This is a genomic window from Rhizobium sp. PRIMUS64, assembly GCF_023006465.1.
In the GTDB taxonomy this organism is placed as follows: domain Bacteria; phylum Pseudomonadota; class Alphaproteobacteria; order Rhizobiales; family Rhizobiaceae; genus Rhizobium; species Rhizobium leguminosarum.
In genome coordinates this window covers 1-56326 of the sequence record NZ_JALBGX010000038.1, presented here as the reverse complement: position 1 = coordinate 56326, position 56326 = coordinate 1, and the positions used below count along the sequence as shown (strand labels likewise).

General features: G+C 60.7%; 53 protein-coding genes and 2 pseudogenes. 28 read left to right on the top strand and 27 right to left on the bottom strand.

Going from position 1 to position 56326, the window contains the following annotated elements; all coding sequences use genetic code 11:
- The 13 genes from MOV76_RS17070 to sdhC form a co-directional block, all read right to left on the bottom strand.
- The coding region (locus tag MOV76_RS17070) for a biotin/lipoyl-containing protein (RefSeq protein WP_309506197.1) at positions 1–250 on the bottom strand (250 nt) is incomplete at its 3' end.
- A 39-nt stretch (positions 251–289) separates the two neighbouring features.
- On the bottom strand, positions 290–598 hold the full coding sequence (locus tag MOV76_RS17065) for a YciI family protein (RefSeq protein WP_112905438.1): 309 nt from the start codon (positions 596–598) through the stop codon (positions 290–292).
- Between the two features lie 15 nt (positions 599–613).
- Entirely contained in the window at positions 614–3598 is a 2985-nt protein-coding gene (locus MOV76_RS17060; RefSeq protein ID WP_247264937.1) for a 2-oxoglutarate dehydrogenase E1 component, read from the bottom strand.
- 174 nt (positions 3599–3772) lie between these two features.
- Entirely contained in the window at positions 3773–4675 is a 903-nt protein-coding gene (gene sucD, locus MOV76_RS17055) for a succinate--CoA ligase subunit alpha (protein WP_130653208.1), read from the bottom strand.
- Positions 4676–4688: 13 nt separating this feature from the next.
- Positions 4689–5180: a DUF1579 family protein gene (locus MOV76_RS17050; protein ID WP_247264936.1), complete on the bottom strand. Its 492-nt coding sequence runs from the start codon at positions 5178–5180 to the stop codon at positions 4689–4691.
- An 8-nt stretch (positions 5181–5188) separates the two neighbouring features.
- Positions 5189–6382, bottom strand: coding sequence for an ADP-forming succinate--CoA ligase subunit beta (gene sucC / locus MOV76_RS17045; protein ID WP_247264935.1), 1194 nt, complete (start codon positions 6380–6382; stop codon positions 5189–5191).
- A 36-nt stretch (positions 6383–6418) separates the two neighbouring features.
- Positions 6419–7381: a malate dehydrogenase gene (mdh, locus tag MOV76_RS17040; RefSeq protein WP_018482680.1), complete on the bottom strand. Its 963-nt coding sequence runs from the start codon at positions 7379–7381 to the stop codon at positions 6419–6421.
- 177 nt (positions 7382–7558) lie between these two features.
- A complete protein-coding gene (gene zapE / locus MOV76_RS17035) occupies positions 7559–8722 on the bottom strand; it encodes a cell division protein ZapE (protein ID WP_247264934.1) in 1164 nt (387 codons plus the stop codon).
- A gap of 47 nt (positions 8723–8769) precedes the next feature.
- Positions 8770–9285, bottom strand: coding sequence for a protease inhibitor Inh/omp19 family protein (locus tag MOV76_RS17030; RefSeq protein ID WP_003543526.1), 516 nt, complete (start codon positions 9283–9285; stop codon positions 8770–8772).
- A gap of 346 nt (positions 9286–9631) precedes the next feature.
- Positions 9632–10411, bottom strand: coding sequence for a succinate dehydrogenase iron-sulfur subunit (locus MOV76_RS17025; RefSeq protein WP_003567268.1), 780 nt, complete (start codon positions 10409–10411; stop codon positions 9632–9634).
- 18 nt (positions 10412–10429) lie between these two features.
- Positions 10430–12271 carry a succinate dehydrogenase flavoprotein subunit gene (sdhA, locus tag MOV76_RS17020; RefSeq protein WP_018243892.1) on the bottom strand — a complete coding sequence of 614 codons (1842 nt, stop codon included), beginning with the start codon at positions 12269–12271 and terminating at the stop codon, positions 10430–10432.
- Between the two features lie 6 nt (positions 12272–12277).
- Positions 12278–12658 (bottom strand): succinate dehydrogenase, hydrophobic membrane anchor protein, encoded by a 381-nt coding sequence (gene sdhD / locus MOV76_RS17015; protein ID WP_018243893.1) that lies wholly within the window; start codon positions 12656–12658, stop codon positions 12278–12280.
- Between the two features lie 10 nt (positions 12659–12668).
- The gene (gene sdhC / locus MOV76_RS17010) at positions 12669–13064 is read right to left on the bottom strand and encodes a succinate dehydrogenase, cytochrome b556 subunit (protein ID WP_018243894.1); all 396 of its coding nucleotides are present in this window, start codon (positions 13062–13064) and stop codon (positions 12669–12671) included.
- 315 nt (positions 13065–13379) lie between these two features.
- Here sdhC and MOV76_RS17005 point away from each other — a divergent pair, with 315 nt between their 5' ends.
- Positions 13380–13874, top strand: coding sequence for a hypothetical protein (locus MOV76_RS17005; RefSeq protein ID WP_247264933.1), 495 nt, complete (start codon positions 13380–13382; stop codon positions 13872–13874).
- Between the two features lie 319 nt (positions 13875–14193).
- Here MOV76_RS17005 and MOV76_RS17000 read toward each other — a convergent pair whose 3' ends face one another.
- The 6 genes from MOV76_RS17000 to MOV76_RS16975 all read right to left on the bottom strand — a co-directional run bounded on the left by MOV76_RS17000 (position 14194) and on the right by MOV76_RS16975 (position 19664).
- The gene (locus MOV76_RS17000; RefSeq protein WP_113542464.1) at positions 14194–14547 is read right to left on the bottom strand and encodes a RidA family protein; all 354 of its coding nucleotides are present in this window, start codon (positions 14545–14547) and stop codon (positions 14194–14196) included.
- A 175-nt stretch (positions 14548–14722) separates the two neighbouring features.
- Positions 14723–15580, bottom strand: coding sequence for a LysR substrate-binding domain-containing protein (locus MOV76_RS16995; protein ID WP_018243897.1), 858 nt, complete (start codon positions 15578–15580; stop codon positions 14723–14725).
- A gap of 118 nt (positions 15581–15698) precedes the next feature.
- Entirely contained in the window at positions 15699–16763 is a 1065-nt protein-coding gene (locus MOV76_RS16990) for an ABC transporter ATP-binding protein (protein WP_247264932.1), read from the bottom strand.
- A gap of 10 nt (positions 16764–16773) precedes the next feature.
- Entirely contained in the window at positions 16774–17613 is an 840-nt protein-coding gene (locus MOV76_RS16985) for an ABC transporter permease (protein WP_112905445.1), read from the bottom strand.
- Positions 17610–18494, bottom strand: coding sequence for an ABC transporter permease (locus tag MOV76_RS16980; RefSeq protein WP_247264931.1), 885 nt, complete (start codon positions 18492–18494; stop codon positions 17610–17612). The genes MOV76_RS16985 and MOV76_RS16980 overlap by 4 nt, the downstream gene beginning before the upstream one ends.
- Positions 18495–18587: 93 nt before the next feature.
- Positions 18588–19664: an extracellular solute-binding protein gene (locus MOV76_RS16975; protein WP_247264930.1), complete on the bottom strand. Its 1077-nt coding sequence runs from the start codon at positions 19662–19664 to the stop codon at positions 18588–18590.
- 261 nt (positions 19665–19925) lie between these two features.
- Here MOV76_RS16975 and speB point away from each other — a divergent pair, with 261 nt between their 5' ends.
- From speB to MOV76_RS16890, 17 genes are all read left to right on the top strand, one after another.
- The gene (gene speB / locus MOV76_RS16970) at positions 19926–20987 is read left to right on the top strand and encodes an agmatinase (RefSeq protein WP_247264929.1); all 1062 of its coding nucleotides are present in this window, start codon (positions 19926–19928) and stop codon (positions 20985–20987) included.
- A gap of 84 nt (positions 20988–21071) precedes the next feature.
- On the top strand, positions 21072–21869 hold the full coding sequence (locus tag MOV76_RS16965; RefSeq protein WP_247264928.1) for a transporter substrate-binding domain-containing protein: 798 nt from the start codon (positions 21072–21074) through the stop codon (positions 21867–21869).
- 144 nt (positions 21870–22013) lie between these two features.
- Positions 22014–22682, top strand: a complete 669-nt coding sequence (locus MOV76_RS16960; protein WP_247264927.1) for an amino acid ABC transporter permease — start codon at positions 22014–22016, stop codon at positions 22680–22682.
- Positions 22679–23326: an amino acid ABC transporter permease gene (locus tag MOV76_RS16955; RefSeq protein ID WP_018243905.1), complete on the top strand. Its 648-nt coding sequence runs from the start codon at positions 22679–22681 to the stop codon at positions 23324–23326. The genes MOV76_RS16960 and MOV76_RS16955 overlap by 4 nt, the downstream gene beginning before the upstream one ends.
- A gap of 158 nt (positions 23327–23484) precedes the next feature.
- Positions 23485–24456 carry an ornithine cyclodeaminase family protein gene (locus MOV76_RS16950; protein WP_247264926.1) on the top strand — a complete coding sequence of 324 codons (972 nt, stop codon included), beginning with the start codon at positions 23485–23487 and terminating at the stop codon, positions 24454–24456.
- A 276-nt stretch (positions 24457–24732) separates the two neighbouring features.
- A complete protein-coding gene (locus tag MOV76_RS16945; protein WP_018243907.1) occupies positions 24733–26583 on the top strand; it encodes a LysR family transcriptional regulator in 1851 nt (616 codons plus the stop codon).
- A 157-nt stretch (positions 26584–26740) separates the two neighbouring features.
- Positions 26741–28180, top strand: coding sequence for a UbiD family decarboxylase (locus MOV76_RS16940; RefSeq protein WP_247264925.1), 1440 nt, complete (start codon positions 26741–26743; stop codon positions 28178–28180).
- Positions 28177–28752 carry a UbiX family flavin prenyltransferase gene (locus MOV76_RS16935; RefSeq protein ID WP_018243909.1) on the top strand — a complete coding sequence of 192 codons (576 nt, stop codon included), beginning with the start codon at positions 28177–28179 and terminating at the stop codon, positions 28750–28752. Before MOV76_RS16940 ends, MOV76_RS16935 begins: the two co-directional genes overlap by 4 nt.
- A 105-nt stretch (positions 28753–28857) precedes the next feature.
- Complete coding sequence (locus MOV76_RS16930) at positions 28858–30468, top strand: ABC transporter substrate-binding protein (protein WP_247264924.1); 1611 nt, start codon at positions 28858–28860, stop codon at positions 30466–30468.
- 145 nt (positions 30469–30613) lie between these two features.
- Entirely contained in the window at positions 30614–31552 is a 939-nt protein-coding gene (locus MOV76_RS16925) for an oxaloacetate decarboxylase (RefSeq protein WP_018243911.1), read from the top strand.
- A gap of 67 nt (positions 31553–31619) precedes the next feature.
- Positions 31620–32615: an ABC transporter permease gene (locus MOV76_RS16920; RefSeq protein ID WP_042941350.1), complete on the top strand. Its 996-nt coding sequence runs from the start codon at positions 31620–31622 to the stop codon at positions 32613–32615.
- Positions 32612–33535 (top strand): ABC transporter permease, encoded by a 924-nt coding sequence (locus tag MOV76_RS16915; RefSeq protein WP_247264923.1) that lies wholly within the window; start codon positions 32612–32614, stop codon positions 33533–33535. The genes MOV76_RS16920 and MOV76_RS16915 overlap by 4 nt, the downstream gene beginning before the upstream one ends.
- Position 33536: 1 nt before the next feature.
- Positions 33537–34568: an ABC transporter ATP-binding protein gene (locus MOV76_RS16910; protein WP_247264922.1), complete on the top strand. Its 1032-nt coding sequence runs from the start codon at positions 33537–33539 to the stop codon at positions 34566–34568.
- Positions 34565–35632 carry an ABC transporter ATP-binding protein gene (locus tag MOV76_RS16905; protein ID WP_112905455.1) on the top strand — a complete coding sequence of 356 codons (1068 nt, stop codon included), beginning with the start codon at positions 34565–34567 and terminating at the stop codon, positions 35630–35632. The genes MOV76_RS16910 and MOV76_RS16905 overlap by 4 nt, the downstream gene beginning before the upstream one ends.
- Positions 35632–36210 carry a TIGR02444 family protein gene (locus tag MOV76_RS16900; RefSeq protein ID WP_182564515.1) on the top strand — a complete coding sequence of 193 codons (579 nt, stop codon included), beginning with the start codon at positions 35632–35634 and terminating at the stop codon, positions 36208–36210. Before MOV76_RS16905 ends, MOV76_RS16900 begins: the two co-directional genes overlap by 1 nt.
- 197 nt (positions 36211–36407) lie before the next feature.
- Positions 36408–38021, top strand: coding sequence for a histidine ammonia-lyase (hutH, locus tag MOV76_RS16895; protein WP_247264921.1), 1614 nt, complete (start codon positions 36408–36410; stop codon positions 38019–38021).
- Positions 38022–38106: 85 nt separating this feature from the next.
- Entirely contained in the window at positions 38107–39312 is a 1206-nt protein-coding gene (locus MOV76_RS16890; RefSeq protein WP_247264920.1) for an amino acid aminotransferase, read from the top strand.
- 165 nt (positions 39313–39477) lie between these two features.
- Here MOV76_RS16890 and MOV76_RS16885 read toward each other — a convergent pair.
- Positions 39478–39707 (bottom strand): annotated as a pseudogene (locus MOV76_RS16885) (IS701 family transposase); the annotation flags it as partial.
- Positions 39708–39751: 44 nt separating this feature from the next.
- Positions 39752–40435, bottom strand: a complete 684-nt coding sequence (locus MOV76_RS16880) for a GntR family transcriptional regulator (protein WP_018243919.1) — start codon at positions 40433–40435, stop codon at positions 39752–39754.
- Positions 40436–40546: 111 nt separating this feature from the next.
- Between MOV76_RS16880 and MOV76_RS16875 the strand changes: the two genes are divergently transcribed.
- The 9 genes and pseudogenes from MOV76_RS16875 to MOV76_RS16835 form a co-directional block, all read left to right on the top strand.
- Entirely contained in the window at positions 40547–41200 is a 654-nt protein-coding gene (locus MOV76_RS16875; RefSeq protein ID WP_027666894.1) for a GntR family transcriptional regulator, read from the top strand.
- Between the two features lie 115 nt (positions 41201–41315).
- Positions 41316–42152, top strand: coding sequence for an ABC transporter substrate-binding protein (locus tag MOV76_RS16870; RefSeq protein ID WP_018243921.1), 837 nt, complete (start codon positions 41316–41318; stop codon positions 42150–42152).
- 77 nt (positions 42153–42229) lie between these two features.
- Positions 42230–42922 carry an amino acid ABC transporter permease gene (locus MOV76_RS16865; RefSeq protein WP_026188548.1) on the top strand — a complete coding sequence of 231 codons (693 nt, stop codon included), beginning with the start codon at positions 42230–42232 and terminating at the stop codon, positions 42920–42922.
- 15 nt (positions 42923–42937) lie between these two features.
- Positions 42938–43828, top strand: coding sequence for a 4-hydroxy-tetrahydrodipicolinate synthase (gene dapA, locus MOV76_RS16860; protein ID WP_018243923.1), 891 nt, complete (start codon positions 42938–42940; stop codon positions 43826–43828).
- 11 nt (positions 43829–43839) lie between these two features.
- On the top strand, positions 43840–46773 hold the full coding sequence (locus MOV76_RS16855; RefSeq protein ID WP_408987996.1) for an FAD-dependent oxidoreductase: 2934 nt from the start codon (positions 43840–43842) through the stop codon (positions 46771–46773).
- Entirely contained in the window at positions 46770–47498 is a 729-nt protein-coding gene (locus tag MOV76_RS16850; protein WP_112905459.1) for an amino acid ABC transporter ATP-binding protein, read from the top strand. Before MOV76_RS16855 ends, MOV76_RS16850 begins: the two co-directional genes overlap by 4 nt.
- An 11-nt stretch (positions 47499–47509) precedes the next feature.
- On the top strand, positions 47510–48943 hold the full coding sequence (gene hydA / locus MOV76_RS16845; protein WP_247264919.1) for a dihydropyrimidinase: 1434 nt from the start codon (positions 47510–47512) through the stop codon (positions 48941–48943).
- A complete protein-coding gene (locus MOV76_RS16840; protein ID WP_018072093.1) occupies positions 48940–49353 on the top strand; it encodes a DUF3830 family protein in 414 nt (137 codons plus the stop codon). The genes hydA and MOV76_RS16840 overlap by 4 nt, the downstream gene beginning before the upstream one ends.
- Before the next feature lie 469 nt (positions 49354–49822).
- A pseudogene (locus MOV76_RS16835) lies at positions 49823–50029 on the top strand (hypothetical protein); the annotation flags it as partial.
- Between the two features lie 57 nt (positions 50030–50086).
- Here MOV76_RS16835 and MOV76_RS16830 read toward each other — a convergent pair.
- The 6 genes from MOV76_RS16830 to tsaD form a co-directional block, all read right to left on the bottom strand.
- Positions 50087–51766: a glycoside hydrolase family 3 protein gene (locus MOV76_RS16830; RefSeq protein WP_193444613.1), complete on the bottom strand. Its 1680-nt coding sequence runs from the start codon at positions 51764–51766 to the stop codon at positions 50087–50089.
- 81 nt (positions 51767–51847) lie between these two features.
- On the bottom strand, positions 51848–52531 hold the full coding sequence (locus tag MOV76_RS16825) for a methyltransferase (protein WP_247264918.1): 684 nt from the start codon (positions 52529–52531) through the stop codon (positions 51848–51850).
- The gene (locus MOV76_RS16820; RefSeq protein WP_003543603.1) at positions 52528–52959 is read right to left on the bottom strand and encodes an EVE domain-containing protein; all 432 of its coding nucleotides are present in this window, start codon (positions 52957–52959) and stop codon (positions 52528–52530) included. Before MOV76_RS16820 ends, MOV76_RS16825 begins: the two co-directional genes overlap by 4 nt.
- 2 nt (positions 52960–52961) lie before the next feature.
- On the bottom strand, positions 52962–53255 hold the full coding sequence (locus MOV76_RS16815) for a YciI-like protein (RefSeq protein WP_003543605.1): 294 nt from the start codon (positions 53253–53255) through the stop codon (positions 52962–52964).
- A gap of 9 nt (positions 53256–53264) precedes the next feature.
- Positions 53265–54248, bottom strand: coding sequence for an NAD(P)H-dependent glycerol-3-phosphate dehydrogenase (locus tag MOV76_RS16810; protein ID WP_247264917.1), 984 nt, complete (start codon positions 54246–54248; stop codon positions 53265–53267).
- Entirely contained in the window at positions 54245–55354 is a 1110-nt protein-coding gene (tsaD, locus tag MOV76_RS16805) for a tRNA (adenosine(37)-N6)-threonylcarbamoyltransferase complex transferase subunit TsaD (RefSeq protein ID WP_247264916.1), read from the bottom strand. The genes MOV76_RS16810 and tsaD overlap by 4 nt, the downstream gene beginning before the upstream one ends.
- Positions 55355–55426: 72 nt before the next feature.
- Between tsaD and hemC the strand changes: the two genes are divergently transcribed.
- Positions 55427–56326 (top strand): hydroxymethylbilane synthase (gene hemC / locus MOV76_RS16800; protein WP_247264915.1); only part of this gene is annotated, 900 nt, incomplete at its 3' end.

The window sequence follows — 56326 nt, the reverse complement described above, 5'->3', positions numbered from 1 at the left end:
CAGCGGCAGCTGCGCCTTCGGCGATCTGACCGAGCAGCGCGCCGAGGCCGACGGTCTCGCCGGCGGCGACGACGATTTCCGAAAGCGTGCCGGAGGCGGGTGCTGGAACTTCGATGGTCACCTTGTCGGTTTCAAGCTCGAGAATCGGCTCGTCGGCCTTGATGGCGTCGCCGACCTTCTTGAACCAGGTGCCGACGGTTGCCTCGCTGACGGATTCACCGAGAGTTGGAACGCGGATTTCTGTGGCCATTGTTCAAATCCTGATTTCGTGTGTTTTCGTTAATGCGTTTCAGACGGCGGGCGGCCGCGAGATGATCGAGGGCATCGGCAGGATATCGAAGCGGAAACCGAAACCGGAAGCGATGATCGGATCGCCGTCGGCAAGAACCTGCGCCGCCGCCTGATCCTCGACCTCGACGATCGCCATGCCCCAGGCGCCTTCACCCTCGAAGACGGGGCCGACGATGATCGCCGATCCCGCAAAGGCGTGCCGATGCCAGTATTCGACATGGCGTTTCATCGCCGCCATTTCCTCCCCGGTCCCGTCATGCGGGAAAGTGGGGCGCGGCGGCTGCAGTCTCAGAAAGAAATAAGCCATTGCGCCCCCCGTGTTTTAACCGCCCAATGCATCCTCGAGGAATGCGGCGAGCTGCGACAGATGCTTGGACATCAGACCCGTCGCCGGCGAGGCGGCGGCCGGACGGCCGGTATAACGGACGCGCTGGTATTTCGCGTCGATATGGGCGAGCACCCATTCGAGGAAGGGGTCGATGAACGACCAGGCGCCCATGTTCTTCGGCTCTTCCTGGCACCAGACCATCTCGGCATTGCGGAAGCGCGACAGCTCGTTGATGAGCGCCTTTGCCGGGAACGGATAGAGCTGCTCGACACGCAGAAGATAGATGTCGTCGATGCCGCGCTTTTCACGCTCTTCGAGAAGATCGTAATAGACCTTGCCGGAGCACATGACGACGCGGCGGATCTTGTTGTCCTTCTGCAGCTTGATCGGGCCGTCCTTGATCACCTCGGCATCGTCCCAGAGCAGGCGATGGAAGGCGGATTCACCGGCCATTTCGGCAAGCGTGGAGACCGCCCGCTTGTGGCGCAGCAGCGACTTCGGCGTCATCAGGATCAGCGGCTTGCGGAAGTCGCGCTTCACCTGCCGGCGCAGGATGTGGAAGTAGTTCGCCGGCGTCGTGACGTTGGCGACCTGCATGTTGTCTTCCGCGCAAAGCTGCAGGAAACGCTCGAGGCGGGCCGAGGAATGTTCCGGACCCTGACCTTCATAGCCGTGCGGCAGCAGGCAGACGAGGCCCGACATGCGCAGCCACTTGCGTTCGCCCGACGAGATGAACTGGTCGAAAACCACCTGCGCGCCATTGGCGAAATCGCCGAACTGCGCTTCCCAGAGCGTTAGCGCATTCGGACGGGCGAGCGAATAGCCGTATTCGAAACCGAGCACGGCCTCTTCCGAAAGCATCGAATTGATGACTTCGTAGCGCCCCTGCGTCGGCGAAAGATTGGCGAGCGGGATGTAGCGCTCTTCGGTTTCCTGATCGTAGAGAACCGAGTGGCGCTGCGAGAAGGTGCCACGTTCGCAATCCTGGCCGGACAGGCGGATCTTGCTGCCTTCGACACAGAGCGCACCGAAGGAGAGCGCTTCGGCCATCGCCCAGTCGATACCCTCGCCGGTGGCGATCATGTTGGCGCGGTTTTCCATGAAGCGCTGGATCGTCCGGTGCGCATTGAAGCCCGCCGGGATCTCCGAGAGCTTGCGGCCGATCTCCTTCAGCGTCTTCATCGGCACGGCGGTCTTGCCGCGGCGCTGCTCGTCAGCATTGTCGGCCGTGCGCAGGCCCGACCACTCGCCGTCCAGCCAGTCGGCCTTGTTCGGCTTGTAGTGCTGGCCGGCCTCGAACTCCTGTTCGAGATGGGCGCGCCAATCGGCCTTCATCTTCTCGACTTCGCCGTCGGTGAGCAGTCCCTCGGCGACGAGCCGGGCCGCATAGAGCTGCAGCACGGTCTTGTGGGCGCGGATCACCTTGTACATCTTCGGCTGCGTGAAGGACGGTTCGTCGCCTTCATTGTGGCCGTAGCGGCGGTAGCAGAACAGGTCGAGCACCACCGGCTTGTGGAACTTCATGCGGAATTCGGTGGCGATCTTGGCGCCATAAACGACTGCTTCCGGATCGTCGCCGTTGACGTGCAGGATCGGCGCCTCGATCATCTTGGCGACGTCGGACGGATAGGGCGACGAGCGCGAGAAGGCCGGGTTCGTGGTGAAGCCGATCTGGTTATTGATGATCACATGCATGGTGCCGGCGACGCGGTGGCCGCGCAGACCGGAAAGGCCGAGGATTTCGGCAATGACACCCTGGCCGGCAAAAGCCGCGTCGCCATGGATCAGCAGCGGCAGAACCTTGGCCCGTTCGGAAAGCGGGATGATGTCGCCGTCCCAGACGGTGGCGTTCATATCCTGCTTGGCGCGGGCCTTGCCCATGACGACGGGATCGACGATTTCGAGATGCGAGGGGTTCGCCGTCAGCGAAACGTGGATCTTGTTGCCGTCGAATTCGCGGTCGGAGGAGGCACCGAGATGGTACTTGACGTCACCCGAGCCCTCGACCTCGTCGGGAGCGGCCGAGCCGCCCTTGAACTCGTGGAAGATCGCCCGGTGCGGCTTGCCCATGACCTGGGAGAGCACGTTCAGGCGGCCGCGATGGGCCATGCCGAATACGGCTTCCTTGAGGCCGAGATGGCCGCCACGCTTGAGGATCTGTTCCAGCGCCGGGATCAGCGATTCGCCGCCGTCGAGGCCGAACCGCTTCGTGCCCTTGAACTTGACGTCGAGGAACTGCTCGTAGCCTTCGGCTTCGACGAGCTTGGCAAGGATCGCCTTCTTGCCTTCCGGCGTGAAGGCCACGCCTTTGTCCGGTCCCTCGATGCGCTCTTGGATCCAGGCCTTCTCTTCAGGGTTGGAGATATGCATGAATTCAACGCCGAGCGTCGAGCAATAGGTGCGCTCGAGGATTTCGATCATCTCGCGGATGGTCGCGTATTCCAGGCCGAGCACGTTGTCGATGAAGATCTTGCGGTCGTAATCGGCGGCCGTGAAGCCGTAATTCTCCGCCGACAGCTCGCGATAGTCGTCGACGGGAGCGGCAATGCCGAGCGGGTCGAGCTTGGCGTGCAGGTGGCCGCGCATGCGGTAGGCGCGGATCATCATGATGGCGCGCACGGAATCGCGCGTCGCCTGCAGGACCTCTGTGCTGTCGGCGGGCTTGCCCTGAGCTTCAGCCTTGGCTTTGACCTTGGTCTCGATGACCTTCTCGACGATGCCCCAGTCGCCATCGAGAGCCGACACCAGATCGCCGCTTGCCTGAAGCGGCCAGTTCTTCTTGCGCCAGGAAGCCCCCTTGGCCGCCCTCTTCACATCGCTGGGATCCTCCTCCAGCGCCTTGAAGAAGGTACGCCACTGGTCGTCGACCGATGCCGGATCCTCTTCGTACCGCGCGTAGAGCTGCTCGATATAGGCAGCGTTGGCGCCATCCAGAAACGAGGTGACCTGAAACTGCTCGTTGGCTTCTTGCCGTGCCATGGTGATATGCGGACGCTTCCGTCCGCCTCCTGACTTTGATGAATTTGCCGGCTTGATGGCCGGCTGCCGCATTTCGATTGCCGCCTGTCCGCGGCGCATCTGCTGTTCTCGTGCCGTCGAGGCCGGGCGGAAGGCGCAGATGCCGTTCCTCCGCCCGGTCTATATTTAGGTGGCTTAGCCCTTGAGGACTTCAACCAGCGTCTTGCCGAGGCGGGCCGGAGAGGGCGACACCTTGATGCCTGCCGATTCCATCGCCGCGATCTTTGATTCCGCATCGCCCTTGCCGCCGGAAACCACAGCGCCGGCATGGCCCATGGTGCGGCCCTTCGGCGCCGTACGGCCGGCAATGAAGCCAGCCATCGGCTTCTTGCGGCCCTTCTTGGCTTCGTCCTTGAGGAACTGCGCTGCGTCTTCCTCAGCCGCACCACCGATTTCGCCGATCATGATGATCGACTGGGTGGCTGCGTCGGCCAGGAACATTTCCAGGACGTCGATGAACTCGGTGCCCTTGACCGGGTCGCCGCCGATGCCGACGGCCGTCGTCTGGCCGAGACCTTCATTGGAGGTCTGGAACACGGCTTCATAGGTCAGCGTGCCCGAGCGGGAAACGATACCGACCGAACCCTTGCGGAAGATCGAGCCCGGCATGATGCCGATCTTGCATTCTTCCGGCGTCAGGATACCCGGGCAGTTCGGGCCGAGCAGGCGCGACTTGGAGCGGTCGAGGCGAGCCTTGACCCGCACCATGTCCATGACCGGGATGCCTTCGGTGATGCAGGTGATGAACGGGATCTCAGCGTCGATCGCCTCGATGATCGCGTCGGCAGCGCCGGCCGGCGGAACATAGATGACGGTCGCGTTGGCGCCGGTCTTTTCCTTGCCTTCGGCAACGGTTGCGAAGATCGGCAGGCTTTCGCCCTTTGCGCCGGTCCAGGTTTCGCCGCCCTTCTTCGGATGGATGCCGCCGACCATCTGGGTGCCGTAATAAGCGAGCGCCTGTTCGGTGTGGAACGTGCCGGTCTTGCCGGTTAGGCCCTGAACGAGAACCTTGGTGTCTTTGTTGACGAGAATGGACATGCGAGGCCTTTGTTTAGGAGAGGTTGGAAGACGTGGAGGACGCGCGACGATAGACGCCGCTGACGACCTCCTGCCAAGTATCGCTGCAGGCAGGCGAAAAGCTGACGCCCATCCGGTAGCAGTCTTCATTTTCGAACGTGAATACGGTGCGCTGGCTGCCGCGCGGCGAAGTCTTCATCAGCACAAGCTCACTGCCGTTCCACTCGCCGGACGCCGGTACGGGCGGCGCAAAACCTGCGGTGTCGAACTGGTAGAGTTTGTAGGTCTGGTCCGAAGCATCGAAGCCGAAAACATTTCGCGCCTCGAACGAAACAGCACCATCGCGCGTCTGGCGATAGCGCTGCTCGAGGAAGAACCCGCCGAACAACACCTCGCCGGAAAACTCAGCACTGGCATTGCCTTCACTCGTCCACGCCGACGCCGCGACACGCTCGTCCCCTTCCCACACGCCAGCGAAGGCGTTGAGGCGGAAATGAGCAGCGGAGGGCGTGGACTGGAAGGCCATGATCGTTCTCAGCCGCTGATCGCCGCGACGATCTTCTTGGCCGCATCGTCCAAGTCGTCGGCCGCCGTGATCGCCAGACCCGACTCGTTCAGGATCTTCTTGCCGAGCTCGACATTGGTGCCTTCAAGGCGCACGACGAGCGGAACCTTGAGGCCGACTTCCTTGACCGCGGCAATCACGCCCTCGGCAATGACATCGCACTTCATGATACCGCCGAAGATGTTGACGAGAATGCCTTCGACCTTGGGGTCTGCGGTAATGATCTTGAAAGCCGCAGCAACCTTCTCCTTGCCGGCGCCGCCGCCGACGTCGCAGAAGTTGGCCGGCTCCTTGCCGTAGAGCTTGATGATGTCCATCGTCGCCATGGCAAGACCAGCACCGTTGACCATGCAGCCGATATTGCCGTCGAGCGCGACATAGGCGAGGTCCCACTTCGAGGCCTCGATTTCCTTGGCGTCTTCTTCGGACTCGTCGCGCAACGTCTTGACATCATCGTGACGGAAAAGGGCGTTGCCGTCGAAAGACATCTTGGCATCGAGGACGCGCAGGTGGCCATCCTTCATGACGATCAGCGGATTGACTTCCAGAAGAGCCATGTCCTTTTCGCCAAAGGCTTTGTAAAGCGCCGGGAAAAGCGACTTGGCATCCTCGGCGGCAGCGCCGTCGAGCTGCAGAGCCTTGGAGATCGCAGCAACGTCGGCAGCCGTCACGCCGGCTTCCGGATCGATGGCGATCGTCTGGATCTTCTCGGGCGTGTCGTGGGCGACGGCCTCGATGTCCATGCCGCCTTCGGTCGATACGACGAAGGCAACGCGGCCAACCGAGCGGTCGACAAGGATCGAGCAATAGAGTTCGCGGGCGATGTCGGCACCGTCTTCGATGTAAAGGCGGTTGACCTGCTTGCCGGCTTCGCCGGTCTGGGCGGTCACCAGCGTGTTTCCGAGCATTTCCTTGGCGTGGGAAACGACTTCCTCGATCGACTTGGCGAGGCGAACGCCGCCCTTGGCATCAGGCCCGAGCTCCTTGAACTTGCCCTTGCCGCGGCCGCCGGCATGGATCTGGCTCTTGACCACGTAAAGCGGACCGGGAAGCGACTTGGCGGCAGCCTCGGCTTCTTCAACCTTGAGAATAGCCACACCTTCGGCAACCGGCGCGCCATAGCCCTTCAGCAGAGCCTTGGCCTGATATTCATGAATGTTCATGGGTGTATCCCTGTTTCGATTACTTCAGCCCGTCGACTACTTGAGGGCCGGCGCGATGTTGATGCAGGCTTCGCAGAGACCGGCGACAGCGCCGACGGACTTGTCGAAGGCTTCCTTCTCGGTCTTGTTGAGATCGATCTCGATGATGCGTTCGACGCCGCCGGCGCCGATGACGGTGGGAACGCCGACATACATGTCCTTGACGCCGTACTGACCGGTGAGGTGGGCAGCGCAGGGCAGAACGCGCTTCTTGTCCTTGAGATAGGATTCGGCCATCTCGATTGCCGAGGCAGCCGGCGCGTAATAGGCCGAGCCGGTCTTCAGCAGGCCGACGATTTCGGCGCCGCCGTCACGGGTGCGCTGGATGATCTCTTCGAGGCGCTCCTTGGTGACCCAGCCCATGGTGACGAGATCGGTGAGCGGAATGCCGCCGACCGTCGAGTAGCGGGCGAGCGGTACCATCGTGTCGCCGTGGCCGCCGAGAACGAAGGCCGTGACGTCCTGGACGGACACGTTGAATTCCTTGGCGAGGAAGAGGCGGAAGCGCGAGGAGTCGAGAACGCCGGCCATGCCGACGACCTTGTTGGCCGGAAGGCCGGAAAACTTCTGCAGCGCCCAGACCATGGCGTCGAGCGGGTTGGTGATGCAGATCACGAAGGCGTTCGGCGCATACTTCTTGATGCCGGCGCCAACCTGCTCCATGACCTTGAGGTTGATGCCGAGAAGATCGTCGCGGCTCATGCCGGGCTTGCGGGCGACGCCTGCGGTGACGATGCACACGTCAGCGCCTTCGATCGCGGAATAGTCGCTGGCACCGGTCAGATTGACGTCGAAGCCTTCGACCGGCGACGACTGGGAGATATCGAGACCTTTGCCCTGGGGAATGCCGTCCGCGATGTCGAAGAGAACGATGTCGCCCAGTTCCTTCAGGCCGGCGAGGTGCGCCAGCGTGCCACCAATCATGCCAGAACCAATGAGTGCGATCTTGTTACGCGCCATTTTCGCTGTTTCCTTTGCGATCAAATTCGTCGAACGGACGCGCAAGGCACCGCCCAATGACGCAATCGCATAGACCCAAAGCCAAAAAATGGCAATTCATTATTTTTGATGCAGCGTTTTCAATCGTTTAGATACAAAAATTCTTACGTAAACGTAAGACATTCTGTCACCGAATTGTTACTCTGCGGCGCGTTTCTCATGGTGCAGTGCAAGATATTCCGCACTGCGCATCTCGAACAGGCGCGATGCCGTGCGGTCGAATTCGAAGCCCTCGGTGCCCCGGCGCTGCAATAGCAGTTCCTCCGGCATGGCCGCCGCGGAAATGTAAAGTCGCACGGCATGATCGTAGAACGTATCGACCAGAATGATGAACCGTTTGATCTGGTTCCGCTTTTCCGGCCCGAGCAACGGAATGTGATCGAGGAAGACCGTATCGAAGCGTTCGGCGATGGCCAGGAAGTCGACCGCCCCGAGCGGTTTGTCGCAAAGATCGGCGAAAGAGAACCGCGCCATGCGGTCGACGGCGAGCGGCACATGGATGTGGCGCCCCTTCATCGGAATATCCAGCGGCTGCGCCTTGCGCCCATGCAGCGCCTGTGTCCAGGACGCGTCCATCGCCATGTCGTTATGCTCGTTGATCGGCACCAGATAGACCGGCTGACTGCTCAGCTTCTCCATCCGGTAGTCGGTCGGCGAATCCAGGGTGACGACATCGACATGCTGCTTGAGCAAGGCGACGAACGGCAGGAAGAGGCCGCGATTGAGACCATCCGTGTAGAGATTGTCGGGCTCGACGTTCGAGGTCGCGACCAGCGCGCATCCGCGCGCGAAAAGCTCGGAGAACAGCCGCGACAGGATCATCGCATCGGCGATGTCGGTGACCGTGAACTCGTCGAAGCAGAGAAGCTCGGCTTCGTCGTAAAGCGCTGCGGCGACCGGCGGCATCGGATCGGCCTGCTTTGTCTCGCCGTTCTTGAGCTTGAGCCGGTGTGCCGCGATGCGGTTGTGCACATCCGCCATGAATTCGTGGAAATGCGCCCGCCGTTTCTTCCTGCACGGCGCCATTGCGAAGAACATGTCCATCAGCATGGTCTTGCCGCGCCCGACGCTGCCGTGGATGTAAAGCCCCTTGATGCCGTCGGCGGACTTCTTCTTGGCGGCAAACAGCCAGCCAAGCGCACTCGATTTTGCCGCCGGCCGCCGCTGCTTCAGCCCGGCAAGCACCCGATCGAGGCTCTTTGCCACGTCCAACTGAGCCGAATCGACCTGAAGCGCGCCCGATGCGGTCAGCGCTTTAAGCTGTTCGCAGACGCTGAGCGCATAATCCGGCATTGGTTGCATGAGGGCATATCCGCCTGTCAGTCATCGCAGGAGACCTGCTGGAACATTTAGCGGCTGAGGCTGATCGACTGGCCCGTGCTCGTCTGTCCCTCAAAGCGGTTGTCGGCCGTCTTGTAGACGCTGCCGAGCTGGTTGCCCGAGCGGTCCTTGAGCAGCACCTGCTTGCCGGCGACCTCCCAGGAGCCCATCGCCGTCAGCTCGCCGACGCAGCCACGCGTTCCGCCGCGCGAACCGCTGCCGAGATTGGTGAGCGTCAGGAACATGTCGCAACTGCCGTTGACACGCCAGCTTCCGACCATCGATTCCTTGGTGATATCGAGCGCATTTGCCGCCATTGCGCCAGGCTGAGCGCCCGGCATCGGCGCCGTCGTCGTCGGCGCGGCCGGAAACTGCGAACTGCCGGTCGGCGGTGGAAGCTGCCCACCCTGCACCGAGGGAACCGGCTGCGCCGTCAACGGCGCCGGCCCGGCACTGGCGTTGGAGCTGTAATCATATGCCGTACGCTGACAACCGGCTAGCGACAGAACCACCACCAGACCTGTCATCGCATATCGCAACTGCATCATCATACTCCTGAATTCGGCTATCGCCGTAGAGAAACGGGCGTGAGACAAGTCCGATTATCGTAATTCGATTTGGTTAATCAAGTCGTGCTGCATAAATTGCCCGTGACAACAACTAACCGAAAAACGATACAGTTCAACTGTCCCGCTGCAAAACTTCCTGCACATAGAATTTGTCAGCAAGGTGTTGCGCGCGTTCATCTCTGTCAGGATCGCTGTCGAACTCGCGCAATGTCTCGGAATAGCGCTCCGGTGCATCCTGCAGAAGGATTGCACCGAGCCGACCTGATATAGATGACGGCTTCGGGATCGAAGCCGTCGATTCCGCCATCGGCATGCACGCTGATCAAACCCGGCGCTCGACCATCATCTTCTTGATTTCGGCGATCGCCTTGGCCGGGTTGAGGCCCTTCGGGCAGGTCTGCGCGCAGTTCATGATCGTGTGGCAGCGATAGAGGCGGAATGGATCCTCGAGATTGTCGAGGCGCTCGCCGGTCGCCTCGTCTCTGGAATCGATCAGCCAGCGATAGGCCTGCAGCAGAACGGCCGGACCGAGATAGCGGTCGCCGTTCCACCAGTAGCTCGGACAGGAGGTCGAGCAGCAGGCGCAGAGGATGCACTCATAGAGGCCGTCCAGCTTCTGCCGGTCCTCATGGCTCTGCTTCCATTCCTTGGCCGGCGCCGGCGACACTGTCTTCAGCCATGGCTCGATCGAACGATGCTGGGCATAGAAGTTGGTGAGGTCCGGAACCAGATCCTTGACGACGGGCAGATGCGGCAGCGGATAGATCTTCACCGCACCTTTGATATCGTCGAGACCCTTGGTGCAGGCGAGCGTGTTGGTGCCGTCGATGTTCATCGCGCAGGAGCCGCAGATGCCCTCGCGACAGGAGCGGCGCAGCGTCAGCGTCGGGTCGATCTTGTTCTTGATGTAGAGAAGACCGTCGAGCACCATCGGCCCGCAATCGTCGACATCGATGTAGAAGGTGTCGATCGACGGGTTCTGACCGTCATCCGGGCTCCAGCGATAGACGCGGAATTCGCGGGTGTTCTTGGCACCCGCCGGCTTCGGCCAGACCTTGCCTTCGCGCATCTGAGAATTCTTGGGGAGAGCGAGTTCAACCATGTCCGGTTCCTCTTGAGATCAGTACACGCGAGCCTTCGGCTCGATCTTGTGCGGATCGATGCCTTCGGCGATCAGCTCGGTGTGGACCGGCCGGTAGTCGAGTTTCACGTCGCCTGCTTCGTTCACCCAGGCGAGTGTGTGCTTGCGCCAGTTGACATCGTCGCGGCCCGCGAATGCACCCTCGGTAAAGTCTTCGCGTGCATGCGAACCGCGGCTCTCCTTGCGGGCCTCGGCACCGTAGATCGTCGTGATGGCGTTGGCCATCAGGTTCTGCAGCTCAAGCGTTTCCACGAGGTCCGAGTTCCAGATCATCGAGCGGTCGGTGACCTTGATGTCCTTCATCTCGCCCCAGATTGCCGAGATGCGCTGGCAGCCCGATTCCAGCGATTCCTGCGTGCGGAAGACGGCGGCGTCTTCCTGCATGGCGCGCTGCATCTTCTCGCGCAGTTCCGCCGTCGGCGTGCCGCCGCTGGCATGACGCAAACCGTCGAAGCGGTCCATGATCTTGTCGCAGGCTGCGACATTGAGATGCGGGATCGGCGCTGCGCGGTCGATGACCTCGCCGGCACGGATCGCAGCAGCGCGGCCGAAGACCACGAGGTCGATCAGCGAGTTGGAGCCGAGACGGTTGGCGCCGTGCACCGAGGCGCAGCCGGCTTCACCCACAGCCATCAGGCCTGGGATGATCCGTTCCGGATTGGCACTGTCGGCGTTCAGCACTTCGCCCCAATAATTCGTCGGAATGCCGCCCATATTGTAGTGAACGGTCGGCAGAACCGGGATCGGTTCGCGCGTGACGTCGACGCCGGCGAAGATCTTGGCGCTCTCGGAAATCCCCGGCAGGCGTTCATGCAGAACGGCCGGATCGAGGTGGTCGAGATGCAGGAAGATGTGGTCCTTGTTCTTGCCGACACCGCGGCCTTCGCGGATTTCCAGTGTCATGCAGCGCGAAACGACGTCGCGCGAGGCAAGGTCCTTGGCCGAAGGCGCGTAGCGCTCCATGAAGCGTTCGCCCTCGGAGTTGACGAGGTAACCGCCTTCGCCGCGGGCGCCTTCGGTGATCAGACAGCCCGAACCGTAGATGCCGGTCGGGTGAAACTGGACGAATTCCATGTCCTGCAGCGGCAGGCCGGCACGCGCCACCATGCCGCCGCCGTCGCCGGTGCAGGTATGGGCTGACGTTGCCGAGAAATACGCGCGGCCGTAGCCACCGGTCGCCAGCACCACCATCTTGGCGGCGAAGCGATGGATCGTGCCGTCATCGAGGCACCAGGCGACGACGCCGGTGCAGCGGCTGCCGTCTTCCGACATGATCAGGTCGAGCGCGAAGTACTCGATGAAGAATTCGGCATTGTTGCGCAGCGACTGGCCGTAGAGCGTATGCAGAATGGCGTGGCCGGTACGGTCGGCAACGGCGCAGGTGCGCTGTACCGGCGGGCCTTCACCGTAATTCTGCATGTGGCCGCCGAACGGGCGCTGATAGATCTTGCCTTCCTCGTTGCGCGAGAACGGCACGCCGTAATGCTCGAGCTCATAGACCGCCTTCGGCGCTTCCATGGTGAGATACTGCATGGCGTCGACGTCGCCGAGCCAGTCGGAACCCTTGACGGTGTCGTAGAGGTGCCACTGCCAGCTATCCGGCGTCATGTTGCGCAGCGAGGCGGCGATACCGCCCTGGGCCGCGACCGTATGCGAGCGGGTCGGGAAGACCTTGGTGATGCAGGCCGTGCGGAAACCCTGCTCGGCCATGCCGAGCGTGGCGCGCAGCCCGGCACCACCGGCGCCGACGACGATCACGTCGTAGGAGTGGTCGACATACTTGTAGGCCTTGCCATTCTGGGCGGGTGAAGTCGGTGCCATGTCAGCTTATCCTACGAATGCGATTTTCAGAATGGCGAAGAGACAGAGGCCGGCGATCAGGATCGCAAAGAACGTGTTCAGCATCAGGAGAACGATCTTGCCGAACTCGCCATGCACGTAATCCTCGATGATGACCTGCATGCCGAGCTTCATGTGGATGACGCCCGAGATCACCATCAGCCCCATGACGACCGCGACGAACGGGTTCGACAAGGCGCGAACCACATCCGCATACGGCGCACCGGCATAGGCGAGCATGAAGATGACGAAGAACAGGATGAGCGGAACATTGGCGACGGCCGTCAGCCGCTGACGCCAGAAATGGTCCGTGCCTTCCTTGGCGGAGCCGAGCCCGCGAACCTTGCCGAGGGGGGTGCGCATATCCATGAGAGGACCTTCAGAAGCGAATGAGGAAGCCGATCACCCAGACCAGCACGGTCAGACAGAGCGACCCGATGATGTTGGCGATGGCGAGCTTGGTCGAGAACTCTTTCCCGAAGCCATAGCCGAGATCCCACATGAAGTGGCGGAAGCCGCCGAGCATGTGGTGCAGCAGCGCCCATGTATAGCCGAGAAGCACGAGCTTGCCGAGAAGGCTACCGAGCACCCAATTGGCCCAGTCATAGGAGCCCTGGCCGCTTGCCGCCGCGATCAGCCACCAGGCGACGAGCACCGTGCCGACATAGAGCGCGCCACCGGTAATGCGGTGAACGATGGACATGACCATGGTGGGAATAGGCTTGTAGATTTGCAGATGCGGCGATAGGGGCCGGTTATTTGTCACGTTCGCCATCAGAACCTCGCGGCGGCTTCTCTGCGCTCCCGGATTTCGGAGCATGCTCAGTCAACCACACGAATGACAAAATTCTCTGTGTGCGTTGCATCAATTGCGACGTTTAATCACCGGGAACGCCGACGACAAGCACAATCGCTGTCTGCTTTTAATTTAATCGATTCGCGTTACCGGGAAGTTCGCAGGCTAAAGAAACTGGTCTTTTCCGCTCAAATTTTGTGCCGGTTGTCCGACCTGAATGGACAAGCGTCGGCTTTTGGCGCAATCTGGCGTTAACGATTTGTTAGGGATCGGAATTCCGGAGGCCGGCCACCCATGTTTCGCAGTCTGTCCGCAGTCGCCCTGATTACCTTGTCCGCGCTTGCTGCACTTCCCGCCGTAGCCGGCGACCGCCGCAACGATCATCGTTTTCCCGGCCATCGTCACGCTTTCCACAGCGGATTACTCCTCGGCGAACGTATCGGCTGGCGCGATCGCGGCATCCGTTTCGACAACGCCTATCGATACCGGAACCGCAAAGAACGGATGCCGTTCCTGAAACAGTTTTCATCGCCGGCGACCAATCGCGTCGCCCGCAACAATCTGATCGTCGTCGTACCCCAGGCGCAGGGTGGTGGTGGCGGCGACACTTATGCCGGCTCTTCCTACGTCTATCAGGCCGATGGCGGAACCTATGTCGGCGGCGACGGCTATGGCTTCTATCCCCCCGCACGGCCTGAGCAACTGGCCCCGAAGGCGAAGGTCATCGATATTGCCGTGCAAGACGATCCCTGCGCCTACGAGGCCAATGTCTGCGTCATCCGGCCTTAGAGCATGATGCCGAAAGTGCGGAATCCTGTAGCAAATCCGAGGCCGCTCTTCGCCTACCTTACCGGTTACCTCGCTGATCACAAAAGGTCGCAAAGCATCCGCCACCTTTGCTCCTAGAGCAATTCCAGGAAAAGTGCGAAGCGGTTTTCCGTCCGGAATTGCGTAAAAACAAAAGCCAGAGCGGTCCTGCGCTTCCGTTAAAAGCTGTACCGCTCTAGCAAGACATAGCCCTCTTCGACGAAATGTAGACCGTCCTGCTTCAAGCACTTCCGGGTCCGGCTTTGCTGACAAGAGTGTGAAGATGACGAATACAGGCGGTTCAAATTTGCCCGGCCTCACTCTTTCGCGACGCGGCTACGTCAATACGGATGGCGCACATCGGCGGGAGATTCTTGTCCTCAAACGTTGCCCGCCGTGGCGTTCCGCTATCCGGGATCCAAGCATCCCAGGCTCTGTTCATTTCCTCGAATGAGGCAAGGTCCCTGAGCCAAATGTTGACGAGAATGATCTCTGACTTGTCGGTACCTTCGCGCAGCAGCATGTCATTGATGCGCTCCAGTATTTCGTTGGTTTGCGCCGTCACGCTCGCTCCCCTCGTGAGGTTTGCGACCTGGCCGGGCAGATAGGCGGCATCTGCGAGAAGAGTTTCGTCAACTTTGGCTTGCCCCATCATCGTATTCGCAGACTTCCATGAATGCTTGAGATTGGGCCGTCGACCCTTCATTCGATCACTGTGGGGCTTCGCTCGCCACTTCGGTAGGGGGAATTAAATTGACCCGATATAATGGAAGCTGAACGCTCCCAGAGCCATTCCCGGTCAAAATGCTGCAAGCTGACCAAGAAAGGCTCTAGCTCGACAATATGGCCGTATGCCGCGAAATGAAGTCTACAAGATAGCGCGCGCCTTCGGCCGTCTCGGATTGAGCATACAGACCGATTTCAATGCGCACCGGACCGGGCAGGTCCGCCGATCTGTCAAGCGTCCGGCAGCCCTCGGGTTTCGTGTTGAGCATCATTGGCGCGATACCGATACCGACGCGAACCGCGGTCGCCATGGCCACCAGCGTCGATGCAACGCACGCCGTCTTCCACTTGACGTTCCGCTGGGACAGAGCGGCAAGCGTCGGCAGCGTCCAGGGACACTCCTCCTCGAACATAATGATGGGAAGCGGCTTTTCCGCATCCGCCACAAAGTCGGATCTGACCGTCCACATCAAATATTCGGTCCAGATCAGGGTCGGTTTTCGCGCGAGGCAGGTGATGTCGCAAACCACGAGATCCAGCTTCCCGTCTTCAAACAGGTTGGCGAGGCGGCGATTCGGCTCGACAATGATGTCGATATCGACCTTCGGGTTCTGCGCCCTAAAGTCACTAAGAATGTCGATCAGGTGGCCGGCTGCGAAGTCCTCAACGACGCCGAGGCGAATGCGGTCCTCGATCATCTTGCCTGTCAGCCTTTTCTCGACCTCGTCGCTGAGGGCGACCATTTCGCGGGCATAAGCCAGCATGATCTGCCCATGGCTCGTGAGCTCGAGGCCTTTTGACGAACGCGAAAACAGCGTAACGCCGACAAGCTCCTCCAGCTTGCGGATCTGCATGCTCACGGCGGCCTGCGTTCTGTTCAGCTTGACGGCTGCTCCATTGACGGTGCCGATCTCCGCGACGGTCAGAAATGCACGAAGCAGATAGGAATCAAGATCAAGCATCAGAAGCGCATTCCAAAGTTTGGGGCGCTCGAGTGCTGAGGGCCTCTCCGCCTATAAGCGGATATTGGACGAACCATGTCCTTCCGACAACTGGTGACACTTAGTCGGGAATGCCAGCTTATCGCGCGAACAGAACGCATGCCTCGGGCGGAATGGAAACGCTGATCTCCTGCCCGCGAGCAAAGGCTATGTCTGGACGGTTCGGGCAAGCCGAGATTAAGCGGTCGCCACTGACGAGGTCCAGAACGATATGCCTGAAGGCACCGAGTGTCACAACGTCGGCAACGCGTCCGGGCATGGCCCCGGCACCCGGAGCGCCGGACGATATCTCGACGCTTTCCGGCCTCACGCAAATCTCGGCGGCACCTGAAAGGCTTCCCGTGGACGCAACCGGAAACTCCCAGCCGGATTCGGAGCGAAATTTGCCGGCCGTTCCGCCCGCGGCCGAAATCGAGCCATGAATCCAATTCGTCCGCCCCATGAAATCCGCGACGAAATGCGAGTCTGGACGCCAATACACATCATCCGGCCTGCCGGATTGCATGATGGCTCCACGGTTCATCACGAATATGCGCTCTCCCAGGCTCATCGCCTCCTCCTGGTCGTGGGTTACCACGATTGCGGTCGAGCCGACCGCGGCGAGCACATCCTTCAATTCGGTGCGCAGCTCATGGCGAAGTTTGGCGTCGAGGGCCGACAGGGGCTCATCCAGAAGAACAAGGCTCGGATGGGTGGCGAGCGCCCGCGCAAGCGCAACACGCTGCTGCTGGCCGCCGCTCAACTGGTGCGGCCGCCGCTGTCCGAATCCGACGAGCCGGACGAGCTCAAGCATCTCGGCGATGCGGCGAGGTATTTGCCCCGGCGGATGGTTGCGATGGCGAAGCCCGTAGCCGATGTTCTGTTCGACGGTCATATGCGGGAAAAGAGCGTAGTGCTGGAACAGCAGCCCGACATTGCGATCATAGGGTTTCAATCCGGCCATCGGCTCGCCGTCGATCAGGATCGAGCCTTTGTCGGGCCGCTCGAATCCGGCAATGAGCCGAAGAATGGTGGTCTTGCCGCAGCCGCTCGGTCCAAGCAGTGCGATTGTTTCACCTGGGTTCACCGAGAAGGAGATATTACCGAGGGCGACCGTTTCGCCGAAGCGCTTGCTGACCCCTTGAAATTCCACGGCAGAAATCATCGTATTGTCCTCATGAACGAAACAAACCCTGACCGACGACAGTGTCGAAGCCGACGACACGGTCCAGCACAACGATCAGCAACGCGGTGACGGCAATCAGGACCACGGCCGCCGCAGCGATCGTCAGATCGAAAGCCGCGCGCATGTTGCTGACCAGCGTAACAGGCAAGGTCGTTGCCGACGGATCGCTCAGAAAGAGACTGATCGATACGTCATCTATCGAAATTGCGAAGGCGAAGATCGCGCCGGTGACGACGCCGGTCCGCATGAGCGGTAGGGTAATGGTCCAGAAGGCCTGGCGCTCGGTGGCGCCGAGAACCATTGCGGCTTCCGTCAATCGTTGGTCGCTGCCAAGAAGGCTGGCGAGGCTGGTCCTTATGCAATAGGGCAACGTCACGATCACGTGGCCGAGGAGCAGGCGCGCCATACCATTTGTGATACCGGCCTTGGAAAGGAAAAGCAGCAGGCCGAATCCAATGACGACCGGCGGAACGATGAGTGGCGAGAGAAAGGCCGAAGTCAGCGCTGCCTTTCCTGGAAAATTGCCACGGGCAAGGCCGACGGCCGCCGCAGTTCCGATCGTGACGGACAGAACCGTCGTGAGTACCGCCAAGATGAGGCTGGTGCGTAGGCTGGTAAGGATATCCGCCTGAGAGACGAGCCGTTCGAACCAGTGAAGCGACAAGGCAGGTGGCGGCAGTGGACCGAGGTAGGTCCTGGCGTCGAAAGCCATGAGGCATGTTATCACCAACGGGATGGCGAGGAACGCCAATCCAAGGCCGATGACACCGTAGGCGAGGGAAACGGCGATCCGGTCCCCGGTTCGCGCTGCAAGAGATTGTCTGCTCATCGGGAAACCTTCCAGGCCTGCGCAAACGTTATGACAGCGACGACCGCCAAGGCCGCGGCAAGCATGACGAGCGAGATCGCCGCGCCGCTCGGATAGTTGGCGATATCGCTGAACCGGGTGTAGATGACGTTCGATATGAAAAGCACCCGGCCCCTCCCGAGCACCATGGGAATGACGAAGGCGCTGATCGCGAAAGTCAGCGAGACAAGCGTGCTTGAGATCAGAGCTGGGAAGCTCAGGGGAAGAGTGATCGACAAATGGGCTTTCCATCCCGGCGCGCCGAGCGACTGGGCTGCATCGAGCAGACGCGGATCGATCGATTGCATCGCGCCAATCAGCGTTAGCGTTGCGACCGGTATGATCGAGTGAACCAGGCCCGCAGTAACGACGATATTGATATATTCGCGGCTGTTGGGCGAAAGGCCAAGTGTCAAGAGGAGGGGTCGCAAGATGCCGACCGACCCGAAGGTCACTTCGATCGCGTATGTCTTGATCAGGACGCTGGATAGAACAAGTGTAATCAAAAAGCCGAGGGTGAGCGCGCGCATCCGCGGGGAAATGCGCCGCACGATAAAGTAGGCCAGCGGGAATGCCACAAGCTGGCCGATGATCGCGGCAACTCCACCGATCCAGAAGGTCGTCAGCAGGACACTCGCAAACGCCTGGTTTGCAAGCTCGTAATAGTTTTGGACCGTTGCCGCGGCATTTTCAACGGAACCGACGCGCCCCGGCGTAAACTCCTTCAAGCTTTCGATTGCCAGATTGATTAATGGTGACAGAAAACCGAATGCGAACACCAGGAGGGCTGGCCCGAGCGTCAGTGCCGCATCTCGGCGATCAGGTATTGAAATGGCAACGGGTTGCCGCCTAACCTTGGTCATGGTGGAACAGCCTTTTCCTCGCCCCTAGGGCCATGAGAAAGGCAGGTTATCGAATCCCGCGCTCGCGCCTTCGATAACCTGCCGCGAGGTGCCTTAGAGCAACCGGGCGATGTCCTGTTCCCAGCGCTTGGACCAGGCATCCTGCTGTTCGAGAACGACATTGTAGTCCGGCACATAGACGAAGCTCGAAAACTCGTCCGACGTGAAGGACAGATGCTTCAGATTGTCGGGCGTGACCGCCTTGCTGTTCAACGGCGCTTCGCCAGCCACCTTGGCATAGAGCGAATTCATGTCCGGGCTGATCGCGAAGTTGACGAAATCGAGCGTCGCCTTGGTGTTCGGTCTATTCTTCAGTACGCCGAAACCGCTCTGGTAGAGGAAGGCCTTGAAGTTACTGTCCTTGGTGAAACGAGTAACCGGGAAGTTCTTCGCCACGGCCGCCCAGCCGGGCTCAGCGAAGAAGCCGACGGAGGTCTCGCCCGACGTCAGCGAATTGGTGAAATCGATATCGGTGATGGCGACGCGGCCGATATTGCCGGATTTCGCCAATTCCGTCATCAGCTTCCATCCAGGTTCCATATTCGTTTCACTGCCGCCGGCGTGAAGGGCGAGCGCGACAATCTGGAGCATCATGCTCTGTGTCGGGCCCGGCCAGCAGATCGCGCCCTTAAGATCGGGACTGAGCAGATCATCGATGGTCTTCACAGCGATAGGGGCCGTGTCGGTTCGTGCACCGAAATACATGCCGCCAACTGCGCGTGGGACCGCTTTGATATTGCCCTTGCCGTCACGAATGATGATTTTCTCGGGAATATTCGCAAGGTTGGGAATATCGGCAGGATTGATGGTCTCGAGCCAATCTTCCTTCACCATGCTGTTGAATGAGCCTTCCCAGCCAGCGACGTAGTCGTAGTCGACATTCGGCCAGACGGCCTTGATCTTTGGCAGGATAGCGCCCGCGCCGCCCTGATGGAGAACCCAGTTGAATGTCGCCGCATTCTGGTCGGCGGCAATCTGCTTCATAGCTTCGACGACCTCGCCGCCCCATTCGACGGCGGTGAGATTGCCGCTGCCGGCTGCGGCGGATCTCGCAAACCCGGTCATCGTGCCGGCAATCCCCGCGGCAGCGGCGGATCCGAGGAAGCGGCGGCGTGTCATATCGTGCAACATGGTAGGTTCCCTTTGTTGTCGGCCCTCTGCTGGACCGTTCGCATCGGAGACTGCTTGGAGGTTACCAACCGCGGTAGTGGGAAAATTCTCGCCGGGTTATAAAGTTTTCTGAACGTCCGGATGAACGCACTACCCGCTTCGCGGAGCCTCGGCAGGCCTGGTCTATCAAGAATCGTTATATCCCCTCTCGAATTTTCGCGGTTCCAAGAGAAGCGGGCGGCGCCGATGATGATGGCAGCATCAATACCGCGGGAGCCTGCCTTGACCATTGACCGGGATTTTCTGGAAGACTTGAGAAAGCGCTTCGGCAGCGCTGCAGGCGGGGAGATGGAAGATCCGCACTTCCGCGCCGTGGCGGCCAGCGTATTCAAGGACGGCGACAGCCGCAAATGGCCCTTCGCCGACCCTGCGACCTTTCTGGACGCCCGTTTCATCGAGAACGGCTTGCGCCCCGAGGTGCTTGAAGCGCTTGACGTGGCCCTGATCGGCGTGCCGATGGATCTCGGCGTCACCAATCGTGCCGGCGCGCGGCTGGGGCCGCGGGCCGTCCGGGCTGTCGAGCGTGTGGGGCCCTACGAACATGTTCTGCGTGTCGCGCCGATGGGAGGGTTAAAGGTCGCCGACGTCGGCGACGTGCCGATGCGCAGCCGGTTCGGCTTGGCCGAGTGCCATGCCGACATCGGGGCCTGCTACCGGATGATCGCGGCAACAGGGGTTATCCCGCTGTCGGTCGGCGGCGACCATTCGATCTCCGGCGCCATTCTCAAGGGCCTGGCGGCCAGTCAGCCGGTAGGCATGATCCACATCGACGCTCACTGCGATACCGCTGGTCCCTATGAGGGCTCCAAGTTCCACCACGGCGCGCCCTTCCGCGAGGCAGTTCTGGCGGGCGTGCTCGATCCGAAGCGTACGATCCAGATCGGCATCCGCGGCGGCGGCGAATATCTCTGGGAGTTCTCCTTTGCCGCCGGCATGACCGTCATCCACGCCGAAGAGGTGGCGGAGATGGGCCTCAAGGCGGTGATCGCAAAGGCTCTGGAGGTTGTCGGCGCCGGTCCGACCTATCTCAGTTTCGACGTGGACAGCCTCGATCCGGCCTTCGCTCCGGGAACCGGCACGCCAGAAGTCGGCGGGCTTCAGCCGAGGGAGGTCCTGACGCTGCTGCGCGGCTTCAAGGGCATCAACCTCATCGGCGGCGACGTCGTGGAAATCGCGCCGCAATACGACAATACCACCAACACCGCGCAGATCGCCGCGCAGGTCCTGTTCGAACTCCTGTGCCTCGCGATGTTCAGTCCCGCGGTCAGGACAAACGTGACCTGAGAACCAGCTCCACAGCGGCAGCGTGCCTCGCGCCCGCTGCCATCCATCACCTGTCGCACAACACGTCTCAAAAAGGGGAACGACATGACTGCTCTTATGAAATTGCGCTACACCGCCACCGCGGCAATTGCCGTGTTCGGCATCCTGGCAGGAGCCGCACAGGCCGACGAACTTGCCGATATCAAGGCCGCAGGCGAGATCAACATCGGCATCTTCTCCGATTTCCCACCCTTCTCTTCGGCAAGCGCCGATATGAGCATCAAGGGCTATGACGTCGACGTCGCCCAGAAAATTGCCGACGGGCTCGGCGTGAAACTCAATCTCGTGAGCGTTACCGGCCAGAACAGGATCGCCTACCTGAACGACGACCGCGTCGACCTGCTGATGAGCGTCGGCTATTCGAAGGAGCGCGCCGAGGTTATCGATTATGCCGCCCCGTACGCCCCCTACTATATCGCCGTCATCGGTCCGGCAGCACTGAAGGTGAGCAGCAAGGAAGACCTCGCCGACAAGACCGTTGCCGTCAATCGTGGGACGCTCGAAGACACGTCGCTGACGGCAGCTGCGCCCGGATCGGTTGCGATCCAGCGTTTCGAGAACTACAATTCGGTCATCCAGGCCTTCATATCCGGCCAGACCCAGTTGATGGTGGTCGGCAACGATGTCGGTGCGCAGGTTCTGGCACGACAGGACGAACTGAAGCCGGAGCAGAAGTTCCAGCTCCTCAGCTCCCCCTCGCACATCGCGCTCCGCAAGGGCGAGGAAGGCCTGAAGAAGGCTGTCAATGACAGCGTCGCCGCAATGATCGCCGATGGTTCGCTCGACACAAGCTCGAAGAGCTGGCTGAAAGCGCCGCTCAACCCTGAAAACCTGAAGGACTGACGAGGACGGCCTCCCACTCACCAGAGCATGATGCCGAAAACTGTAAGCGATTCCGGTGGCATCATGCTCCCATTCTTTGGTTGAGAGGCGGATCGAGATTTCGGGCCGACCCGGCCCAGATCATCCGGCTCCAAAGGACGAAAGATGAGATACAGCCTCGATTTCAACTGGCTTTGGGACGGAATGGTAGCTCTGGCTTATGGCGCAGGCACGACGCTTGCGCTGACGGCCTCCACATCGGTCCTCGGGATCGTTCTCAGCGTTCTCGGCGCGGCCGCGCGCCGGGGACCTTATCCATGGTTGCGCAAGGTCGTCGGCCTGTATGTGGAAATCATGCGCAATACGCCATTCCTGGTGCAGCTGTTCTTCATCTTCTTTGGCTTGCCTAGCCTCGGCATTCGCCTCGATCCGATCTCCGCCGCAGTCCTTGCCATGACCCTCAATATGGCGGCCTACACGATCGAGGTGGTCGGGGCCGGGCTCGATGCCATACCGAGAGGCCAGAAGGAGGCGGCGCAGGCACTCGGCCTCAGGCCCCGGCTGGTGTTCTTCAAAATCATTCTGCCGCAAGCGATCGCCATCATTTTCCCGGCGCTGACGAGCCAGGTCATCATCATGATGCTGGAATCGGCGGTGGTTTCGCAAATATCCGTCCGCGAGCTGGCGCAGGAGGCCGATCTGCTTCAGTCGCGCACCTTCCGCTCCTTCGAGACCTATCTGGTGGCGACGTTGATCTACCTTTCAATGTCCGCCGCACTTCGCCGGCTCCTTTTCGCCGGGAAACGTCGTTTTCTGGGAGCCGGTCTGGCATGATTGAGTTCACCTTCTGGGACATTCTGCGCAATCTTGTCTTCGCGACACGCTGGACCCTTATGCTTTCGCTCGCAGCCTTTGCCGGCGGCGCCATCGTTGGCCTGGCGATCCTGTCTGCACGGATATCGAAAACACGCTGGCCGCGCAGCTTCGCGTCCGGCTACATTGCCCTGTTTCAGGGAACGCCGCTCCTCATGCAGCTCTTTCTGATGTTCTTCGGCCTGCCGATGCTCGGTTTCCGGATCGAGTCATGGACCGCCGCCGTCTGCGGCCTGACGTTCTATGCCAGCGCTTATCTTGCGGAAATCTGGCGGAGCGGCGTCGAGGCGGTGCCGCGCGGGCAATGGGACGCTGCAGCCAGCCTGGGCTTGCATCGTCTTCTCGAACTTCGGCTTGTCATCCTGCCGCAGGCTTTCCGGATCACGCGCGCGCCGACTGTCGGGTTCTTGGTCCAGTTGATCAAGAGCACCGCACTGGCCTCGATCCTCGGCTTCGAAGAACTATTGAAAACCGCGAACGCCATCAACAACGCGACCTTCGAACCTTTCAAGGTGTACGGTCTCGTCGCGGTGATCTTCTTCGCCCTGTGCTATCCGCTTACGCAATACGCCAGAATTCTGGAGAAGAAAGCTGCGTTTGGCTGAGCGGTGCCGAGTTGCTCCGCATTCCGATCGCAACGGAGTGTCCAAAGGGCCGATGCCGGTTGAAAAGCCGGTACGCCGCGCAGCGGCGACGCGGCTCTCGTTCAATCACACAGAACTCGCTTTATCCAGCAGTCAGAACCTCCTGAGAGATCGCTTCAATGACCCACACACAAATCCGTATTCTCGATGCCCGGGCAACGGGCGAGTTCCTACCTTTCGGCGCGCTGGTCGCGACCCTGCGGCAAGCATTTGCCGAAGGCTGTGTTGTGCCGGTACGGCATCACCACACGATCGCCAATAGCGGCGAACCTGATGCGACGCTGCTTCTGATGCCTGCCTGGCATGAAACGCACCGGTCGGAGCGCTACCTTGGCATCAAGATCGTCACCGTCTTTCCCGGCAACACGGTACGCGGCATTCCCGGTTTGACCTCGACTTACATGCTCTATGATGGCCGGACCGGGATGCAGCTTGCGCTCCTTGACGGAAACACGATCACCGCGCGCCGCACGGTAGCGGCATCGGCCCTTGCCGCGGACTATCTTGCCCGACAGGACGCGCGCCGCCTGCTGGTGATCGGCGCAGGCCGCGTCGCGAGCCTCATACCCGATGCCTACCGCGCCGTCCGGCCGATCGCGCATGTGGATATCTGGGATATCGATCCCGCCAATGCGGAACGGCTGGCGCAGAGCCTCCGGCTACAGGGGCTCCAGGCCACCGCCGTCACGGATCTGGAAGCCGCGGCGCGGCAAGCCGATATCGTCAGCGCAGCGACGCTGGCGACAGCACCGCTTATCCGGGGCGAATGGCTACGGCCGGGCAGCCATGTCGATCTGATCGGCGGCTTCACCCCGGCGATGCGCGAGGCGGATGACGAGGCGCTTCGGCGCTCCTCGGTCTATATCGACACTCACGAGGCCCTTCACGAAGCGGGCGATCTGGTTCAGCCGATCAGAGCCGGCGTCATTGCTGCAGATGCGGTGCGTGCGACGCTTGACGAGCTGTGTCGCCGGGATATTCCAGCGCGGACATCCAATGACGAGATCACTCTCTACAAGGCAGTCGGAACGGCGTTGGCTGATCTTGCCGCCGCGACGATGGTGTATGAAGCCGCTTTGATCGCCGGCTGACGTCTTCTGGTCCGGCCGATCGCGAATGATCGGAACGGAAGATTCTCGATTTTTCTAAGAAGGACTGATCACCCTCAAGATACGGGCTCCCGGTTTCGACGCTCTCGGCCTGTCCAGGCATTCCATCGCCAGTGCTGCACCCGACCAATGTCCGAGGCCGACCATGTCGGTTCGGTGGGCTCGGGAAGCAATGGGCCGGCGCTGATATTCGTGCGGCATAACGCTTTGTGTGCCATAGTCGGGTGAGCCCCTTGTGCAATCCGATATAGACCCGCAGTGATTACAAATCCGCCGCGCATCGAAATCCAGCAACTGGCCCATTTCGTGCTGGCCTGTCAGAGCCCGACGCTGGCGGAGACCGCGCGCGAGCTTGGGATTGCTCCTTCGGCGCTGACATCCAGTCTGCGTACTTTGGAAAATGAACTTCAACTCAAGCTCTTCATTCGCAAAAGCGGTCACCTCAGTCCTTTACCGGCAGCCTTCTGGCTGTTTCAGCAGGCAACGGCCATCCTGCATCGCGAAAGGTTCGTGCGTCGGATGCGGAATGGGGACACGGACCATCGTCGCATCGATATTCGTCTCGATCTCAGTTTCTCCATCGGCCGGTTTTCGAAGGCGATCGGACGTACCGTCGAAGATATGGAACGCGAGCGGCCCGACCTGCTGATCGACGTGATGTTTGCAGACCAGCGAGGAAAATCCCTTGTTGACGACGAGGCTGCGGACATCCCGGGCAACGCGGGTTCGGTGGAAATCGAAGTCGGCTATATGACCGGCGTGCCATCTGCGAACCTGCCTGCGATGACGCCCTTTTACGATGAGGTCTGGTTTTCCGTCGGAACGGCGGAGGCCGCGGTTGATCTTCGCTCCCCCAATCAGAAATTTGTCGTTCTGAAAATGCGTCAGGCACTTCGCGATGCCGTTATCCGATATGCGGACGAGCATGGCATCCGCGACCGCATGATCCTGATGGATGAGGAGCCGGCAGACCTTCACCGGCTGCTCAACGAGTTTCCGCAGATGCGGTTCCTGATGCCGCGCAGTATGGTCGCCGACCGGCTCGGACTTGCGCGCCTGCATCTGGAGCCCCTCGATCCGCCTTTGTCGAGCACCTTGGGCGTGCGCGCAAACGGGCCGGATCAGGAGGTCGTGTCCGCCATGCTTTGTAGCCTCAAGAAAAATCTGGAGGCAATGGAGGCCAATATCGTCTTTCGACCGCAGTTGACGGCACGTCAATTGCACTACTTCAACCTTGCGCATCTCAGCGGAGGTATTTCGGCGGCGGCGCGCGCGGCGCATGTCACGCAACCGTCCGTTTCGATCCAGATTCAGAAAATCGAGGCAGTTGTCGGGCAACCTCTGTTCGAACGGCGGCGCAACGGTGCCGAGAGCACGAAGGCCGGCAAGGCATTGCTTCCCTTCACCCTGGAGATCGAAGAGCGCATCGATAGCCTCCTTCGGGCCAGTCTGGATATTGCCGCCCACACACAGGCGACCATCTCGATCGGCATGCTGCCGAGTTCGGGGCATGATAGCGTCATGACGGACAAGGTGGCGCAGGCACTGACGGCAACCCGCCTTGGCCATCCCGAATACCGGCTGAGAATCATCGAAGGTTCCAACGCTGTGCTTCACGATCAGGTGCGCGCGGGAGAGCTCAATCTGGCCATTGTCGGTGCCGTCCAGACGCAGATGACCCGGATCCATCTCGGACCGAGCGAGCGCCTCTCGGTCGTTGCCAATCCGGCCTTGAACCTTGCCGGCCGAACGGAAATTCCACTGGCCGAAGTTTGCGGATTTCCGCTGGTTCTCGGAATCAAGCATCTCAGTATCCATCAGGCGTTCATGGCAGCCGCCAGTGCGCGGCATCTGCGTGTCGAGCCGGTCATGGACGTCGGTTCTCTGCCATTGGCCATCGCCATGGTCCGCCGTTTGCCGGTCTGTACGGTCCTGCCGGTGTCCTCGGTCCAGCAGGATATCGGCAGCGGGCGCCTCACCGCGGCGCCGATTACGGAAGACGTGATCGCCGGAAACCTCTCAGTGATTTTCTCCGGCGAAAGGACGCTGTCCGAGGCCGAACGGACGATGATCCAGTCACTCGTTGCCGTCTTCGGCCGACAGGCGTGATCTAAAAAACATATCGTGCCGAATCGTGCTCATGCGCGGAGCATTCTGATTTTCCTATCCCCCAATTCGTGATTTTCGAGCTACCCAGTCTCCGGCGTGCGGCTGATACTTGCCGCATCACAACAGCCCTCGGAAATGACTTTCACAGGATTACCGGATGAATGATCACCCTGATCCGCTTGAAAACGCGGCAATGACATCCGGGGCGGCCAGCGCAATGCCACGCGGCGAAAGCGATCAGTCGTGTCGAGGCATTCTTCAGGAACTCGACCGACGCGGTCGGCTGCTGGTGATTTCGGAGGAAGTCGACCCGATCCACGACGTATCGGCCATTCTTTCCATCGTCGATGAAAAGGCGGCGGTACGGCTCGACCGCATCAAGGGTCACGACATGCCGATCTTCGGCAACATCCTGTCGGATCTTGATCGTGTCGCCCTGGCGCTTGATGTCGCGAAAAGCGATATCCAGCAGAAGCTGCTATCCTCGATCGCGTCTCCGGTGCCGCCAGTCTTCGTGGACGATGCGCCGGTACAGCAACAGCTCTTCCGGGACGACATCCTGACCCGGCTTCCAGTCCCGACGTTCTTTTCCAAGGAGACCGGTCCCTACATTACTGCGGGTCTGATCGTGGCGCGCGACCCTGAAACAGGCTTGGGCAACGCGTCCTATGCCCGCATCAAGGTGCTTGGTCCGAACGAAGCGATGATCGGTATTGCACCGAACCATCATCTCGCCATCATGGCTCGCAAGGCAGGCGCCAAAGGCGAGCCGCTGCCCTTCGCCGTCGTCCTCGGCGCGCATCCGGCCATTCAGCTTGCCGCCTGCTTCTATCTGGGGCTCGGTGACGATGAAATGCACTGCGCCGGATCGTTGCTCGGCGAGCCGGTGCGGCTTGTCCACTGCAAGTCGATCGATCTTGCGGTGCCTGCAGAGGCGGAGATCGTGCTCGAAGGTCATATTCATATCGACGAGCCGATCCTCGAGGGATTGGTCTCCGAATATCACGGCATGTACGAGGATTACGGCTCCGGGGTGCGCGTCAGATTTGAATGCATGACTTGCCGCTCCGACGCGATGTTGCAGGTGATCGAGCCCGGTTACCACATGGAGCACCTCTATCTCGGCGCGGTGCCGATCGCTGCAAGCCTCAAGGCCGTCATCCGGCGGTCCGTTTTTAATGTCGGCGAGGTTGCCGTCACCGCGTCAGGTAGCGGACGGAACAACGTGGTCGTGCAGATCGATGCGCCCCGCCCGGGACAGGCACGCCGCATCATGTCGATCTGCTGGGGTGCGGTCAGCATCGTCAAGAACATCACCATCGTCGACAGCGATGTCGACCCCTGGGATCTCGGTGCCGTCGAATTGGCAAAGATGACGCGCATGCGCGCGGAGCGCGACATTCTCATCGTCACGGACCTTCCGGCAGACCGGTCCGAGCCTCAGGAAGACGGCGGCGTGATCGCCAAGGTCGGTTATGACGCCACGATGAAGGCGGGCGATCGGAAGGAAGGGTTCGACAAGGCGCTTCCGCCGCTGGAATCCTACGAGCGGATGCGTCAGCTGCTGTCGCGTGTCAAGCCGGAGATGAACGTTTGAGGCGCTTGATCATCGGCATATCAGGGGCTTCCGGTGCAATCTACGGCCTGCGTGCGCTGGAGATGCTGCGGGATTTCGACGATGTCGAAACGCATCTTGTCATATCGCCCGCGGCGATCCGCACGGCACTGGCCGAAGGGACGGGAAAGACTGCGGACGAAATCCGTGGCCTCGCCGACCGGGTCTACAGCCACGGGGATATCGGCGCCTCGATCGCCTCCGGCTCCTTCCGCTGCGACGGCATGCTGGTTGCACCATGCTCGATCAAGACGCTGAGCGGGATCGCGCATTGTTATGCAGACGATCTGATCGTGCGCGCCGCCGATGTCTGCCTGAAGGAACGCCGCCGGCTGGTGCTGATGGTGCGGGAAACGCCGTTGCATGCGGGCCATATCGCGCTGATGGACCAGGCGACACGCAGCGGCGCCGTCATCATGCCACCGGTGCCGAGCTTTTACACGCTGCCGAAATCAATCGCCGAAATGGTCGACCAGACCGTGGGGCGTGCGCTGGATCAATTCGGGCTTCATCATCCGACGGTCCGGCGCTGGACGGAGGATCATAACGACTGAGCCATGAAGAGCAGCGCTGAAAGCTGCCCGGCCATGATGTCAACCGCATGCAAACAACGACGCACAATCACTCCCCCAGGGGAACTCAAAAAAGGAGATAGAGTGATGTTGTCAGACAATCGTTCCAGAAGGCTGCAGAGCCTGTTCATGCGTGGCGCCGCCGCCTTGCTGTTGTCGCTGACGACGGCGGCACCCATGATGCTCGCCGCATCTTCCGCGATCGCGCAGACGGAAAAGCCCGTCAGCGGCGGCACGATGACCATTATCAACGGTTCGGACATCAAGAGCTGGGATCCGGCGATCACCGCCGGCACCTATCCCGGCGGTCCGATGGATGTGCTCGACGCCGTCTACGGCTTTATCGTCTACGTCAACGATAAGGGCGTCGTGACCGGTGGCATGGCCGAAAGCCTGACCAGCACCGACGCGGTGACCTGGACCTTGAAGCTTCGCAAGGACATGAAGTTCACGGACGGTGCGCCCTACGATGCGGAAGCCGTCAAATACAATTGGGACCGCGCCGCCGATCCGGCCACGCTTTCGCCGGCTCAGCCGTTCATCTCTTCCTGGAACAAGGCGATCACCGTCGTCGATCCACAGACGCTGACGATCAAGCTGTCCTCCCCGAACGCCAATTTCGCAGCCCAGGTCGCCGAGCTGTGCCCCTTCATCGCCTCGCCGGCAGCATTGAAGGCCGCCAAGGAAAAGACCGATATCAAGCCGGTGGGCGCCGGCGCCTTTACGCTGACCGAATGGAACCAGGGCATATCGATGACCATGGCCCGCAATCCCGGTTATTGGGATCAGCCGCGCCCCTATCTGGATACGATCAAGTTCGCCATCATTCCCGAAACCAACAGCCGCATCGCCACCGTCGTGCAGGGTGGCGCAACGATGATGGCCGGTTATCCCTATCAGTTCGGCTCGAACGCAACGGCGCCGGGGGTTGCGACCCGCGAGATCCCGATCCGCGGCATCAACCGCGCCTATCTCAACCAGGCCAAGGGCATCTTCACCGATGTTCGCGCCCGCGAGGCCTTCTATTCCGCCATCGACCGCGCGCGGCTGATGCAGGCCTTCACGCAGATGCCCGGATACAAGGCACCCAGCAATTACTTTGGAGAGAATTCGCCCTATTTCGACAGCGTTTCATCGTTGCCCACCTATGATCCGAAGAAGGCGCAGGAACTGTTCGATGCTCTGAAGGCGGACGGCAAGCCATTCTCGATCAAGATCGTCACCTATACCAACTCGGACCTGAAGCGTCTTGCCGCCTACATTCAGCAGGTGCTGACCGGCTATGAGGGCGCCTCGGCTGAGATCGTCGAAGTCGACCAGGCCTCGCTGATCCAGCGGTGCAAGACGCAGCTCGATTTCGACATCTGCGTCGAGGGCGGGGTACTGGTGTCGAACGGTGCCGAGCCGAACATTTCCAACCTGCTGAGCTCCGGCGGTGCTTTCAACTGGGGACAGTACAAGAGTGCCGAGATGGATGCTGCACTGAAGGAGGCCAGCTCCACTCTCGATCCGGCCGCTGTCAAAGCCGCCTATGTCAAGGTTCAGAAGCTCGTTGCAACCGAGATGCCGCTCTACATCTTCGGGGAACAGACGCGCTCGCTGCTGCTGCGCGACAATACCGGCGGCGTCGTTCCCTCGAATGGCGGCATCCTGCAAAAGCAGTTCCTCTACGTTTGCACGGATGCCTGCCAGAAATAGCGGGCTCCAGATCATGACGCACAAGCTCGCCCGGAAGATCCGGGCGGGCAGGGAAGGGCCGGTCGATGGGCTGGACGACCGTACACGCCAGAGACGTTAAGACGACGGAATGAGCCCTGCGACGCGGGGCGATCGGAAAAGGTGGATGACGATGATCGGCAATCGCAAGAAGGTGAAGTTTCGGGACCTGGTTTCCCGCAAGCAGGTGTTCACGCCCTGCGTCTGGGATTGCTACTCCGCCAAGGCGGCGGAAATGGCCGGCTTCGAGGCGATCCTGCTCAGCGGCGCATCGCTGGGATTCAGCATGTCCGGCGTGCCGGATCTCGGCCTGCATAATCAGGAGGAACTGGTCTACGCGACCGACCGCATCGCCGACTATTCGCCTCTGCCGCTGGTCATCGATGCGGATGACGGCTTCGGCGATGTCGTCCAGACCTTCCGCACCTGTTATCGTCTCGCCAAAGCCGGTGCCGGAGCGATCCTGATCGAGGATACGCCCAATGAACGCGGCTATGCGCGGTTCGGCCGCGCCATGGAGGCGGCGACGCTGGCCGGCAAGGTCGATGGCAACGTGCCGCATGAGGTCGTCTCGCAGGAGCTGTGGCTCGCCAAGATCAAGGCCTCGATCGAAGCCTGCGAAGGCACCGATTGCGTGGTTATCGCACGCACCGAATCCAAGCTCGAGAAGGGGCTGGACGACGCTATCGAACGCTGCGTGCGCGCCGCAGCACTCGGTGCTGAAATGACCTATGTGCATGGGCTGCGCACGTTGGAGGAATGTCAGAAGGTGGCAAAGGAATTGCCCGGCTGGAAGATGTTCGGCGATGTCGCGACAGTCAACGGCGTGCCCTTCGTGCGGCTCGAGGAAATCGAAGCGCTCGGCTTCAACCTGGTGACCATGCATTATCTCGAGAAGGGATCGATGTATGGCATGATGGATTACGGGCGGCATGTCTTCAACGACCGCAGCACGCGTTACGCCGACGAGCACAGCATGGGCGGCATGACGCCTGCCGAGCAGAAGGCCGCGCTGGAGCGGGACAGCGGCTGGCTCGATGCCGAGGACAGATGGAAGGCACTCTGATCCCGGAGGCCGGCCGCTCTGCCGTCTCGTTTTGCGAAATCCGGATGCCGGTCCAGTCCGGCATTGGATGTTCCACCTGACAATCGGAGTCCGATCGTTGCGAATTGCCAAGCTCTCCTATCTGAAAGCGGTCGGCGTCCGGCTTCTGGCCGGCATTCCGGTCTTCCTGCTGGTGACGTTCTCGGCGACGGCGCTGTCGAGCCTGATGCCGGGGTCGGCGGCGCAGCTGATCCTTGGAGAGAACGCGACGCAGGCGCAGATCGATGCGCTGAACAGCCGTTACGGCTACGATCTGCCGGTCTGGGAACGTTATCTCGGCTGGCTCGGACGGCTTCTTCAGGGAGATCTCGGGCAGACCATGTTCAGCCAGCAGTCCGTGGCAAAACTCCTGGTCGACCGGGCGGCAGTGACGTTCGAGATTGCACTGCTTGCCATGTTCGTCTCGCTCCTGATCGGCGTGCCGCTCGCCATGTATACCGCCAGCCGGCCGGGCGGCATCGTCGATACGGTGCTGCGGGCGGTGTCCTCGGTCATGCTGTCGATCCCGACCTTCGTCATCGTGGTTCTGCTCGGCTTCGTCTTCGCAATCGTGCTGCGCTGGCTGCCGGCGACCGGCTGGGTTTCCTTCAGCGACGACCCGATCGGCAATCTCTACTACGTCGCCTTGCCGGTGATGTGCCTCAGCGTGCACCAGGCAGCCTATTTCTACAGGGTGAGCCGCAGCGAATTCGTTGCGGTCCTCCAGGAGGACTATGTCCTCGTTGCCAGGGCCAAGGGTCTGCCGACGCGCTATATCCTGATGCGCCACGTGCTGCGCCCTGCCTCTCCCCAGGTGCTGACGGTGATGGGCCTGTCGATGACCTATCTGCTCGGCGGTTCCTTCATCGTCGAGAGCTATTTCGCGGTGCCCGGCATCGGCTGGACCGTTCTCAATGCGGTGAGCAGCCACGACCTGCCTGTCATGCAGGCCATTCTGTCGCTGACGGTGGTGATCTTCGTCGTCATCTTCATCCTGGTCGATCTCGGTTACGCGCTTATCGATCCGCGGGTGGACGTGTCATGAGCCGCCTTGAGCCAACACAAACGGACCTCGTGCCCGGCGAAGCGGTCGCGTTGGCGGAGACGTTGAATGCCGCGATGCCGAAGACCGCGCGCTTCCGCATGCCGAGCGGCCATCCGATGGAATGGTTCGCCTTCGTGTTCCTGGCGGTTCTGATCGTCTCCTCGGTTTTCGTGGAGTTCATTCCGGGTCTCGTCCGGCCAAGCTTCCCCTATGGCGATTTCTCGCAAGGTCCGGAATGGAGCCTGAACGGCCTGTTCGGAACCGATGCGCTCGGACGTAGCATCCTGTCCCGCGTGCTCTACGGTGCGCGAACGACGCTCGCCATCGTCTCGGTCGCGACGCTGATCTCGCTGGTGATCGGCATGATCCTCGGAATGCTGGCCGGCTTCTATCGCGGCCCGGTCGAGCGGATCGTCGATCTCTATGCCAATTCCATGGCGTCGCTTCCGCCGATCCTCGTCATCCTGGCGCTGATATCGGTGACCGGAAATTCGGTTTTCACGATGATGCTGGCGCTTGGCCTGCTCGATATCGGAACCTATGCACGCATCGCCAAAGGCGGCGTGATTGCCCAGAACGACCGTGACTACGTGTTGGCGGCACGCGCCATGGGCGCGTCGGACATGCGGCTTCTGCTGCGCGAGATCCTGCCCAATCTCGTTCCGGCGCTGACGGCCATCGTTCCGCCGCTGATGGCGGGGCTGATCATCACGGAGGGATCGTTGAGCTTTCTCGGTTACGGCATTCCGGCGCCGGCGCCGAGCTGGGGCGGGATGATCGCCAGCTCGACCGACCTGCTCAGCCGCTTTCCACTGCTGATCTTCGGACCGATCGTCGCCATCGTGCTGACGGTCTATTCGCTCAATACGGTCGGGGATTGTCTGGCCCGTCGCATGAACCATCGCGTCAGGGAACTCTGATATGAATGAGGCAGCGAACACTACACCGGTCCTCGATTGTCACGAGCTCTCCTGTCATTTCAGGTCGCCGTTCGGGCCGATCCGCGTGCTGCACGACGTGAGCTTCAGGATCCCGCCGCGCACGACGCTCGGCATCGTCGGAGAATCCGGAGCGGGCAAATCCATACTGGTCAAGACGATCATGGGGATTGCGCCGGAGGGCATGAAAACCAGCGGCCGCATCCTTGCCGACGGGATCGATCTGTCGACGCTCAACGAGGCGAAACGCCGTGCCCTTCTCGGTCGCAAGTTCGGGATGGTTTTCCAGAATCCGATGACATCCCTCAATCCGTTCGTGCGGGTGGGACGGCAGATCGAAGAGGCGAGCCGCTTCCATTTGCGGCTTGGAAAAGCGCAGGCGAAGGCACTCGCGATCGAACTGCTGGCAAGCGTCGGCATTCCCGATGCCGCGGAATGTTACGGGCATTATCCGCATCAGTTTTCGGGCGGCATGAAGCAGCGGATCATGATCGCCACGGCACTTGCCTGCCAGCCGGATCTCTTGATCGCCGACGAGGCGACGACTGCGCTCGACGTCACGGTTCAGAAGGAAATTCTCGATCTGCTGCAGATTATCCAGCAGCAGCGGCAGATGTCGATGATCCTGGTGACGCACAATCTGGGCATCGTCGCAGGACGCACCGACGACATCCTAGTGCTCTATGGCGGGCATGTCGTGGAATACGGCCCGACGAACACCGTCTTTTCCCATCCGCGCCATCGCTATACCGAGGCTCTGCTTTCGGCGATGCCGCGCATGGACCAGCCGGCTCATACGAAAATGCACACGATCCCTGGCCGTCCGCCTGATCTTGCCAACCCCGCGCCCGGATGCCCGTTCGCACCGCGCTGTCCCTCCGCCGAGGCCCGCTGCCATGCCTCGATGCCGCCGATGACCACCAGTGCGGACGGCAAGCACCGCTTCGCCTGCTATGTGCCCGTTCAAACCGACGATGCAGCCGACACCGCGGTCGAAAGGAGGGCATTGTCATGAATGACGAGGCTTCCGGCCAGGCCATCGATGCAGGTGCCGCAACGCATGCCTTCGATGCTTTCCTGCGCGACGACGCGCTTTTGAAAGTTCGCGATCTCTCGGTCAGATACCGGCGCGGCGGCAAGATCTTTGTTGCGGTCGACGGCGTCTCCTTCGACGTGGCTCCTGGGGAAACGCTCGGTCTCGTCGGAGAGTCGGGCAGCGGCAAGACGACCATCGGCCGTGCCCTTCTGAAGCTTCTGCCGAAGGCGGACACGCGTGTCGACGGCCACGTCGAATATGACGGCCTGAATGTTGCCGACCTGTCGGCTTCCGATCTTCGCGCCATCCGCAGCAAACTGCAGATGATCTTCCAGGACCCGATTTCTTCCTTCAATCCGCGCCGCAAGGTGCAGGATATCGTCGGAGAAGGCCTCGAGATCCAGGGCATCCGCAAAGCGGAAAGGCTGGAAAGGGTCGATCGTGCGCTCAACGATGTCGGCATGAGCCGGACGATGGTGGAGGGCCGCAGGCCGCATCAGTTTTCCGGCGGCCAGTGCCAACGCATTGCGATCGCGCGGGCGCTTGCCGTTGGGCCGGAGTTGATCGTTTGCGACGAGCCGGTTGCATCTCTCGACGTTTCGGTGCAGGCGCATGTGATCAATCTTCTGCAGGATATCCGCCAGAAGCGAAACCTGGCGCTGATCTTCATTTCCCACGATCTCGCCGTCGTGCGCAATGTCAGCGACAGAGTCGCCGTCCTCTACATGGGCAAGATCGTCGAGATCGGAACCGGCGATGCCATCTATCAGCGTCCGGCGCATCCTTATACCCGCATGCTGCTGGAAGCAGTCCCGGTTCCCGATGCCAGCCGGAAGATCGTGCCGAGCGCAACGCCGACGCAGGCCTTGTCGCGGAGCGCGCCGCCATCCGGATGCCGGTTCCGCAGGCGTTGCCCACGCGCTCAGGCGGTCTGTGCTGCGCAGGAACCGAAGCTTGCGGCGATGCCCTACGGCCAATTCGCAGCCTGCCATTTCCCTCACGACGAACCGGCGCCCGGAATGAAGACGGCGGAACAAGCGTGATGGAAAAAGCCCCTGATGCATTCGAAGAAAAAACCGCGGCAAGCGGCAACGCGCGCTCAGAACAGGATACCGGAGCTGCGAGGCGCACTGCTTTCTGTGCCAATGTATTCGATGCCATGGTCCGGCTCTACAGTGAGCCCGGCATCGCGTCCTTGTGCCTCGAAGCCCAGACACGTCATGCGGTGGACGTGCCGTCACTGCTGTTCTTCGCTCTTGCGGATAGTGACGGACACGGCGCGGATGACTGCGAGATGCGGCGGCTTCTGGACCGTGCCGGCGAATGGCGCTCGCTTTTCGTCCTGCCGTTGCGACATCTTCGGCTAACCCTGCGTCAAGGCCGCAGGAACACGGCAGAGATTGAATTTTACGAGCAGATCAAGGCAGCGGAGCTGGAGGCGGAACGGTTGCAGGTCCGGCGTCTGGCCGACGACTTTCTCCCGCTCGAAGGGCCGGGCGGGCTGGCAGCCCGTTATCTCGAAACGATTGCCATGCCGGAACCCAAGGCAGGGGCGTTGATCGGCCGGCTTCAAGACGCCACCAAAGCCGCGTGCCACGGCTTTCCCCGTCACGCGCACTGAGGGTCTGAAGACATCATGAGCGATTTCGGCGCCGTCATGACAGGAACCATCGTCACCGAAGAAAGTGTCGCGGAAAACTACGTCGCCGTCACTGGTGGCATTACCGCTGCGATGGAGACAGGCCGCGCTCCCGGCGCGCGACGTGTTCGATTTCGGCACTTACTTTCTCACACCCATCGAGCTTCAAGGACATCGAGATGAACGCCATAATTTTAGACGGTGACAGCCTGACGATCAAAGATACCGTTCGTATCGCGCGCCAGGGCGCCAAGGTAGCGCTCGCCGATACAGCGCGCGCCGAAATCATCAAGGTGAGAAACTATATCGAGGAAAACTGGCTGACCGAAAACGCGCCGCCAACCTACGGCTTCAACACCGGCGTCGGCAAGCTCAAGGACTATGCCATCAACCAGGCCGATAACGATCGCTTCCAGCGCAATATCGTGCTCTCGCATTGCTCCGGCATCGGAGAACCGGCGTCGGAAGAAATCGTCCGCGCCATGATGGCCGTCCGTATCAACGCCTTCTGCCTCGGTGTTTCCGGTCTGCGGATCGAGGTGGTCGATCGTCTCGTTGAGATGTTGAACCGCGGGGTTCACCCTGTGGTGCCGATCCAGGGGTCGGTCGGCGCGTCTGGCGATCTGGCGCCGCTCGCACACATGGTTTCGGTGCTGATCGGCTATGAGGAGGCGGAAGCCTATTACCAGGGCGAACGCATGCCAGCGCCGCAGGCTCTGGAAAAAGCCGGCATCTCGCCAATTGCTTTCGATCTCAAGGCGAAGGACTGCCTTGCCCTCATCAACGGCAACAGCCTCTGCGCGGCCATGGCGGTTCTCAACCTCCATGACGCCGAGATGCTGATGAAGACAGCCGATGCGGCGGGTGCGCTCAGTCTGGAGGCGATCCGCGGCGAGCAGGCAGCGTTCGATCCCCGCATTCATCTCGTGCGCAAGCAGCCCGGGCAGATCGCGACTGCGGAAAATATCCGTCGCATTATCGGGGGTAGCCGCCGCACGACCGAGGCAGCACGTGCGGTACGCCTCGAGGACGATATCCTGCATCCGAAACACACCGCCCGGGTCCAGGATCAGTATTCCTTCCGTTGCCTGCCGCAGGTGCATGGAAGCTGCCGCGACCAGTTGGAGCACGCCAAGGAACTGATCACGCGCGAGCTCAACGCCGCGACCGACAATCCGCTCGTCTTCTGGAACGAACTCGGCGCGCTGGAATTCCTGTCCGGCGGCAACTTTCATTGCGAACCCATCGCTTTCGCCATGGACATCCTGACGATCGCTTTGGTGGAAATCGGCAATATTTCCGAGCGACGCCTGTTCTCGCTCTGCGACACGACATTGAACTACGGCCTGCCGCCGAACCTTGCCGGCAAGCCAATCGGCCTGAATTACGGCTATGGCATCATCTCGACGGCTGCGGCGTCCGTCGCATCGGAAAACAAGACGCTGGCTTTCCCCGCCGTTGCCGATACCATCCCGACCAAGAGCAGCCAGGAAGATCATGTTTCGATGGCGACATGGGCATGCCGCAAGACGCGTCAGGTGGTCGACAACATGCCGAAGATCCTTGGTGTCGAATGCTTGCTTGCGGCCCGCGCCATCTTCCTGACCGAAGAGGCACTCGGCGGCTACAAGCTCGGAACCGGCAGCCAGGCGCTCTATGATGCGCTTTGCGAGGCGATCCCGTTCCAGCAGGAGGACAGCTACATGCCCAAGCAGACCACACCGGCTCTCGAAATCGTGCGGTCCGGCGCATTTCTGGAGGCCATCGAGAACAAGATCGGCGCGCTGAAATAGGCGGGCCGGCTGATTTGGGCTGCGGCCGCATCATGAAGCGCCGGCGTTTCATCGCCGCCGGCAATTCCCCTGACCGGAGAGAACAATGTTCGACGACCTGACAATGCCGCCAGCCGACAAGATCCTGTCGTTGATACCGATTTTCCGGCAGGATAGTCGTCCGAACAAGATCGATCTCGGCGTCGGGGTCTACCGGGACGCCTCCGGTACGACGCCGATTCCGCGAGCGGTGAGGGAGGCAGAAAAGCGAATCCATACCGCGCAGACGACCAAGGCCTATGTCGGCCCGGCCGGAGATCCTGTTTTCTGCGATCTCATCGGCAGGCTTGTCTTCGGCGAGGCCGCGCCGTGGGAGCGAATTCGCGGTATCCAGACGCCGGGCGGAGCGGGCGCCTTGACGGTGCTCGCCGGCCTGATCTGCCTGGCGCGCCCGGGTGCTGCGGTCCATGTGCCCGACCCGACCTGGGTGAACCATGTGTCGATCCTCGAAGACAACGGGCTTCGGATTGTCATTTACCCGTACCTCGATAACCGAACAGGCGAGGTGGATTTCGACGCCCTGCTCGATCATTTCTCACGGTCGAAGCGGGGCGACATCGTGTTGCTGCACGGCTGCTGCCACAATCCGACAGGCGCGGACCCCAGCCGTTCGCAATGGCAGGCACTGGCAGCCATCATCGCCGAACGCGGTCTCGTTCCGCTGGTCGATATCGCTTATCAGGGGTTTGGCGACGGTCTCGAGGATGACGCCTTCGTCGTGCGGCTGCTCGCTGGCATGGTTCCGGAAATGCTCGTCTCCGCGTCATGCTCGAAGAATTTCGGAATCTATCGCGAGCGTACAGGTGCTGCATTCATTCTCGCCGCCAACGCGGATCGGGCGGATGCAACCAAGGCGCAACTCACGGTGCGAGCCCGTATCGTCTATTCGATGCCGCCGGATCATGGCGCGGCTATCGTTCGCACCGTCCTGGAAGACCCGGCACTTTCGGCCGACTGGCGCGCCGAACTGGACGGTATGCGCTCCAACATTCTGTCGCTGCGCCAGGGGCTTGCTGCCTCGTTCCGGCGTTTCACCAATGGCAGCGACTACGATTTCCTCGCCAAGAACAAAGGCATGTTTTCGCTGATCGGTCTGACACCCGGGGAAGCTGAGATGCTGCGCGAGCGCCACGCCATCTATATCGTTGAGGACGGACGCATCAATGTCGCCGGGTTGCAGGCCAGCCAGATCGACACCTTTGCGGAAGCCGTTCTGGCGGTTCGCGGAATCAGCGGATCAGCACCCGTTTGAGGCGTTAACAGGGAGTTCGGTATCTACGCCGTGTGAAACAGCAACCAAGAATCCTCCTGCAGCCAACGTCGAACTTTGCAACGGGGCCAGACTGTGGCCGTTTTGACGTTTGGGCAAAGGCTGTGACCTGCCTTGTGCCGGAAATTATCCGGGCGGATGGCGTTGAATAGCCTGCTGCCACCACGGGCCGGTGTCGCCCGCCGCCTCCGCCCGCATCCGACCCGTCTTGCGCCGCTCTTCTCCCCGCAAACCGTCCAGAAATTGCCCAGCCGAATTTGCCACGCGCTCTTGCCTGAACAGTGGCCGCATTCGCGCTTCACATCTCGTAACGAAGACGCCCAAAGCTCAAGTGTCGCCTCAATCGATACACTTGTCATCCATGACCTCCGAATCATGGAGACCTGTGGCTTCAGCTGACACAAAAAATGCAGCAGCAATGCTAAAGGTCAGCGACTTGTAGATGCATTCGCGTAAATGCGATTAAGCTTTCGATGTGGTGGGCGACAGCTCGGCGAGTTTCCTCAACATCGCCCCGGTCGATCGCCTCGATGATAACGAGGTGTTCCGTGGAGTCCGGCTTCAGGCGATCTTTCAGGCGGTCGATTTCGAAGAGACGCGTGGTCGCCCGAAGCTCCCGCAATACCTTGGCCATTACCGCGTTGCCGCAATGATCGATGATCATATTGTGGAGATTGTCGTCGGAGAACCAGTGCGCGTCCGTGTGATATGCCGTCGCGTCCAGAAGGTCGTGAATTTCCTGCCGGACGCTCATCAAAAGTCGTCGCGGAATAGCGTTGATCGACAGTACGGCTGCGTCAGGTTCGATCAACAACCTCAGTTTCAAGCTTTGAAGATACTCGCCGACATCCACCTGTCGCACGACGTAGTTTCGGCCATCGCCCTTGCGAACCAGGCCTTCGCCCTCCAACCTCTGCAGCGCTTCCCGCAGCGGCGTCCTCGAAATCCCGAGTGTTTCGGCAAGCCTTGCCTCAACGATGACATGCCCGCCTTTCAGCCGGCGATGCCGGATCATGTCGGACACGGCCTTGTAGGTCAGCGATGCAAGATTATGCTGCCCTTTCTCCGCAATTTTCCGACCCGGGGCCTCTAAGGCGTCTGTCACCGTTTGCCATTTCCTTGTCTTTAAGGCGTTGGCCGCTCGACGCGGCATCGTGCTTTCCTTACGCGATCACTTGTTACATATGATAGCCGATTTGGAAAAGGACTGGAACGAGTGCAGATGGACGATGGTCTGAATGAAGTTGGCGACTCCAGCCTTGCTGACGAAACCTACCGTTCCCTGCTGGCCGATATTCTATCAGCCAGGCTCGCCGGGGGGTCGGTCGTCCAGCAACGCCGCCTGGCGACCAAACATGCTGTTTCGCGTTCTCCCATGCGCCACGCGCTGGGACGTCTCGAAGGAGAGGGACTACTTGTCAGAAACGAAAAAGGCGTTCTCTCGGTCAGGGTCATCAGTCTCAAGGACTACCTTGACAGTCTCACCATGAGGATGCTGCTCGAACCAACTGCCGCCGCGCTCGCCAGCCCCCATGTTTCGCGACTTGAACTGGACCCTTTGACAAGGATGCTTGACGAGATCGAGGCCGACCCCGAACCTGACCCTGAGGTGGTCTGGGCGTTTGACGACGCGCTTCACAACTATATCGCAAGCGAGAGCCGCAACCCCTTTATGGCAACCACGATCGGGGAGATGCGACGCTACACAACGATCTTCGAGCGACAGCTGCCTGTCGTGCGCGCGAAGCCGGGCGTGCGAGAACATCGAGCGATCCTGCTTGCCTTGGCCGCCAACGACGCCGAGGCGGCTCGCCGAGCCATGACCGATCATCTCGAAGTCGTCCGCCAGGGCGTCCTTGCGAACTACTGAATCGATGAATTGAGAATGCACTTGCATCTACCGGGAACTTTTGTATAAAAGTGGGATCCCACTTGAATGCAGGGTCGGGATCCAACGATAAAGAACCGAACTCCAGAGGCTCTCCATGCTCCGTTCACACTTCTCTCGCAGCGTTCTTGCCGCGTCCTTCCTGTCGATCACAGCGTCTTTTGCCTTCGCTCAATCCTGCGAACCCAAAGTGGCGGCAGGCGAGTTGATCAAGCCCGGCACGCTCGTCATGTCGACCAATCCAACGCTTCCTCCGCTCCAGTTCATCGACTCCACGGGCGATCTGAAGGGCATGCGCATCGACCTCGGCAAAGAGATCGCCAAGCGCCTTTGCCTTGAACCCGAATATGTCCGGATCGAATTCTCCGCGATGGTTCCGGGCCTGCAGGCTGGCCGTTGGGACATGATCAATACAGGCATTTTCTTCACCGAAGAGCGCGCCAAGATCATGCAGATGATCCCCTATGAAGATCAGGCCATCAGCGTCTCCGTGGCACCAGATTCGAAGAAAAACGTCGCCGCAAAAGATGATCTGGCCGGCATGACGATCGGTGTCGAAATCGGTGGTTTCGAGGAAACAAAGACACGCCTTCTCGACAAGGAACTGCGTGACGCGGGCAAGGAAGGCTTGACCATCCAGACGTTCGATAATTTCGCCCTCGCCTACCAGGCTCTGCGGGCAGGCCAGGTGCAGGGTGTCGTGTCGATCGACGCCGTCGCCAAGGAGTACGATTCTCGCGGGGACTTCAAACGGGCAATCAGCGGCCTCTACCCCGCTCCGGTCTCCGTCGCATTCAAAAGCCCGGCTTTGGCTGATGCCGTGTCTGCGACGTTGAAAGACATGAAGGCGGATGGATCGCTGAAGGCGCTCTTTGACAAATACGGTCTGCCGATGGTCGCGGGTGACTATTCGGTCAAGGGCCCCGGTCGCTGAACTGATTTCAAAGATCGTTTAGAGATGAGGCGGGGCGCGACCACGTCGCGCCAAACCTCTTGCAGAAAGTCGTCTTCATGTCGCTTTGGAACTGGTCTGGCTTTTTCGGTTATCTGTTCAACCCCTTTATACTTGGCGGGGTGTTCACGACCGTTTGGCTCACCGTCGTCTCGTTGATTGCGGGGCTTATTCTGGGCTTTGCTCTTGCATTGATGCGGCGATCGTCGCGGCGGGTGCCAACCTACATTGCCAAGGCGTATATCTGGCTTTTTCGCGGCACGCCGCTTCTTGTACAGTTGATTGCGATCTACACCGCGCTTCCGCTGTTCGGCATCAAATTCACCGTCATAGAGGCGGCGTTGCTCGGATTGGCTCTCAACGAGGCGGCTTATCTCGCGGAGATCATTCGTGCCGGAATCGAAGCCGTGCCGGAAGGCCAGACCCGGGCAGCACGCGCGCTCGGCATGACGGAGCGTCAGATCATGCGCTACATCGTGATGCCGCAAGCCTTCAAAGTTATCGTTCCGCCTCTCGGCAATTCGGTGAACGGTCTCTTGAAAACGACCTCTGTCACCTCCGTCATCTCGGTCGAAGAACTCCTTCGCCGGACCCAGGTTCTCATCCAGGAGCGGTTCATGGTGCTCGAACTGTTTGCGGTCGCGGCGATTTATTACCTCCTCCTCACAACACTCTGGGACTTCTTCCAGAGCCATATCGAAAAGCGTCTCGGTCAAGCCGGATCGCGGCTTTCCATGAACGAGAAGCGCTAGAACCAGGATTTTCAAATGCAGAAGACGTTCCGCGGTGTCTACACCGTGATGATTACTCCGTTGGATGCCAGCGGCGCGGTCGATCTGAAGGGGCTGGCTGCCTTTACCGACTGGCAGGTCAAAGAAGGTATCCATGGTCTTATCCCTCTTGGATCGACAGGTGAGTTTCTGTCACTCAGCGAGGAAGAGCGCGATGGTGTGGCGAGGACCGTCATCGAAACTGTCGCGGGACGAGTGCCTGTTCTGATCGGCACGGGAGCGGAAGATACGCGGGAGTCCATTCGCCTTAGCGTCAAGGCCGAGGCAATGGGGGCTGACGGCGTCATGATTATTCCGCCGTTCTATTCCACCCCAACGGATGACGAACTCGTTCACCACTACAAGAGCATTGCGTCTGCCGTGGCCATCCCGATTATGGTCTACAACAATCCCGCGACCGCAAACGTCGATCTGACGCCGGAGTTGGTCAAGCGCATCGCCGAAATCGACGGCTGCGACTATATCAAGGAGTCCACCCTCGAAGTGACGCGCGTGCGCGATATCATCCGACTGGCCGGCGACGATATGACTGTGTTCGGGGGCATACTCGGGTTCGAGTCTTTCGTTATGGGTGCGCAGGGTTGGGTGGCAGTGGCTTCAAATGTTGCGCCAGGACCGATGGCGCGGATCTTCGAACTTGTCGCAAATGAGAAAAAGTTCGATGAGGCAAGAGAGCTTTACCTCAAATGGCTGCCTGTCATTCAGGCGGTCGGGGGCCAGGCCTATGTCGCAGGAACGAAGTCACTGCTGACCCACATGGGATTTGGCGCAGGCCTGCCGCGTCCGCCGCGCCTGCCGTTGCCGCCCGCGCAGGATGCCGCCATGAAGAGGCTGGTGGCCGATTTCGGTCTGACGTTCAGCGTCTGAGGAATTCCATCATGCCCGTCGCTTCCATAAACCAGAGTTTGAGACCCGACGATGCGCGGGTCAGGCTCTCGGTCGACGGTCTGCAGATATTTGCCGAAAAGGGCATGTCTGTTGCCGCCGCCATCGAAGCGACGGGGCGGCATGAATTTTCCCGAGGCATCAAAGGCGAGGGCCGTGGCCTCTTCTGCGGAATGGGTGCCTGTCACGACTGTCTCGTGACGATCGACGGAAAAGTCAGCCAGCGGGCCTGCATGACCATTGTCGACGATGACATGCAAGTTCTGCGCCCTGCTGCGCGGCCAGATCTTGCCACTGGTCAGATTGCCGATCTCTGCAGTGTGCCGCATTCCTTGACGACAAGGACGATGGACGTTCTCATTGTCGGAGCGGGGCCTGCGGGGCTTGCCGCCGCGGAGGTCCTTGCTGCGGCCGGCGCCAAGGTGACTGTCATTGATGAACGACCGTCTGCCGGCGGGCAGTATTTCAAACAGCCCTCGACACGGAACGCCGCCGAGCGATTGAGTGGCGACGAGCAGGCGTTATCCGGCGCAGCGCTTATAGGGCAAGTGCGCGATCACGGCGTGACATTTCTAAGTGCTACGGTGGTGTGGGGTGCCGCACGTGACGACGACGGTTCGCTTATTATCGCCTGCTATGGGTCCGGCCATGCGTTTTACTGCAAGCCGAAAATACTCATCATCGCGACGGGGGCCTACGAACGCCCAACGCCGGTCAGGGGTTGGACACTTCCTGGTGCGATGACAACAGGGGCCGCCCAGACGTTGCTGAGGAGCTACGGAACCGTTCCCGGCCGAAGGATCGTTATTGCCGGAAACGGCCCCTTGAATATGCAGGTCGCCAACGAACTTCGAAAGGCAGGAGCCTCCATAGTCGCTTTGCTGGAAGCAGCACCACCACCGTGGTCTCGCCCTGCAGCAGCCTTCGGCCTTCTGACAACTGATCCCGCTCTCGCCCGTCACGGATTGCGCCAGATATCGACGCTTAGATCCGCGTGCGTCAAGATAGACTGGAATAGCGTACTCACCTCGATCAATGGTTCGCAGCGGGTGGAGAGCGTCACGTTCGCCGGACCAGACGGCGAGACCAATCTCGATGCTGACACGGTCCTTATCGGCGGCAATTTCACATCCTCCAATGAGCTGTCCCGGCTACTCGGATGCGGCCATGAGGTCGTCGGCGGCGATCTGCGGGCAGTGCGGGATCTCGACGGTCAGACAACGCTTGCAAACGTGCATATTGTCGGTGAAGCGGCCCGTTTCGGCGGCGCGCATGTTGCGATGGCAGAAGGGCAGATCGCCGCCGCCGCGATTGCTCGAAAATTGGGCCTCCTTGTCCAAACCGACGAAAGCCCAGTGAAACGGCTCGCCCGCCATAGACGGTTTCAGGAAGCCCTTTGGCAGGTCTTTGCGCCGAAGGACGATGCAAAGACAAAGACGGCAATTCTGCCAGATGATGCATTGATCTGCCGTTGCGAAGGCGTGACTTACGGTGTCTTGAGGACGCTCAGCGCAGATAGTGCGCAGGACGTTTCGACATTAAAGCGCCTGTCGCGTGCAGGCATGGGGCGGTGTCAGAGCCGCTACTGCGGCAAAGCGATCGCTGACGTCGCGAAGGAACGGCACCTCGCTGGCGAAACGAGCGGTTTTCTGGCTCCGCAAATGCCACTTCGACCTATTCCGTTGGCAGCGCTTGCGGTCGAAAAGCCGGAATGGGGCGGCCACAAGCGCGCACTTTTGCCGGAAAAACCCGCATTGGCGAATCCTCAAGCTTTGCCGGTGGTGGAAACGTCCACGCTGGTGATCGGCGCAGGCATTGCAGGCCTTTCGACGGCGCTCTTCCTTGCCAGGGAAGGCGAGGACGTTGTGGTGGTCGAGCGCACTTTTGCGAATTCGCTGGCGTCTGGAGGGAATGCAGGAAGCCTTCATGCCCAGCTGCTTTCCTTCGACCATGGCGCCCGTGCCGAAGGTGGCGGCGGAGCGGCCGCACAAACACTTCCCCTCCAGCGCGATTCAATCGCTCTTTGGGCGGCGCTGCAAAGCGAACTCGGACAGGATTTCGAGATGAAGGTCACAGGCGGCCTCATGGTGGCCGAAACCGATGACCACATGCGTTTTCTGGCGGAAAAGGTCGGGGTGGAGTGCGCGGCCGGGATCGATTGCCGCTTGATCGGGCAAGAGGAACTGCGCTCCCTGGAGCCTGCCCTGTCTTCTCACTTCGTCGGCGCTGCCTACTGCTCCCAGGAGGGCAAGATCAATCCTCTCGTCGCGACGCAATATATATTGGAGGCGGCACGGCGAGACGGCGCTCAACTCTTCGAAAATTGCGAGGTCACCGGAATAAGGACCTCGGACGACGGGTTCGAGGTCAAGACATCGAGGGGCATGTTGCGGGCAAAACGGATCGTCAATGCAGCCGGAGCCTTCGCTTCAAGGATCGGCGCGATGCTCGGTGTCGATGTGCCGGTATTCGGTGCTCCGCTGCAGATGGTGGTTACCGAGGCCGCAGCACCTTTGATCTCGTGTCTCGTCGCCCATGCCGACCGCCATTTGACCCTCAAGCAGGCGGCAAACGGGAACTTCATCATCGGCGGCGGCTGGACCGCAGGCCTCGATCCCGTCCATCAACATCCACGCCCGCTACTGTCGAGCCTTGAGGGGAACCTTTGGGTTGCCCAGCACGTCGTTCCCGCTCTGCGCAAACTTCACCTCATCCGAAGCTGGGCCGCGATGAACATCAACATCGACGGTGCGCCGATCCTCGGCGAACATCCGTCAATGCCCGGGTTCTTCAACGCCGTCACTTCAAACGGCTATACGCTCGGCCCGATCGTCGGCCAGTTGACATCTCGGCTCATTCTCGGTCGCGAGACCGATAGAGCCTTGCAACCCTTTTCCATCGCGCGTTTCCAGAAAGGCCGGGCATGATTGAGATCACTGGCGTTACCAAATATTACGGTCAGTTCGCTGTCCTTAAGAACTGCTCGGTGAACGTCGAGCGCGGTGAGGTCGTGGTTGTCTGCGGTCCCTCGGGGTCGGGCAAATCGACGTTGATCAAATGCGTCAACGGGCTCGAGCAGTTTCAGGAAGGTTCGATCCGGGTGCATGGTATCGAAGTCGGCGACCCGAAGACCGACCTGCCGAACCTTCGCACACGAGTGGGCATGGTCTTCCAGAACTTCGAATTGTTTCCGCATCTGACGATCATCGACAATATCATGCTGGCGCAGAAGATTGTCATTGGCCGCAGCGACACGGCAGCCCACGCGAAGGCCATGGCGCTTCTTGATCGCGTCGGGCTGACGGACCACGCGAAAAAATATCCAAGCCAACTCTCCGGCGGGCAGCAGCAGCGCGTGGCCATCGCGCGGGCGCTCGCGATGGATCCGCTCGCCATGCTCTTCGACGAGCCGACATCCGCGCTTGATCCAGAGATGATTTCCGAAGTGCTCGACGTCATGACCGGATTGGCAAAGGACGGCATGACGATGATGGTCGTCACCCATGAGATGGGATTTGCCCGCCGGGTGGCGACACGCGTCATTTTCATCGATCAGGGCGAGATCGTCGAGGATCGTCCGAGCGAGGAGTTTTTCGCGGGAAAACACAATCCGCGAACCGAAGCTTTCCTTGGCAAAATCCTGCAACACTGAAGGTCAGGCTTGTGAGCGACTACGATCTCATCATCCAGAACGGCACGGTGGCGACTGCTGCGGATGTTTTCCAGGCGGATATCGGCATTAAAGACGGCAAGATTGTCCAGATCGGACAGAGCCTGTCGGGTGCTGCGCGCACGATCGACGCCTCGGGCAAATATGTCCTTCCAGGCGGCATCGACAGCCATGTCCATATCTCCCAGCCTTCGGGCGAAGGGATCGAGATGGCGGACGACTTCGAGAGCGGAACGCTGTCGGCGGTGTTCGGCGGCAATACGACCATCATGCCGTTCTGCCTTCAGGAAAAGGGCAAGTCGCTGCGAGAGGTGCTAACGGCCTATCATGCGCTCGCAGAGGGTCAGTGTTATACCGACGTCAGCTTTCATCTGATCATATCCGACCCGAGCGACGCCGTGCTGGGCCAGGAATTGCCAGCGCTTGTGGCCGACGGCTATCCGTCGCTGAAGGTCTTCATGACCTATGAGAGCCTGCGCCTCGATGACGCGCAGATCCTGAAGACGCTCGATGTCGCGCGACGGACGGGCGCCACCGTCATGGTCCACTGTGAAAACGAGGACGCAATCAGGTTCCTGATCGAAAAACACGAGCTGGCCGGCGACCTTGCCCCACGCGCTCATGCCTCCACCCGTCCGGTCGCTGTCGAACGTGAAGCCACGCACCGCGCCCTGACGCTCGCCGAAATCGTAGACGTTCCTGTTGTCATTGTGCATGTCTCGAACGGCGAGGCGATGGAAGAGATCGCTCGCGCAAGGACGAGAGGCGTCAAGGTCGTCGGGGAAACCTGCCCGCAATATCTGACGCTCACCGCCAAGGACCTCGACGGCATGGATTGGGAGGGCGCGAAACTTGTCTGCTCTCCGCCGCCGCGGGATGAAGATGCCCAGAAAGAATGCTGGCGCGGCATCGAGACCGGGGCATTCGAACTCTTTTCATCTGATCACTGTCCATTCCGCTACGACGACCAGCACGGGAAGCTTAATCCCAAAGGCCGCACGAATTTCAGGCACATTCCCAATGGCATTCCAGGCATCGAAACCCGCCTTCCCATCCTGTTTTCGCAAGGGTTCATGGCCGGACGCATCGATCTGCCGCGCTTTGTCGCCCTGACATCAACGAACCATGCAAAGACCTATGGCCTCTATCCACAAAAGGGAACGATTGCCGTAGGGGCGGATGCGGACATCGCGATCTGGGATCCAGCCATCCAGCGGACCATCCGCCATGCGGAACTGCATGATGGCGCAGACTATTCGCCCTACGAGGGGATCGAGATCACCGGCTGGCCGATAATGACAATTGTCGCCGGAAAAACTGTCGTCGAAAACGGCGTCCTGGTGGGTACCAAGGGCCACGGGCAATATCGGAAAGCCGCGGCGAGACAAATCAACAAGCAGTCAAATCTAACAAGAGCGACATCATGAAACTGAAAATCACAGCAGGCCCATTCATCTTCGACGCTGTCCTGGAAACTGCCAGAGCGCCCAAAACCTGTGAAGCATTCATCAAGCAGATGCCGTTCGATGGTAAAATCGTGCACGTTCGCTGGTCTGGCGAGGGCGTTTGGATCCCGCTTGGCGACCATGATTTCGGCGTCGGTTATGAGAACCATACAAGCCATCCGGCCCCCGGTCATATCATCCTTTACCCGGGAGGCATCAGCGAAACGGAAATCCTGCTTGCCTACGGAGGCGTCGATTTTTCATCGAAAATGGGCCAACTGGCTGGCAATCATTTCATCACAATCACATCCAATCTCGACCAACTCGCCGAAATAGGCCGCCTCACGCTGTGGGAAGGCGCGCAATCCATTCGATTTGAGGCCGTATCCTAAAGCATGTCGCGCAAAACTGTGCAGCGGTTTTGCGACAACGACATGCGTAAAAACAATGACCTAAAGCGCCACGAGCGAGGAAAGATCGCGACGCGCTTTAGGCGCAATAGCGCGAGGCGACAGGGTTGATGCAGGCGTGCCAGCATCGCCTAACGCAGCGGTTGGCACGTTTCCTGCATTCTAGTCTTCGAGATTTTCTTCGAGATTTCCAATGGTGGACGAGGCCCGAAATGTCTTTTGATTTTGACTTCGAACTTGCGAAAAGAGCGGCGCAAGAACTGCCTCCGTCGCAGAAGCAGCCCAAAACGCGTAAGATGTCTCTTCTGCAGAGGCTCATGGCTTCGCCGCCAATTCCTCCTCGCCCGTCTCTCAGCATTCTGCGCCCATATAGAGGTGGTGATGCGCAATGACGCTGTGATACCCCTGTCGAGCAGGTAAGGCGGTGCTGTGCCGATGGTTCTATTCCCGTCGAGGCGGCGTCATTTCTGCGGATGCGGTGCGTGCGACACTTGACGAACTGTGTCGCCGGGATAGTCCAGCGCGGACGTCCAACGACGAGATCACTCTCTACAAGGCAGTCGGAACGGCGTTGGCCGATCTTGCCGCCGCGACGATGGTGTATGAAGCCGCCTTTGATCGCCGGCTGACGTCTTGTGGTCCGGGCGATCGCGAATGATCGGAACGCGCCTGTTGCCGCGTTCCAATAGGCCGGCAGCCTCTGCTCCCAACGACTTCAATAGCGCGCATCTTCAAGGCCACAGAAAGGGTCTACCGGGTTGGTGCCGAGGAAGGGCTTGCGACCGAGCATACAATCAACGACGGCTTCCTGGACACTGTCCATGGTGGAGTACGCATTGATATAGGCCGGTACGCGGGGCGCATCGTAAAGGTGATAGGGATGCCCAAATGAGATCATTACGGAGGGAATATTCGTCCAGGGTCGGTACATGGCCTTGAAAAGGCCCCCACCACCCATCCTATGCCAGTCGACGAATATCCGGCCTCGTACGAGCAGCGACTCGTCGCCTAGCGCGTAGAGGACGAGGTCGAAGTCGTCGGGGGTCGGCACGATGTCCGGTCGGTCGATCGTGACTTCGAAACCTTCCTTCCGCAACAGCGCGGGTAGCAAGAATTCCAGTGGCTGCGGCATGAGCGGATGAATGATGCCGCCGTCGACCAGCAGCACACGCTTTGTCTTCGCTGGATCGAGCGGAAAGATACCATTGACGTCCTTCACAAGCGTAGGCGAGCGGCCGATGTATTCCCTTGATGCAGCGACATTGTCTGGATGCGCAAGCAGGTGGCGCGCTTCAGCCGCATCGGGGAGGACATCTGACGGTTGAAAAAGTTTGAGATGCGCCTTGAGCGCCAGCACGCGAAGAACCGCTTCTTCAAGTCGCTCCGGAGTAATTCGCCCATCTTCGACGGCAGCCTTGACCGCCGCCATATCCTCCTCAGGTTCATCGCTGAAGAGGATCATGTCGCAGCCATTTGCGATGATATCAGGCAGCGTATCGAGGTGGTGGCCCCAGGCGGACAGCCCTCCCATGGGTGTCGCGTCAGAGACGATGATGCCATTGAAGCCGAGTTCGTCTCGGAGAAGATCAACGTTCAGCAACCGGGAAACCGAGGCCGGTCTGAAAGCTTCAAGCCCGGCATCTGGCATCTTCGATCGAATATAGGCCGGAAGGGAAATGTGCCCACTCATTATTGCCAACACGCCTTCGGTGATCAGCGTTCCATAGAGCCGACCGAAGGTCTCCTTCCACTCGTCCATGGAAAGCGGATTAGTGGTCGTAACGAGGTGCTGATCGCGGTCGTCATATCCCTCGCCCGGCCAGTGCTTTGCGGTGGCGGCAACTCCATTTCGTTGGAGACCGTGAACATGGGCAACCGCGTGCCGCTCAATCTTGTTGACATCGGAGCCGTATGACCGTGTACCGACAATCGGTGATCGGAACGCGGTATTTATGTCGATGACTGGCGTGAAGGACCAGCGCACCCCCATCGCGCGGCCCTCGCGTGCCAATATTTCTGAACTTTTCTCGGTCGCCTGAACGTCGTCGACGGCGGCAAGGCCAAGTTGGCCCAGCACCGGAGTGCCGAAAGCGAAGGAATGACGGCTGCCTTCGAGGTCTGCGCTGATGATGGGCGGGACTTTGCTCTTGGCCACGAGGTCAGAGATGATCCGCCGCTCGAATTCGAGGTCAGCCGTGAAGAAACGGGTTACGCCGCCCGGCCTGAGTGAAGCAATGCGTTTGAAATCCTCCTCATCCGTCCCGATCATGATCAAGGTGAAGAGTTGGCCGATCTTGTCATCAAGATCGAGCGAGGCATAGGTGTCGTGGAGCCAGGATATCGCAGCGTCGTCGAGGTTGAACGGCGCTTTGCGAAGCTCGTCGTAGATCGTCATAAGTTCCCCCCATTGATCAAAGCTCTGCGGATAGCCCGTGTGAATATGCACGCTATCCCGTCATAAGCCAGTTCGGTGATGTCAGGTTAAGTTCGTCGGGAGCATTTTGGATATCTCGTGCCGAGCGAAGCGCCACACCGTCGTCTTCTTGATTTCGCTGTCCTCCAGCGCCCGCGTTACCGGCACCTCATAAACCGCGCAGAATTCCAGTCGCTCTCTCGGCAGGTAACTGCGTCCGGGGTCTCCGACCAGCACCCACTTGCCGTCGGCTGCCAGCTTCGCGAACCAGGGAACGAGCGCATCGGCGAAAGCGCGGTCGTAGAAGACGTCGCCGGCAAGCATGATATCCGCGTCGACGGCCTGCCCGATCAGATCGGCGCCGGTAAATCCGAGTGAAACGCGATTGGCTTCGGCATTCAGCCGGACTGCCGTCTCCGCCCAGGGATCGATATCGGCGGCGATGACCTCCCCGGCACCGGCCATCACAGCCGCAATGCCGACAAGGCCCGAACCGCTGGCGAAATCCAGCACGCGCTTGCCGCGCACCGTTTCGGGATGATCGAGAACGTAGCGTGCCAGTCCCTGGCCGCCCGCCCAGGCAAAAGCCCAGAAGGGCGGCGGCAGGCCGATCGCTTGCAGCTCCTCCTCCGTCTTCAGCCAGAGCTCATGCGCCTCGCTTGCCAGATAGAGCGAAATCTCCGGCACATGCGGCGGCGGCATCAGGCTGGTATTGGCGCGGATGAAAGCTTGCGGATCAGTCTTCAACGCGGCGGATTGTCCAGTCCGCCCATGCGGCAGACTTCGAGATATTCCTCCTCGGTGACCGGCTGCACCGAAAGCCGCATCGAGGTGACGAGCGCCATCTTGGCGAGCTTCTCGCTCGCCTTGACATCCTTCAGCGTCACCGGCTTCGGCACGTCCATGACGGCGCGGATATCGACGCAATCCCACTTCGGATCGCCCTTGGCGGAAGAATCGGGATGCGACAGGGCGCAGACTTCGACGATGCCGACGATCTCCAGCCCGTCATTGGAATGATAGAAGAACCCTTTGTCGCCGATCTGCATCGCCCGCATATTATTGCGCGCCAGATAGTTGCGGACGCCGGTCCATTCCGTGCCCTTTTCGCCGGCAGCCTTCTGCTGCTCCCAGGACCAGGAAGCGGGTTCGGATTTATAGAGCCAGTGCGCCATGCTCACGCCTCCGGTTTGTTGAAGACCCAGTTGTAGGCCTTGACGTCGACGCTTTCGAATAGTCCGGCCTTGGCATAGGGATCGGCATCGGCAAGCGCTCGCGCCGCCTCTTTCGATTCCGCTTCGACGATGATCAGGCTGCCACAGGGCTTGCCGTCATCATCGAGAAACGGGCCGGCGATCTTCAGCGTGCCCTCGGCGTTCAGCTTGTTCAGATGCTCGATATGCGTCGGACGCGTATCCATGCGCACGTTCAGATGTCCCGGTTTGTCCTTGCAGAGAAGGGCGAAAAGCATGTCTGTCTCCTATTCGGTGGTGATCGGACGCGTCATCAGCTGCTCTATCGCCTCCGATATATCGAGCCTGCCGTCGATGATGGCTGAAACGGCATCGGTAATCGGCATGCTGACCTTCAATTCCGCCGCAAGCCGCGAGGCGACGGAGGCGGCAAACGCACCTTCCACCAGCGCACCATGCAGGGGATCGGTCTTGTCGCCACGCCCGAGCGCTATGCCGAAGCGCAGGTTTCGCGATTGATGACTTGTCGCTGTCAGCACCAGATCGCCGAGGCCGGAAAGCCCGCGTACCGTATCCGCCTGCCCGCCCTTGGCGACGACGAAACGCGACATTTCCGCAAGTCCGCGCGCAATCAGCGCCGCACGCGCGGAATCGCCGATACCACAGCCCTCGACGATGCCGCAGGCGATCGCCAGCACATTCTTCAGCGCGCCGCCAAGCTGCACGCCGATCCGGTCGTTGGAGGCGTAGAGCCGAAAGGTTCGGCCTGATATGGCCTGAGCGAGCCGCTCCGCGGTCTCCATGTCGGCTGCCGCGATCGCCATCGCCGTCGGCAAGCCCTTGGCAATATCGGCGGCAAAGCCCGGACCGGAGAGCACGGCGATCGGATGGTCCGGCAGTTCCCGCTCCAACATGTCGGTCAGTAGATTGCCCGTCGTCCGTTCGATACCCTTGGCACAGGTAACGACGACAGCATCCTTGGAAAGATAAGGTCCATATTGCCGCGCCGCATCGGCCTGCGCCTGCGACGGCATCGCAAAAAGCACGATGGAAGCGCCGACGACCGCATCCGCCTCGGCGGAAAATTCCAGCGTGTCGGGCAGAAGAATGCCGGGCAGCACCGCATCATGCAGCCGTTCGGCCTTCAGATTGGCAATCAGTGACGGATCACGCCCGACGAGCGTCACGGCACTTCGTCCCGCAAGCGCGATCACGGCGGCAAGCGCCGTGCCGAAAGCCCCCGATCCGACGACGGCGATGTTTTCGCTCATGCCTTGGCCCCTCGTTTTCCGAAGCCGATCAGCGTTTCCGCATTGGAATCGAGCGGCCAGCGCGAACGCGGCTGCACGTCGAGCGTATCCGGTGCGGCACCGCTCGCCATCCGTTCCAGTCCCGCCCAGGCGATCATCACGGCATTGTCGGTGCAGAGGTGCAGCGGCGGCGCGACGAAGCGGAAGCCGTTCTTGTCGCACAGCGCCTGCAGCGTGCCGCGCAGTTCGAGATTGGCGGCGACACCGCCGGCAACGACCAGCGCCGGCTTTTCGCCAGTAGCAGAGAATGTCGTCGGAAATTCCGTCTTGAACCGCTGCAGGCCGCGGCCGATACGGTCCTTCAGCGTCCGCGAAACCGCCTTCTGGAACGAGGCGCAGATATCCGCCACGTCCTGATCGCTGAGCGGCGCGATATCCTGCGCCGCCTGCCGCACCGCTGTCTTCAGGCCGGAGAAGGAGAAATCGAGCCGTGCCTCGCCGACCAGCGGCCGAGGAAAATCGAACCGATCGGGATTGCCGTCCCGCGCCATCCGCTCCACCGCCGGTCCGCCGGGATAGGGCAGGCCGAGCAACTTTGCCGTCTTGTCGAAGGCTTCCCCGAGCGCATCGTCGATCGTCGTGCCCCAGCGCTCATACCGTCCGACGCCGCGCACCAGGATGAGCTGGGTATGGCCGCCGGAGACGAGCAGCATCAGATAGGGAAAGGACAGCCCGTCCGTCAGCCGCGCCGTCAGCGCATGGCCTTCGAGATGGTTGACCGCATAGAGCGGCTTGCCGGCGGCTCTGGCGATCGCCTTGCCGGTCATCAACCCCACGAGCAACCCGCCGATCAGCCCCGGCCCCGACGTGGCGGCGATGGCGTCGACATCGTTGAGCGACACATTGGCGCGCTTCAGCGCCTCCTCGATCAGCTCGTCCAGCGCCTCGACATGGGCGCGTGCGGCAATCTCTGGCACCACGCCGCCATAGGCGCTATGCTCGTCGAGCTGGGAAAGCACGACATCCGACAGAACGTTGGAATGCCCCTCAGCATCGCGCTCGACGACCGCTGCGGCGGTCTCGTCGCAGCTCGTTTCGATGCCAAGGATGCGTAGAAAGGGAACCATGAAGCCTGTTCGTTGATTGCGATGGGATGGAAACCCGTTTACGAGAACTCCGGTAACAACGGAATAGAGCGGATGCAAACAAAACCTTTCCGGATCGGCACGCGAGGCAGCCCGCTGGCGCTTGCCCAGGCGCATGAGGCTCGCGACAGGCTGATGGCGGCGCATCATCTGCCCGAGGAAATGTTCGAGATCGTCGTGCTGACGACCAAGGGCGACCGCATCACCGACCGGTCGCTGGCCGAGATCGGCGGCAAGGGCCTGTTCACCGAGGAGCTTGAACAGAAGCTTACCGCCGGCGAGCTCGATTTCGCCGTGCATTCCGCCAAGGACATGGCGACGAAGCTGCCCGAGGGACTTTATCTCTCCGCCTATCTGCCGCGTGAAGATATCCGCGACGCCGTCATCGGCCGCACCGCGCGCAAACTGATCGACCTGCCGCATGGCGCCACCGTCGGTTCCTCATCGCTGCGCCGCCAGGCGCTGATCCGCCGCATGCGGCCGGATATTAACGTCATCACCTTCCGCGGCCTCGTCGAAACCCGCCTGCGCAAGCTCGAAGCGGGCGAGGTGGATGCGACCCTGCTGGCGCTTGCCGGCCTGAAACGCCTCGGCAAGGTCGACGTGCTGACCGATATCCTTGATCCCGACACCTTCCCGCCAGCGCCGGCGCAGGGGGCGATCTGCATCGAAAGCCGCATCGGCGATGCCAGGGTCGACGATCTGCTGGCGCCGGTCAACGATGGCCCGACCTTCGACACCGTCTCCTGCGAACGCGCCTTCCTCGCCGCACTCGACGGCTCCTGCCGCACGCCGATCGGCGGTTATGCCGTCTGCGAAGGCGACCTGATCCGGTTCTCCGGCCTCATCATCACCCCCGACGGTCGCAGCCAGCATGCGGTGACGACCGATGGCCACCGCCGCGATGCGGCAGCGCTCGGCACCCGCGCCGGCCAGGACGTGCGTGCAAGGGCC

Bases quoted from the DNA above. Each gene is read 5' to 3' on its own strand.
- MOV76_RS16840 (WP_018072093.1), top strand. From the start codon at position 48,940: ATGAAACTGAAAATCACAGCAGGCCCATTCATCTTCGACGCTGTCCTG.
- MOV76_RS16870 (WP_018243921.1), top strand. From the start codon at position 41,316: ATGCTCCGTTCACACTTCTCTCGCAGCGTTCTTGCCGCGTCCTTCCTG.
- MOV76_RS16940 (WP_247264925.1), top strand. From the start codon at position 26,741: ATGAATGATCACCCTGATCCGCTTGAAAACGCGGCAATGACATCCGGG.
- MOV76_RS16980 (WP_247264931.1), bottom strand. From the start codon at position 18,494: ATGACCAAGGTTAGGCGGCAACCCGTTGCCATTTCAATACCTGATCGC.
- MOV76_RS16960 (WP_247264927.1), top strand. From the start codon at position 22,014: ATGAGATACAGCCTCGATTTCAACTGGCTTTGGGACGGAATGGTAGCT.
- MOV76_RS16850 (WP_112905459.1), top strand. From the start codon at position 46,770: ATGATTGAGATCACTGGCGTTACCAAATATTACGGTCAGTTCGCTGTC.
- MOV76_RS16810 (WP_247264917.1), bottom strand. From the start codon at position 54,248: ATGAGCGAAAACATCGCCGTCGTCGGATCGGGGGCTTTCGGCACGGCG.
- tsaD (WP_247264916.1), bottom strand. From the start codon at position 55,354: ATGGTTCCCTTTCTACGCATCCTTGGCATCGAAACGAGCTGCGACGAG.
- MOV76_RS17060 (WP_247264937.1), bottom strand. From the start codon at position 3,598: ATGGCACGGCAAGAAGCCAACGAGCAGTTTCAGGTCACCTCGTTTCTG.
- sdhA (WP_018243892.1), bottom strand. From the start codon at position 12,271: ATGGCACCGACTTCACCCGCCCAGAATGGCAAGGCCTACAAGTATGTC.
- MOV76_RS16990 (WP_247264932.1), bottom strand. From the start codon at position 16,763: ATGATTTCTGCCGTGGAATTTCAAGGGGTCAGCAAGCGCTTCGGCGAA.
- MOV76_RS16955 (WP_018243905.1), top strand. From the start codon at position 22,679: ATGATTGAGTTCACCTTCTGGGACATTCTGCGCAATCTTGTCTTCGCG.
- mdh (WP_018482680.1), bottom strand. From the start codon at position 7,381: ATGGCGCGTAACAAGATCGCACTCATTGGTTCTGGCATGATTGGTGGC.
- MOV76_RS16950 (WP_247264926.1), top strand. From the start codon at position 23,485: ATGACCCACACACAAATCCGTATTCTCGATGCCCGGGCAACGGGCGAG.
- MOV76_RS16975 (WP_247264930.1), bottom strand. From the start codon at position 19,664: ATGTTGCACGATATGACACGCCGCCGCTTCCTCGGATCCGCCGCTGCC.
- sucD (WP_130653208.1), bottom strand. From the start codon at position 4,675: ATGTCCATTCTCGTCAACAAAGACACCAAGGTTCTCGTTCAGGGCCTA.
- sdhC (WP_018243894.1), bottom strand. From the start codon at position 13,064: ATGGCGAACGTGACAAATAACCGGCCCCTATCGCCGCATCTGCAAATC.
- MOV76_RS16900 (WP_182564515.1), top strand. From the start codon at position 35,632: ATGGAAAAAGCCCCTGATGCATTCGAAGAAAAAACCGCGGCAAGCGGC.
- MOV76_RS16905 (WP_112905455.1), top strand. From the start codon at position 34,565: ATGAATGACGAGGCTTCCGGCCAGGCCATCGATGCAGGTGCCGCAACG.
- MOV76_RS17030 (WP_003543526.1), bottom strand. From the start codon at position 9,285: ATGCAGTTGCGATATGCGATGACAGGTCTGGTGGTGGTTCTGTCGCTA.
- MOV76_RS16925 (WP_018243911.1), top strand. From the start codon at position 30,614: ATGACGATGATCGGCAATCGCAAGAAGGTGAAGTTTCGGGACCTGGTT.
- MOV76_RS16915 (WP_247264923.1), top strand. From the start codon at position 32,612: ATGAGCCGCCTTGAGCCAACACAAACGGACCTCGTGCCCGGCGAAGCG.
- MOV76_RS16830 (WP_193444613.1), bottom strand. From the start codon at position 51,766: ATGACGATCTACGACGAGCTTCGCAAAGCGCCGTTCAACCTCGACGAC.
- hutH (WP_247264921.1), top strand. From the start codon at position 36,408: ATGAACGCCATAATTTTAGACGGTGACAGCCTGACGATCAAAGATACC.
- MOV76_RS16865 (WP_026188548.1), top strand. From the start codon at position 42,230: ATGTCGCTTTGGAACTGGTCTGGCTTTTTCGGTTATCTGTTCAACCCC.
- MOV76_RS16920 (WP_042941350.1), top strand. From the start codon at position 31,620: ATGTTCCACCTGACAATCGGAGTCCGATCGTTGCGAATTGCCAAGCTC.
- sdhD (WP_018243893.1), bottom strand. From the start codon at position 12,658: ATGGATATGCGCACCCCCCTCGGCAAGGTTCGCGGGCTCGGCTCCGCC.
- MOV76_RS17000 (WP_113542464.1), bottom strand. From the start codon at position 14,547: ATGATGGGGCAAGCCAAAGTTGACGAAACTCTTCTCGCAGATGCCGCC.
- MOV76_RS16965 (WP_247264928.1), top strand. From the start codon at position 21,072: ATGACTGCTCTTATGAAATTGCGCTACACCGCCACCGCGGCAATTGCC.
- MOV76_RS17050 (WP_247264936.1), bottom strand. From the start codon at position 5,180: ATGGCCTTCCAGTCCACGCCCTCCGCTGCTCATTTCCGCCTCAACGCC.
- MOV76_RS16855 (WP_408987996.1), top strand. From the start codon at position 43,840: ATGCCCGTCGCTTCCATAAACCAGAGTTTGAGACCCGACGATGCGCGG.
- MOV76_RS17005 (WP_247264933.1), top strand. From the start codon at position 13,380: ATGTTTCGCAGTCTGTCCGCAGTCGCCCTGATTACCTTGTCCGCGCTT.
- MOV76_RS17065 (WP_112905438.1), bottom strand. From the start codon at position 598: ATGGCTTATTTCTTTCTGAGACTGCAGCCGCCGCGCCCCACTTTCCCG.
- MOV76_RS16815 (WP_003543605.1), bottom strand. From the start codon at position 53,255: ATGCTTTTCGCCCTTCTCTGCAAGGACAAACCGGGACATCTGAACGTG.
- MOV76_RS17025 (WP_003567268.1), bottom strand. From the start codon at position 10,411: ATGGTTGAACTCGCTCTCCCCAAGAATTCTCAGATGCGCGAAGGCAAG.
- zapE (WP_247264934.1), bottom strand. From the start codon at position 8,722: ATGCAACCAATGCCGGATTATGCGCTCAGCGTCTGCGAACAGCTTAAA.
- MOV76_RS16820 (WP_003543603.1), bottom strand. From the start codon at position 52,959: ATGGCGCACTGGCTCTATAAATCCGAACCCGCTTCCTGGTCCTGGGAG.
- MOV76_RS16930 (WP_247264924.1), top strand. From the start codon at position 28,858: ATGTTGTCAGACAATCGTTCCAGAAGGCTGCAGAGCCTGTTCATGCGT.
- dapA (WP_018243923.1), top strand. From the start codon at position 42,938: ATGCAGAAGACGTTCCGCGGTGTCTACACCGTGATGATTACTCCGTTG.
- MOV76_RS16910 (WP_247264922.1), top strand. From the start codon at position 33,537: ATGAATGAGGCAGCGAACACTACACCGGTCCTCGATTGTCACGAGCTC.
- sucC (WP_247264935.1), bottom strand. From the start codon at position 6,382: ATGAACATTCATGAATATCAGGCCAAGGCTCTGCTGAAGGGCTATGGC.
- MOV76_RS16995 (WP_018243897.1), bottom strand. From the start codon at position 15,580: ATGCTTGATCTTGATTCCTATCTGCTTCGTGCATTTCTGACCGTCGCG.
- MOV76_RS16985 (WP_112905445.1), bottom strand. From the start codon at position 17,613: ATGAGCAGACAATCTCTTGCAGCGCGAACCGGGGACCGGATCGCCGTT.
- MOV76_RS16890 (WP_247264920.1), top strand. From the start codon at position 38,107: ATGTTCGACGACCTGACAATGCCGCCAGCCGACAAGATCCTGTCGTTG.